Raw genomic sequence first — 50918 nt, forward strand, 5'->3', positions numbered from 1 at the left:
GTGTGGTTGGGTTGCACGAGTGGCGTCTTGGCACTGACTGTGTGGTAACAGTTATGACAGCGCCATCGTTGCTTGTGCAAGTCAATGACTGTCGGTATTTCAACCCCGTTGAGGACGCGCACGTGGGCCGTGTAAAACCCGTTAGGGTGCAAGGCCTCAAAGCCACACAGTGGGCACCGGGTTAACCGGTAAGTCAGTTCGGCATCAATCACATGATACTGGCGGCGACGTACCCCGTTGCCGCGATATTCATGACGAACAAAGGCAACTTTGATATTATGGTCTGGTATTCCAAGGACGGACAGTGTAGGATCGTATTGGGACATTTACTCATAACCTCGCTTGCTTTTGGTTTCGACGCTAACAAGCATAGCATGGACACTGAGTAGGTGTCTTTTTGCGTTATCCAAAAAGGGCCTACACGTTCAGTGTTGATTATTTCTCAACACCAGAAAGTGTAGACCCACTTTTTGCTTGGTTTTCTTTGTCATGGCAGAACGCAATCCATCAATACTAAGGTAACACGTACACCAAATGCCAACCTTGTCGTCCCATCCATAAAAGTCCCAAAAACCGGCATTATTCGTTTTTATCGAAAATAAATGCTCAATTTTTAAAAGAAATATTTGCGCATCATTAGCTTTCTATGTAAAATCCATGATAAGAGGTAGTGAACCCAAGGAGGTCCTTAGCCATGTCAATGATTGAATTTCATGACGTTAACAAGTATTTTGGGAAGTTCCAAGCATTAAAAAATATTAATCTAACAGTCGATCGCGGCGAGGTGGTCACGATAATCGGGCCTTCAGGGTCTGGTAAAAGTACCCTGTTGCGTTGCATCAATGGGCTTGAACGGATCACGTCCGGTCAGCTGATTGTCAATGACTTTGATTTAGCCGACAAGAAAACCGATATGAACCGCATTCGCAAAAATGTTGGCATGGTTTTTCAGCATTTTAATTTGTATGCCAACAAGAACGTGCTGCAAAATGTCACGCTCGGGCCAGATCTCGTTTTAAAGCGAGATAAAGCCGAAGTTGAACAGGAAGCGCGCGATTTGCTTAAAATGGTTGGATTGGAAAGTAAGGCGGACAGTTTTCCTGGCGAGTTATCCGGTGGGCAGCAACAGCGGGTGGCCATTGCCCGTAGTCTTGCCATGAAGCCGAAAGCCATTTTGTTCGACGAACCGACCAGCGCACTGGATCCGGAAATGATTGGCGACGTACTGGATGTCATGCAAAAGATTGCCGAAAACGGGATGACCATGGTTGTTGTTACCCACGAAATGGGCTTTGCCCGCCATGTTGGCAACCGGATTGTCTTTATGGATGATGGCAAGATTCTGGTCGATTCCAGCAACGTCAACCAATTTTTTGATGACCCGCAAGAGCCACGGGCTAAGGAGTTCATCAGCAAAATCATTAATCATTAGCCCAACAAAACCAGTTACGGATGGGATACCTTAAGAAAGCAGGTGTGTTAAATGAAAAAAATGTGGAAACGCATGCTCCTGCCGCTGGTGTTGTTGCTACTGATGATACCGCTTAGCAGTTGCGGGAAAAGTGTCGCTGATCGGGATGTTTTAGCCCACGCCAAGGCAACAAATACAATCGTGTGGGGCGTCAAAGCAGATACGCGACTTTTTGGCTTGATGAATATTAAAACCGGTAAAATCGAAGGCTTTGACGTTGATATGGCTAAAGCAGTCACTAAACAGATTTTAGGTAAAAAAGGTAATGCTCAACTGGTTCAGGTTACCAGTGATACGCGGGTGCCGATGATCAAAGGCGGCAACGTTGACGCGGTGATCGCTACCATGACGATTACACCGGAGCGTCAAAAGATTCTGGATTTTTCCGATGTTTATTTTAATGCCGGCCAAAGTCTTTTGGTCAAAAAAGGAAGCCCCATTAAAACCGTGAAGGACTTGAAGAAAGGGACGAAGGTCATTGGGGTGCAGGGTTCCAACTCTGTCGACAACGTCAAAAAAGCCGCACCCGAGACAACCGTACTTCAGCTGTCAGATTATGCCCAGGCGTTTACAGCTTTGAAGTCCGGGCAAGGGGATGCGCTTACCACTGATAACGGGATTCTGTATGGAATGTCTGAACAGGATAACCGCTATGTTGTCACCGGTGGCACTTTTACCAAGGAGCCTTATGGGATTGCGATCAACAAGGGACAGCGGCCGTTTGTCAAAGCAGTCAATAAGGCGATCAAACAGCTCAAGCAAAACGGTACTTATGCCAAGCTAATCAAAAAGTGGTTCGGCGATGTGCCAGGGTTCAGTCTTAAGGAGGTGGAATGATATGTGGTCGATTCTTACCAATAACTGGAACGCCCTTCTTTCCGGACTGGGCTATACCTTGGCAGCCAGCATTCTTGCTTTGATCGGCAGTTTGATTATCGGCACCTTGTTTGCGTTAATGGAAATCTCCCCATTTAAGGCACTGCGCATCATCGGTCGCATTTATGTCGAGGTGGTGCGAAACATTCCGCTACTGGTCATCACGTTAGCTTTCTACGTAATTGTGCCAAGGTTCATTATCAAAATTGATGGGTTCACTGCTGGAACAATTGGCCTGTTAATTTATACGAGTGCCTTCATCGCTGAAACTGTCCGTGCCGGCATCGAAGCCGTTCCAAGCGGTCAAATGGAGGGCGCCCGCAGTATCGGGATGAGCTATACCCAGGCGATGAGGCAGATTATTTTTCCACAGGCGTTCAAAATTGTGATCCCGCCACTGGGCAACCAATTCATTAACCTGGTGAAGAACAGTTCGGTACTGGCCTTCGTTGCCGGCTTCGATCTGATGTATCAAGGCAAACTCATTGCAGCAACGACCTTTTCGACGTTCGATACCTATCTGATCGTCGGGGTCCTTTATCTCATCTTGACGATGCCGCTAAGTTATCTGATGCGTTATCTTGAGAAAAAATGGGTTACCGCATAGAAAGGGGCAGGAATGATGCATATCTTTATCGACGCGTATTCTTGGATTAACTTACGCTACCTGCTTCAGGGATTAGGCGTAACCTTGGAAGTGTCTGTAGCTTCCATCATCTTTAGCTTTGTTCTCGGGGTAATTTTAGGTTTGGCGCGTTATGTAAAGATTAAATATTTTTCAGCGATTGTCGGCTTTGTCATCGATGTGATTCGAAATTTGCCGCTGCTGCTGATCTTGTTCTTTACGTACTTCGCATTGCCAGAAATCGGCATTCGCCTGAACGTCATCATTGCGGCCATTGTGGCGATGAGTATTTTCGAATCGGCGATGCTGGCAGAAATCGTCCGGTCAGGCATCAACGCCGTGCCGCGTGGACAGATGGAAGCTGCCCGCAGCAATGGTCTGACATTTTATCAGGCGATGCGCTACATCATCATGCCTCAGGCGCTCAAGAAAATGATTCCGCCAATTGTCAGTCAGTTTATCTCACTGGTCAAAGATACGTCGCTGGCTACGATTATCCTGTTACCAGAAGCAACGTATCACGCACAAATCATTTACGGGCAAAATATTAACTACATGATTCCAATGTTTGTCGCCTTGGCTGTGATGTATTTCGTTGTCAACTACGCCTTGTCGCTGGCCAGTCGTTGGTTGGATCGGCGGTTGGTGCAGTCGAATTAGACTGTCTGAAGTGGTTTAAAAGACGGATACAACAAAAATCGGCTCTGACGGTGCACATTGGTGTGCCGCCAGAGCCGATTTAGTGTATGGGAGATAGTTTCTGTTTTGTGTGCGGTACCGGTAAGGGAGATGCCATTTGGAACGGTTCTTATCATTTTCCTAACATTTAGCATAAGCTACGGTGGTTCGGGTGCAGCTGTGATACCATGGGAGAGAAATAAAACGAGCAAGACGGAGGAAATTACCTTGAGTAGTTACTTAGTGACTGGTGGCGCCGGGTTTATCGGATCCAATCTAACCGAGCTGTTGTTAACGGATCCTGATAATACGATCACCATTGTCGATGATTTATCGATGGGCTTGCGAACCAACATTCCTGATTCCAGTCGGATTACATTCTATGAGCATAGCATCACCGATCATGCCTTCATGTCCCAACTTCTGATGGAAGGTCAGTTCGACTACATCGTGTTGTTGGCAGCCGTTGCCAGTGTTGCCGATTCCGTTGAACGGCCATATGCAACCCACCAGGTTAATCAGGAAGCCAATTTAAATATCATCGAAACCTTGCGAACCCAGAAGATCGCCTTCAAGAAGCTTTTTTTTGCCAGTTCAGCCGCTGTTTATGGCGATTCGCCTGAACTCCCTAAGAAAGAGAACATGGCGGTTAAACCTTTGACCCAGTATGCGGTTGACAAATTTGCCACCGAACGCGCGGTCTTAAACTATGGGCGCCTATACGATATGCCAATGGTCTGCACCCGCTTCTTCAATGTTTATGGGCCAAAACAAAATCCTAAATCGCCATACAGTGGCGTTTTGTCGATTATGATGGACGCTTTGGAAGCGGACAAACCTTTCACTTTCTTCGGGGATGGTGAACAAACCCGCGATTTCATCTATGTCGGCGATGTGGTGCATGCCATTCGCGGCTTGCTAGAAACGCCGAGCGCACGCGATGATGTCTTCAACGTAGCAAACGGCAAGCAAACGAGTTTAAATCAAGTGGCTAAGGAACTCGAAAAGCTGACTAGCAAAAAACTTCACGCGACGCACAAAGCGCCACGCTTGGGCGACATCCGCGATTCGTACGCCGAAACAGCTAAACTAGATCAGTTTGATTTCATGACCCACACGCCGCTTGCTGAAGGCCTGGCCAAGTATGTGGCGTCGGTTCGGTAGGAGATTGATCGGTCATCGTGTTACTGATGACTGGTCATTTTTCGTGTTGGCTGTGGGGCTTTAAAAAATGATCACAACGTATCGTGCAAAATGTAATCCGTTGTCTGTCACGGGCTACGCTGAGTGGTAAGAAACGTCCCTTTGAACGCGGACTACCACGTTATCTCTGCGTAACAATAACCTGCCAAGGTGACGGATGTTGCCTTTATGCTATAATGGGCGGTTAGTTTCATGTCAAGATATCATTATTGAGAGGGTTGCTGTATGAAACAGAGTGCCGAATGGAACGGTATTAAAAGGCTGCTGACAATGGTTGGTGATGTCCTTCTTTTTAATTTAAGTATTCTACTTGCCTTTTATTGGCGATTTGGCCCGGATATTCCGGAATGGAACTTCTATATGTACGAACGGTCTGCAGTTTATATCTCGCTGCTTTTCTTGCTCGTTAATTTCTTTCTAGGCGTTTATGTTTACTACAATCGCCGGATTAGTGACATCATTTTCAACACGGTTTTAGCCCAGATCATCACGATATCAGGACTGATAATGATTACCTTTATGGGGAGACTGTTTGCCTTTCCTCGGTTGGTTCTTGGATATTCGTTCCTCTTAAGTATCCTCATTTTAGGCATTTGGCGAATCTTTATTTATTACTTGTATATCTACTTTACAAGCAACTACAAGGTTGCGGTGCTTTCATACGAGCATGAATTACCAGCCGTGCTAGAAAATTTTAATTCTGCAAAAAACAACAAACATAAAGTCACATACGTTGTTTCCGATCATTTCGTGGAAAATGTCAAAAAGATCATCGACAAGGTTGATATTTTCTACTTAACAAAGAGTATTCCTGACGAGCAACGTCGCGAGATTATTGACATCATTATTAAGCACGAGCGGACGATTCTTTTGCCTTCGACTTTCGAAAATTTGATGATGTTACGCCCCAACTTAATGAACTTCGAAGATGAAAGTGTTATGGGTATTACGCAGTTTCGAATTAAGCCGGAGAGTGCAATTCTAAAACGCGTTTTCGATATTGTTGTCGGAATTTTAATGTTAATCGTGGCCTCTCCGTTCATGTTGGTAACGGCCATTTTGGTTAAGGCGACATCTCCTGGTCCGATTATCTATAAGCAGACCAGAATTACACTAAATCAAAAAGAGTTCAAGATTTTGAAGTTCCGGACGATGTCAGCCACTGCTGAAGCAAAGTCGGGGCCGGTCTTAGCGAAAGCACATGATTCACGAATTACGCCGGTCGGCAAATATTTACGGAAGTTCCGGCTTGATGAGTTACCACAAATTTTTAATGTCTTGAAAGGCGATATGTCGATTGTCGGTCCGCGTCCTGAGCGCCCTTACTTTGTGAATCAGTTTAATAAACAAGAACCTCATTACTACTTGCGACATAATGTTCGGGCTGGCATTACAGGCTATGCACAGGTTTATGGCAAGTACGCTTCTGACTATCATAGCAAGCTTAAGTTCGATCTGTTGTATATCAAAACATATAGTATCTTTTTGGATGCCCGTATTTTGCTTCAGACAATCAAGATCTTGTTTGATAAAGTTTCTTCACAGGGACTGGAGGAGGATCAAGAGCCAGAACGGCAGAAACTCCACGAGCTTGTGGTGCAGCAAGATATTACCCATCTGACCTGAATGACTCGAATGCACATTTTACAGTATGATCAGTCTAATTCGGTCATGTTTTTTCTATTTAAGCTTTTTTCATGTTATGACGCTTCAGCTTGTAAGCGTAAACTGGTACTGTATATACTGTGAGTGGTTTTTAAAAAAGAACAAACAAGCCATTGCTGATTTTGATTGTTATAAGGAGGATTCATTTTCATGAAAGGTATCATTTTAGCCGGTGGATCCGGTACCCGTCTGTACCCAATTACGGAGGCCATCTCTAAGCAACTGGTGCCGGTTTACGATAAGCCGATGATCTATTATCCATTATCAACCATGATGCTTGCAGGTATTCGGGACATTTTGGTTATTTCAACACCAAGAGACATTGACCGCTTTAAGGATCTCTTGAAGGATGGCAAGCAGTTGGGGTTGAATATTAGCTATAAGGTTCAGGATAAGCCAAATGGTCTTGCGGACGCCTTTATTGTGGGAGCCGATTTTATTGGGGATGATTCGGTTTGCCTGATTTTGGGAGATAATATCTTTTATGGGAGTGGCCTGTCGAAACTTGTTCAACATTCCGCTGCCAAGAAGACAGGTGCAACCGTCTTCGGTTATCAGGTCAACGATCCAGAACGTTTTGGTGTCGTTTCGTTTGATGATCAGCATCACGTGCAATCAATTGTTGAAAAACCTGAACATCCAGCTAGCAATTTTGCGGTGACAGGCATGTATTTCTATGACAATCAGGTTGTCGATATTGCGAAGAACCTCAAGCCTTCACCCCGTGGCGAGTTGGAAATTACCGATGTGAACAAGGCTTATCTGGAACGTGGCCAATTGGATGTTGAGCTTTTAGGTCGAGGCTTTGCTTGGCTGGATACTGGCACGCATGAATCTCTCCACGAAGCGGCAAGCTTTATTGAAACAGTACAGAAACGCCAGAATTTAAAAATCGCTTGTCTTGAGGAAGTTGCCTTCCGGATGGGCTATATTGATCGTGACCAGTTGCGTAAACTTGCTCAACCACTGAAGAAGAACGATTACGGACAATATATTTTGCGATTAGCAGATGAAAAGGCCTAGGAGGTATGAATTTGAGCTTAAAAGTAATTCCAACCAAATTAAAAGATGTTAAGTTAGTCGAGACAGATGTATTCGGTGACAATCGCGGATTCTTCACGGAAACCTATACACGTGAAAAGTTTGTGGAAGCCGGTATCAAAAATGATTTCAATCAGGATAATCAGTCCCTATCTGCTGAAGCGGGTGTTCTACGGGGGATGCATTATCAGATGGCACCGTATGCTCAAACTAAGCTCGTACGTGTTGTAACCGGAGTTGTAGAGGATGTTTTGGTTGATATCCGCAAAGGGTCGCCTACTTATGGTCAGTGGGAAGGTTATATTTTAAGTCAATATAATCATAGGCAATTATTGGTACCTAAAGGATTTGCACACGGCTTTATTACATTGACGCCTGATGTTAACTTTGTTTACAAGGTTGAAGGTTACTATGCACCTGAGGCAGATCGAGGTATTGCGTTTGACGATCCTGATATTGGTATCGAGTGGCCGATGTCGACGGCACATCTTATTATGTCCGAGAAAGATCAGCATCATCCACAGTTAAAGGATGCTGAAAATAATTTTGTCTACGGGGAGATTTGATAATGAAACTAATGATTACAGGCGGTGCGGGCTTTATTGGCTCAAACTTTGTTCATTTTGTTTACAATAACCATCCAGATGTGCAGATTATGGTTTTGGACAAACTAACATACGCAGGGAACAAGGCAAATATTGAAGGTGTTTTAGGCGATCGGGTGAAGTTGGTTGTTGGCGACATTGCCGACAAAGAGCTTGTTGATAAACTGATGGGTCAAGTCGATACCGTTGTCAATTTTGCGGCTGAAAGCCATAACGATAATTCATTGATTAACCCGGATCCATTTCTACATAGCAACGTGATTGGAACCTACACGTTGCTTGAAGCGGCCCGCAAATACGATGTGCGCTTCCACCACATTTCGACGGATGAAGTGTATGGTGATCTGCCTTTACGCGAAGACTTGCCTGGTCACGGTGAAGGCCCTGGCGAGAAGTTTACGGTCAACAGTCGCTACAATCCGTCAAGTCCGTATTCTTCAACCAAAGCAGCCAGCGACATGTTGGTTCACGCTTGGGCGCGTTCTTTCGGGGTACGGGCTACTATCTCAAATTGCTCGAACAATTACGGACCATATCAACATATTGAAAAGTTCATTCCGCGGCAGATTACCAATATTCTGAGTGGTATCAAGCCAAAGCTCTATGGAACCGGGAAAAATGTTCGTGACTGGATCCATACGAATGATCATTCATCAGCCATTTGGGATATTCTTACCAAAGGCAAAATTGGGGAAACTTACCTGATTGGTGCTAATGGCGAAAAAGACAATAAGACAGTTCTTGAATTGATCCTGAAGTTAATGGGCAAACCAACCGATTATTATGATCAAGTTAAGGATCGTCCCGGTCATGATATGCGCTATGCGATTGATTCATCCAAGACCCGTGAAGAGTTAGGTTGGAAGCCAAAGTACACGGACTTTGAAGAAGGATTAGCAGACACAATCAAGTGGTATACCGATCATCGCAGCTGGTGGCAAGATGAAAAGGCCGCTGTTGAGGAAAAATACCAAGAACATGGTCAATGATTCCATTTGCAAGATTGTTGATGTGAGATGCAAATTGATTGACTTGTCAGAGGTCAAGGAGAAGATACATGAAGATTTTGATTACCGGTGCGCAAGGCCAGCTTGGTACGGAGTTACGCCACTTATTAGATGGTCGTGGGATTTCTTATCTGGCAACTGATGCAAAAGACCTAGACATTACTGATGAAGCTGCGGTTAATCAGTACGTTAAAGAATACCAACCCGATGTCATCTATCATTGTGCGGCGTATACAGCTGTTGATAAGGCCGAGGATGAAGCCAAGGCACTTAATCAGCTGGTTAACGTTGATGGCACCCGAAACTTAGCTAAGGCCGCAGCAGCCGTTGACGCAACGTTGGTTTATATTAGTACCGACTACGTTTTTGATGGTGACAGTAAGGAAATTTATACTGTTGATGATCAGCCTGCACCTCGTAACGAATATGGCCGGGCAAAATACGAAGGCGAGCAGGAAGTTCAAAAATACGTGAAGAAGTACTATATCATTCGGACATCTTGGGTCTTTGGTGAATATGGGCGTAACTTCGTGTATACGATGTTGAATCTTGCAAAGACACACAAAGAGCTGACGGTGGTCGATGATCAGTATGGCCGGCCTTCATGGACCAAAACGCTCGCTGAGTTTATGACGTTTGCGGTTGATCACCACTTAAATTATGGTATTTACCACCTATCCAATGACAACAGCTGTAACTGGTACGAGTTCGCCAGTGCGATTTTGGCTGATAAGGACGTCACGGTGAAGCCGGTTTCCTCAGCCGAGTATCCGCAGAAGGCATGGCGACCGCGGCACTCTATTCTGGACCTGAGCAAAACCAAGGCAACCGGGTTTGAGATACCTACGTGGCAGAATGCTTTAAAAGAATTTATGCAAATCGTCGACAAGTAGTGGCAAAACAACGTCGCATTGAGGAATATACTGCTATAATTGACAAAACCAGCGAAATCCGTGAGTCTTTTTAGCTAATGCGTTTGTTGTGCTATGCCATTTTCAAACTTAACGACTGAATCTAAAGAGATCCAGTCGTTTTTATTAGTGGAAAAGTAAAAGTTAGGCGCAAGCGTTAAAGCTAAAACTGTATGAATGCGTGCTTAAAAAAGATAACAGTTCAAAGAATGATATAGTCGTTTTGTCTTTTAATATTTCTTAAATATTGCGATGATAAACATAGAAAAATTAAGAATTAATGTTTCTTATTCTAATTTTTTCTAATAGGAAAAGAAACTGATAGAGGATGGCAGCGATGAAGGAAAGCAAAAAGAGTAGAGCAATTCTATCATGTATTGTTGTGTGCTTTGGAGTGCTTATTGTTAGCCTGTGTATTTTTATGCAGTATCACCATCATGCAGCTCCTAAGGTTGTGAGCACGAATAGTTATCAAACAATCGCTAAAAAGCAAGTTTCTTTTAATATCGAAACGCTTCTTTTTAGAAACCGGGTGTACTCGGAAGTGGCAGGGTGGATTTATGTCAAAAACCAAGAGCCACAAAAATATATAACCAGTTTGGTTCTATACAACGACAAAAGCAACAAATGTTTGGTTTTCCCACTCACTATGGTCAAAAGACCGGATGTAGCTAAAATGCGGAAGAAGGTCAATAATTATCCTTACATGAATGCCGGATTTGATGGTTTTATTCCAGTGAATTACATGGTGCAAGGAAAATACAAAGTTGGATTCCTAGTTGCAGACAAGGATGAGCCGAAGTTAATTAAAACGGGCGTGCCATACAAACAAGGTGGGGTAAGGTAATGAAACAAATAGCAAAAAAGTTCCGTCGAGATGTTCGATACAAGTTTCTGAGCATCGCTTTCATGATAGTTGTGTTCGAGCATCTATTTGTTAGGGATTACTCGGGGGATGCTGCGATTGCCTTTTCTCACTATTTAGATCGAACGACTTTAATTGCCACTTTACATAATCGTTATATGACTTGGACCTCCAGAGTCTTCATCGAAGCGGTGCTATTAAAGCTCTCGCAAAATATGCATGTCATTCTTTGGGCCTTAATTGATATTCTAATGTGGGTGCTTCTGATATGGGCAATGATGAAGTTAACGAATTACAAACACAACTACCTGATTTTGTGCCTAACGTTCATAGTTCCGCTTTCAATGATGAATGGTGCTGGATGGATGGCAACAAGCATTAACTATTTTTGGCCGCTGGCTTTGGGGACGCTTGGGTTAGTCTCACTTTACAAAGTCTATCTGCATGAAAACATCAGTATCGTTTTTGGTTTGATTGTTTTAGCAGGTTTAGTATTTGCTACAAACTTCGAAACATATAGTGTTATGTATTTGATATTGTTGTCATATTTCTCTTTTTTAATGATTCGACAACATCGGTTTTCCGTGTCGGGTATTGCATTCATAGCAATTCAGTATAGCATTTGTCTTGCAAATATTATTATAGCATTAGTTGCACCAGGAAATAAGCAACGTGTGGTAGTGGAAACAAAATTTCACATGCTTGACTTTGCGAACATGACTTTTTTTGATAAGCTAAGCGTTGGATTTAATCATACATTTTCTGAATTAACGGATCATAATGTTCTTTTTCTCATATTTGCAATAATGCTCGTTTTTGTAGCATTGTCGACAAAGCCGAGATCACGTGAACTGGTAGGGATCTCAGTAATTCCATTAATATTTGTAATGTTCCGTACTTTTCTTTCTCCGTTAGTAAAGGCTTATACACCAGAATTTAAAGCGCTCTTCGACGCTGTCTCAAAACAGTATCGCGTTGACTCTATCACATATTTTGATTTTGTGAGCTATCTTCCGTTTGTCATTTATGCTCTAATTCTCATAGCCATTTTACTTGTGCTGATAAATGGCTTTAAAAGTCTTGACACAGGTGTTAGTTTGTCTGTTGCCCTATTATCTGGTTTGGTGACGGTTGTTGCCATCGGATTCTCGCCGTCGATGTATGCATCTGGTTCTCGAATATTCTTCTTCTTAGACTTTATACTCATATATGCAATTACAGTTATGTATGACGAGACGAGCTTCTTTCTTAATGATCATGTTGCAGTGAAAAAAGCACTTAAAATTTGCTTGTTTGCATTTACTGTCTTCTCAGTTGTTAATAACCTGATTGCGATTGGGGCAACGTACTTTTATGGGAACATTTCTTTTTAAACTCATAATCTGTACAAGATTGTATTTCTTTAATTGAGGTTGCACTGAATCAACTTACTAATTTATTTCTGGAATCTTAGTGCTTGTGAAATTCTCTTCGCTGTCAAGAGGAGGTTAAAAATGTCTGAAAATGGCGGTAGGAATTTGCCAACGATCGTTTGTCCTGTAAGATACATGTAAGGGCTCCTTGTGGCTCTGCTTTTCTTGATCGTTAAACAAGTTTACAGGTGAAACTCCTGTTTTGTACTCTCAATCTGCTGAAATAAAGCTGATTAAAATAGCGGCAGTTAATTCCAGCAACCGGCAAAGACCTTGCTGGAATTAATTGCCGCCTTTCGCGGATATGTTGTCGATATAATCCGCGCCGCGACAACTAGCTATGCTAATGAAAGAGATCAATTAAAACTTCGAGGCTGGGGAAATTATGAAGGGATTGCATGGTATTCTCCGACAAGTGGCGATGTTGTCTATCGGCTTTACAACCCAACGGTAGACGATCATCTATACACCAGGAACTGGAATGAAGTTTCTTATTTAAACAACAACACAGACTGGAACAATGAAGGTGTTGCTTTTTATTCTGAGTCTAACAGCTCACTTCCAGTTTGTCGGCTTTACAATCCTAGTTTGAGAAGTGGTTCGCATTTATACACGATTAATCCAAATGAGGTGGCCGTGTTAACAAGTCAGCGGGGTTGGAATTATGAGGGTATCTCTTGGTATGCAAGCAGCCAAGGAACACAAAACAATGATAATTATAATCTCTTGAACGTTAGAAATTACAACCAGTATGCACTTGGTGCACCAAGTGGTTGTGAGGGGGCTTCTCTCCTGCAAGCCTTACAATACAAAGGTACTGTTACAAACTGGGGTTTAGCATAATTTCTTAACACGATTCCAAAAGCAGCGGATGGTAATCCAAATAACGGTTTTGTTGGAAGTCCATTTGTAGAGAATGACTGGATCTATTCCGCTATATACCCTGCACCACTGACAACGTGGGGGCAGCGGTTTGGAACGTTCAAAATATTTCTGGTAGTTCTGTTGATGGGTTATTGAATGAAGTTAAGAACAATAATCCGGTTGTAGCGTGGGTCACCATTAATTTTCAGCCGGCTCGGTGGGGACAATGGTTTTTTGGACTAGCTGTGAATAATAATCACGCCGTAACTTTAGACGGCTATAACCGCTCTAGTAACCAAGTTCACGTTTCGGATCCTATCAGCGGAACTTATTGGATGGACAGGGGAACGTTTGAGAACATTTACAAAGCTAAAAGATATGCGGTAGTTGTGCGTTAGAAGTAAGTTAAAAATCGACGCACTTTGAATCAGAAAAAATTTTAATTTTGTCTATTCTAAATTGCTATAAGAAGATTTGTAATAATTGTTGAACGTTTAAGTTAGTCAGAGAGAGAAGGGACCAAAAAGCAGCTTCGTATTCCTTAATAGCATAAGGAATGCCGAAGCCGTTTTTAGTGTGGTGCACAATTATAGTTATGTGCTTGCTAAAATCACGATAGATGATTTTGAATATATGCAATTGGGTCAATCCACGGTCCTTGTGGGTTATATGCATCTGCCAATGAAGCCTGCCAATCTTTTGAAGTAATGCCTATATGCAGGTGAGGACCAGTCATTCGTCCTATAACTTGTCCACTTTCAACAGTGTCACCGGTTTTAACAAAAACATCTTGCATATCTGAGCTGAACTCCTGGTACATGACTTGGTTTCCATCTGGGGCTTGCACAACAATAACGGCTCCTGACCATCTTGCATAGATTCCAGTATAAATTACTTTTCCGGCAGTGACAGACTTAAATTGTGACCCTGCTCCATAAATAACACTGCCAAAATCAAATCCATCATGGAAGTAGGGATCCGGTTGCCCGCCACGATTATAACCAGTATCACCAAATTCTTGTCCGTCTTCAAATGAACCAGTGTAGGCTTTGTCGAATGGCCAAGACGTTTTATTCGAAAGATCGAAGGTTAATCCTTTTTTGTCAATCCAACCCTTCAATTCTGGGCTATAGACATAATCGCCTGATTCTAATGTCAGTTTAACATGTTGTCCGGCAAAATCATTCGATTGGGAGACGTTTTGAAATCCAGCATTTCCCCAAGGCAACGAGTCAATGGTCTTTCCATCGCCTTTAACAGTGGCACTAAGATTAACGTTAGCCATTTGGCACTGTTTTCCAGTATCTGTGTTCGAGTTGGGGGTATCGTCTACTTTTTGCTGAACCGATGGATTAAAAGCTTTTTTGTCAATCCAACCAAGATTGGCGACGTAGTAATATGAACCATTTTTCGCGGAAACTGTAACTGCTTCGTTAAGATGGTCGGTAGTATTGCTTAGGTTTTTAACGCCGTCATACCAGGGTAAAGCATCTATGGTGTATCCTGCATTTTGGATAGTGCCCTTGATGTTAGTGCTCGTTACCTCATCAATGCCTTTTTTGTCGATCCATCCTTTGAGCTCAGGACTATAGGCGTAATTGCTGGATTCTTGTGTAATTGTTACTACCTTTCCCATAAAGGAAGATGATTGGCCTAAAGTGATATAGCCGTTCGTTCCCCAAGGAAGTGTATCGATTGATTTATCATTTTGGTTAATCATAACAGTTTTGTTAACTTCAGTGAGGTTAAGTATAGCATCAGCATCGGCGCTAACGGTTATTTTTGGGACGAGCAAGCATCCAAAAATGACGCCGAGAATGCCAATAAAATACATGAAGAATCTTCGAGTTTTTATTTTGTTAAAAATCCTATTCAATAGTCTCCCCTTAACTTTAATACCTTCAGTTAATATCGACAATAACACATAATAATGTTGTTAAGTTGCTGTAATCCTCCCTTTGTTTTCACTCAATTGTACCAACAATGCAATAATAGTCTCATATCTGGCTATTGGCAAATGATACAAGCTTCGTTTTATTAAAAAAATTAAGTTCCAAGTATGTGCTCCCAGAAATCTTCACACATGTGGGTTGGAAAGGGTCACAGTATATGCAGGTTTTGCAGAATCTGGAAGGGCAAGTGCCGGTGTTTGGTGAAAAGAACCATTATATGATCAACGGCAAGCTGACTACGCATCCTGGCAAACGCCAGCAAAAAGCCATTAACAAGTTTGACGATATTCAATATTATATGAAGTCAAATTATATGATGAGTCAAAAGCAGCTCCGGTGATCGTGCGAGTGGGTCGGTTCTTAAAGTGAAAAAACAATGACTGTCTTATTAAATTCCACACCTGCCATAGCGACTTCAAACGACTTCATGGTAAACTCAAAACCGGATATCGTTAACAAGATAGGCGGGGTTGAATATGAAATATGGTTATAGGCGGCACTGGTGGCTAGTCGTTTTTGGGTTGATACTAATTGTGAGCGGGGCGCTTTCAGTGAAGCTGTTGATTGATCGGCAGGCAGCAGAAGCACGGGCACGTCAGGAGAGTCACAAGCGTTCGGTAGCTGCCAGCATCAGAGAGTCAAAACAGCGAGTATCGGCAGCAAGGCGATCTTCTTCAATTATGAAGCGAGAAGCAGTGGAAAAAGGCAAACATGAGCGTGCTTTAACAGAAGCGGCAGCACATTCAGGTCAGGCTCACATCCCCGCCGCCACCGCCTACGCTTATCCCATCGCCGAAGTCAAAAAAGAAATGACGGCGCCTTACACCAGCAACATCAAAAAGAAAGTGGTCTTCCTAACCTTCGATGACGGACCAAACACGGTTAATTCGCCACAAATTCTGAACATCCTTAATCAAGCAGGCGTTCACGGTACATTTTTTGTCGTAGGCCGTCAGCTTTCAGCCGAAACGGTACCGGTGTTGAAAGCAGAGTATGATGCCGGCAACAGCATCGGGTTGCATAGTATGACGCACAATTACAATTTGCTTTATCCGGGGCGAAATGGCGCAGCTTCAGTTATTGAGAATGAGGCTAAAACGGAGCAAGCAGCCGTGAAGCAGGTATTAGGCCCGGATTTTGACACGCATCTTTGGCGTTATCCTGGTGGCCATTTTAGCTGGAAAGGGTTGGCAGCGGCTGATACTGGCCTGACCCGACTTGGACTTGATTGGATTGATTGGAACGCAGCGGTCGGTGATGCGTTGAGTCCGGCGCAGGAGCCGAAAACGGAAGATGCAATGTTGCAGTATCATTTGCGGTCGCTGGCCGTTTATCCGACCAGCAACGTGCGCGTTGTGTTGATGCATGATGCGCTTGGGAAGAATTTAACGGTGAAGACGCTGCCGAAGATCATTGATTATTACCGTAGTAACGGGTATGAATTCGGTGTATTGTCATAATGGCTGACATTGCCAACAACAAGATAAAAAATTGGGCCGACTAAAAAGCCTCGCTTCGCCGCTTGAACGTTCAAGCAGCAATAGCGAGGCTCTTTTCATATGCGATTCAATTCGGATGCTTCAAACTTCTTCTTTAACCGCAAACTTAGCCAACTTACCTTTTTGCACTGGATTGACAACGGCCGTGATACGCGTGCCATTTTCCGTGTAGTCGGTGGCTTTGACAACGGTTTCCTGATTGAGGTAATTGACGAGTTGCCCTTGATCAAAAGGGATCAGGTAGGTGTGTTCTTCGTCTTGGCCGAATAGATCCGCTTTGATGAGCTGGGTGAGGGCTTGAAGCGAATGTTTGTCGCGCGCCGAGTAGATGAGGCGCTGACCACTGACTTCTGGATAGCGGGTGCCTTCCCGTAAATCGGCTTTGTTGTACGCTTCGATCATCGGAATATTTTTAATGCCAACTTCCTTAAGAGTTTTCTCGGTGATGGCCATCATTTCCGGATAGTTTTCATCGGAGTAGTCAACCACCTGAATGAGAAGATCAGCGTTGGCGGCTTCTGCCAACGTGGCTTTGAAGCTGTCGATCAGGTTGTGTGGCAGTTTGGAAACGAAGCCGACCGTGTCGCTGAGCAGAAACTTGCGATTGTCTGGCAAGGTGATTTGCCGCACGCTGGTGTCCAGCGTCGCAAATAGCATGTCTTTTTCAAAAACCTGCTTGTCTTCCGGACGATCGGCGAAGAGTTGCAGGAGTCCGTTCATTGTGGTGCTTTTGCCGGCGTTGGTGTAGCCAACCAAGGCCACCACTGGAATTGCATTGTCTTCACGTCGGGCGCGGCGAACTTGATCGCCAACGCTGGCTTCTTTGAGTTCCTGACGCAGATGGCTAATGCGCTTGTTGAGCACGCGACGATCGAGTTCAAGTTGCGTTTCACCGGCACCGCGGGTTGCAAATCCGGCACCGCCGCCGACCTGCTGATCGAGCCGATTGGCGCTAGGATGCAGTCGCGGCAAGGCGTATTGCAGTTGGGCAATTTCGACTTGCGTTTTGGCTGCTTTACTCCGTGCCCGATCAGCAAAAATATCGAGAATCAGCTGCGTGCGATCAATGACATGCAATTTGGTTTGCTTCTCGAGGTTACGCAGCTGTGACGGCGAGAGTTCATCGTTGATAACGACCGTTGTGGCATCACGCACATTAGCCAGTTCGCGGATTTCTTCGACTTTGCCGGTGCCAAAATAAGTGGCCGCAACGGCGCGGTCAAGGTTCTGCCGTACCTCGCCGACAACCGTATAGTTATCGGCTTTGGCCAATTCGCCAAGCTCGGTCATGGTGTAATCGAAGTCGGCTTGCTGGCGGGAGATGCCCGCAATCAAAACGTTTTCAGATGTTACTTCATTGGATATTTGTTCAGTCATAAATTCCTTTCATAGATCCGGGCGTCATCGCCGCGGATCGGTGCTAACGGATCATCAGTCATGGTGTAACCTTGCGTAACCGCATGGCGATTCACCCCTTTCGTTTGAATACGTCTAGTGTAACACGCGCCATTTGGACTGGCGAGCGACTTGCCGCGGCCTCTGCCTACCAAACGGCTAAAATGCTGTGCCACTATTTAATTGGCGGTGCCAGCACCTGAATATGATCGGCAATCACAGCAATTTTTAGCGGCGTCTTTGCACTTGGATCGCCATCAATTCTGCTTTGAAGAGTTTTAGGTGCCTGGATCGTGAGTTGTTCGGTTTTAAAATAGGTCATGCCCGGTAATTTCTGGAAGTTGCCGGTGATGAAGTAAGGAATCGCGAGCAGTGAACGCCACCAAGTGAGTTTAGGCGCGATGAAGACATGCAGGTGGCCGTCATCAGGAGCCGCGTCCGGGACGGCGTTGGTGAAACCGCCAACTGAATTGGTCATGGTCACCAGCAGAAATTGGGTATCCTTTTTCCATTGGCGATGGGCGCTGTCTAATTGCAAAACCCAGTGTTGGTGTTGCGCCAGGACTTTAAAACCTTTTGATAGGTAAATAATGGGCCCAAAGTGACGTTTTCCTTTTTGCGTGACTGACAGTGCAGCATTAGCCAAAACGCCAAGCGTCAGCGTGCTGACCATGTAGCGATCATTGACCTGTGCGATGTCGAGCGGTTGCGGATTAGCCTCGAAGATATTCTTGATGGCGAGTGGCAGTAGTAAAGGAATATGCAGGACTCTTGCCAGGTTATTGACGGTTCCTTTTGGCAAAATAGCTAAGATTGGCGGTTGCTGGCGCGGCGCAAGGCCAGCGACAACTTGATTAATCGTGCCATCACCGCCAACCGCGACGACAATATCCGAATGTGCCCGTGCAGCAAATTCACGGGCATCATCGGCATTTTTAGTGGGCTTCATCGTGACCAGCCGCTGGTGATCTTCGAGTTTTGCTTTGAGTAGTTCTGCCGCTGTCGGACCTTTTGCGTGACCTGAAGCGGGATTATAAATGATCGTGTAGCTAAGCATAGCAGCCTCCTACCTATCAAGACATGCGGCGATTGTTAAAAGAAATGGCATCGTCACAAATTAAAAACAATATCGCTCTTTACTATTAATATTATCACGTAATCTTATCACATCGCGACATTGATCACCTTGTTTACCACTAAACCAGTAGACATCATCATTGCAGCAAACATGCTTTGTTGCCTCAAACGTCTGGCGGGCAACAGCCAGAATTAAAAAACTCCGAAGATACAGAATTGTCTTCGGAGCATGATTTTTGATAGTCATTTGCCTTTAAAAAGTTCGGCGTTTAGTTTGACACTTCGTCATCCGATGCAGCCAATAGTTGATGCCGTCCGTTTGAGGTGACTTTAATGATCACAGCGGCAATGATCAGATCGACAACGATAATAATGGCCCACTGAATGACAGGTGTTAAGTGGTTAAGCAAATTGACATGCATGCCATAGGTCGCGGCTGCGATTAGCCCAACCAGGCTGAGCACCGTAAAGATAAGCCAGGTATTGCGGCTGAAGGCGAGGCCACTGACGGTATTACGCTGCCGCTTGGCAATCCACGGCATCAAGACGCCAAGCGCCACCATACCGATCGGTACGACAATGTTCAGTACCAGCATCAAGGTAAATGTATCGGCCGTCGCATCGGTCGGGAAGAAGCCGAGTGTTCCTAGCAGAAAAGTAATGCCAAGCATCCAGATACCGACCACCAGACCGACTTTACGATTCTTGAGGAACGTATAATCCGGCGTTGGGAAACGATCTTGATGCAGACGGACCATCGTGTAGGACCAGAATAGGAAGCAGGTCGACAAGGGACTCACAATGCCGTTGAGGTTCAATAACCAGTTGAAGATATCATTTATTTTCGGTAGCAATGCTCCCAGCGCCATGATCAGTGCACAGAGAATCGTGGTCATCCAGTACCCGTTGATCGGCAGGCCGTCTTCATTCATTTTGGTGAGTTGTCGTGGCATAAAGCGTTTAGCCACATCAGAGAGGAAGACCCGGGTGGAAGCGTCCAGAATCACGGCTAGTTGTGCCAACATATAAATACCCTGCACCACGGCGAAAAGATACATGAGGCTGTTACCTAAGCCGAATTGGCGACCGATTGCCTGAAACGCATAATAGGATCCGTTCATTTTCAAATCATTCGGCAAATGATGGGCGTTGAAGTAAACCCCAAGTGAAAAAGTGCCAAACAAAGTCAGAAACATCGTCATAATGGCAATCATTTTCAACGCCTTGGGGAAATCACGCGCAGGATGGCGCATGTCCTTCGTATACGGCGCAGCGAGTTCCGAGCCGTTCATGGCAAAGACGAACAAGCCAAATGTCGACAGAAAACTCAGTGAGAAGAAGTCTTTGGGGATGAAGGCCTTGAAGTCAAACGGGCGGGTGGCGATCGGCGCGCCTTTTGACAAGCCGATGAACGTCATCACCACAAACAGAATGGTCATGATGAACATGGCGCCACCGCCGATGGTTGACATAATTTCAAGACTCTTATTTTTGAAGAAATGCTGGAGCCAAATAAAAATCACAAAGATAACAGCGGTCAAAATGCCAAACCACGCGTTGCCGAGGTTGGCCTGAATATTGCCGTTGCCGTTGATGATCCAGCCAAACGAGATGACGACGGAATTGGCGACGTCGACCACATAAGGCAGACCAGTGATCCAGTAGAACCACGCGGCATAGTAGCCAACCGTATCGCCATTGGTTTCGCGCATCCAGCTGGTGATCCCGCCGCCGTGCTCGGAAAAAGTCGATCCCATGTGCGCAACAATCAGGTTGTAAGGGATGACATAGAAGAAAGTCATGATGATCCAGCTGGTGAACGCCACCAAGCCTTGATTTTGGAAGTTGTAAATGATGTCGTCAAAGCCGATCACGGTCACAAAGTCCATGAGGCCGACAACCATCCAGGGGATATATTGTTTCTGCGGTTTTTCTAAATCGTTCATATCAGTCAAGCTCCTTTTCTAGGTCGAGTACTGAACTAACTGCTAACCTAGACCCGGAGCTTTGTTGCGAAAAATTCCCAACGACGAACCAACTTTCATAAGTATTTTCATGAATCAATAGTGATTATAGCAAGGATTAAGCCGTTATGGCGGAAAAAGTTAAGAAAAGCTAATGAAACTAACAAACCCGTTAGTTTCCAAAGGCCAATTGTTAGCGCACGGACAGGAGAAATCGTTTAATAACCACTATTATTAAATTAATCAAGCAAACGCCGTAACTTGGCAAATGGAGGTTTTATCATGGACAAACGACAACCGATTGTCACCGTTGAAAATGTAACCAAGACTTATGGTAAACGTGGGGAGAAGCAGACACCTGCGTTAAAAGGCGTCAGTTTTCAAGTTGAACCAGGAGAATTTGTCGGCATTATGGGCGCTTCCGGATCCGGGAAAACTACCCTTTTAAATATTTTGAGTACACTCGACACGCCAACGTCCGGTTCCGTGCGGATTAAGGGGGATGACGTGACCAAGCTGAAAGGTAATGCCTTGTCTGATTTTCGCGCCAAACGTATCGGTTTTATTTTCCAAGACTTCAACTTGCTGGAGAATCTGACCGGTCGAGAAAATATTGCGTTGCCGCTGGCGTTGCAGAACGTGAGCGCTAAGAAGCAGGCGGAAGCGGTGGATAAGATTGCCCGGACGCTGGGTATTGAGGCGGTGTTGGATCATTATCCGACTGAACTTTCCGGTGGGCAGAAACAGCGAGTGGCTGCAGCTCGGGCGTTGGTTCAGCAGCCGGACATTTTGTTTGGCGACGAGCCGACTGGAGCGCTTGATTCGACGGCGGCCCGGGAACTATTGAATACGATGGACCAACTGAATCACGATGAAGGCGTGTCAATTCTGCTTGTGACCCATGATCCGTTTTCGGCTAGTTATGCCAGCCGAATTTTGTTCATCAAAGATGGCCAGATCGGCTCTGAACTGAAACATGGTGATAAAAGTCAAGAAGCCTTTTATCAGGAGATTCTTGAAACCCTTGGAACGTTCCAGAAATAGGAGGCGATTGTGTGTTACGCAAACTTGCTCTTGGCGGTTTAAAGAACCGTTTTCGAGATTATGCTGTGTTATTTTCCGGCTTGGTGATTGCCAGCGCCGTGTTTTACATGTTCATGGCCTTGGCCACCAACACCAGCTTTTTGACGAAGAATTCACCTGTCGCTTTTACGCCATTCATCTTTGGCTTTGGCGCCGTGTTACTGGCGATTATTACGTTGGTGTATATCGTGTATGCTAACAGCTTCCTGTTGAGTATGCGCCAACGTGATTACGCCATGTTCATGATGCTAGGGGCAAAAGGGCGAAAAATCGGCCAGTTGATTTTTCTTGAAACCGTGACGATCGGGATTCTTGCAACGATTGGCGGCATTGTCATCGGGATGGTCGGCACCAAGTTTGTCGGTCAATGGTTAATCCATACCTTGCATGCGCCGGCCACTGGCTTTACCGCAATCTGGCTGCCGGCGATTTTGTGGACGCTTGGTTTCTTTATCGTTTTGTTTGTTTTTTCGGCGATTTATAACGCTAGCAAACTATTGAAAACGCCCATGATGGCCTTGTTGCATCAAACGCAGACACCTAACCGCATCAAGCAACGTAAAGTCAGTTTTGCCATTCAGATTATCCTCGGCTTGGTGTTGTTGGTTGTCGGTTACTACAGTATGGCTAACATTGCTGTTTTCCAGTTATTAGCGATTCCGCTAGCGTTAGTGACCATTGTGGCAGGGACTTATTTCCTATTTAATTCTGTGTTTGTTGCCTTGATCAGTTTAATGAAGCGCAATAAGGCATTCGCAGCCAAACAGTTGCATACCTTTACGCTATCGCAGCTGAGTTTTCGGATTCGTGATTATACGCGGATTTTATCGGTTGTCTCGATTCTTTTTGCGCTGGCATTAGGTGCGATTACAGTCGGTTTAGGCTTTACCCACGATATTCCGGCATTGGCCAATCAGGCGACGGTTTACGATGTGACGGTGACATCGCCCAATGCGGCAACGCAGGCGGAAGTCAATAAGTTGCAAGGTGTGACTGCTAAACAGCAATACACACTTAAATCAGACGCCAATACTGTTTATGTGAATCAAGCTGCGATCGATGCCCACCCACTGGAAATCAAGGCGAATGACAAAGGACTTAATGCACCAAGCATCAAAGTTACCAGCCACAACTTTAACAAGATGATCAAGCGTTATCCAACGGCTTTTGGTGTTTTCATTGGCAACAATCGCGGTAAGCAAATGAAGGTAGCCGATCCCGCTACGTTTGCCAAGCTGGGGCATACGGAGACGCTGACGACGATCAAGGTGCGCGATTTTAACCAGAATTATGACACGATCCAGAAAATCGTGACGATGCAACAGCACCAGTATCCGCGGTTGGGCCAAACGAATTCCGATCAGAAGTTTGCTTTTTATGCCGTTGTGAATGGCATGTATTCCGGTCTTGCGTTCATGGGCTTCTTCCTAGGTCTTGCGTTCCTGGCCATGCTGGCGTCCACGCTCATGTTCAAAATTCTGTCGGGAGCCAATGACGATCAAAGCCGCTACCTCATGCTCCAAAAGATTGGGGCACGGCCGCAAACATTACGGCGTTCAATTCGTCAGGAAATCGGTGCACTGTTCCTGCTGCCAGGGGTGGTAGGCATCGTGCATGTGCTATTTGGCCTTCAGATGTTCAAGGCCTTGTTGAGTCAGCCGTACGCGAATTTGCTCGTACCATTTGGCTTGTTTATCATCTTGTACGGGTTGTATTATTTGGCAACGGTTTGGATTTACCAGAGTATTGTTATCAACAAGGATCTGGCGGCGAAAGCTTAATTAACGCCACTGGATCTAGAGGCGCAGGTTAAAATGCGAAGCAAAGCAGTCCGTGAGTGCGGGCTGTTTTTGTTTTCGGCGTTTCCTTATGAGAACTCTCCAAGCCAACTTCGAATTTGTGCTTACGTCAGCTTGCTGACATGTACATCTGTTCCGAATCAGCTATTTTGATGCGTACATTTGGTCTGGTCGAGCGCTTACATTGCTTCGTAAAATAGGGGTTGTAAGAAAGATTGATAACAAATCAAACCGAGAGCGATACTGATTCAGCGAGGCTAGGCGTTTCTGACAAGGGTCGTGACGCATGATCTGTTTATTTGTCACTGTTTTTATAAGCGCTCGGGGCGATGACCATAAGGAAAGAAGGAACGTTTTCATGGCAGATTCAAAAAAGGATTTCTTGAATCCCGAATATACTCAGGCGTTTATTGATTCACCGTTTGTTCAACAAATGCAAAAGGTGACCTGGAACCTTTATCAGCACGGTTGGGATGAGCGTAACGGCGGCAATGTCAGCTATCGGTTGACGGAACAGGAAGTTAGCCAGTATGGTGATGTGCATGAAGTTAAGCGCAACATTCCGATTAAGTTTGATGCTGGCGAATTGGCTGGCCAATACTTCTTGGTAACCGGCACTGGTCGCTACTTCAAGAATGTTAAGGACTTCCCGGAACGTGATACCGGGCTTGTCCGGATTGCCGAAGATGGCCACAGTGTTGATTTGTTGTGGGGCTTTTCAGACGGCGGCCAGCCAACCAGTGAATTCCCGGCACATTTGATGACCCACATCCAGCGGCTCAAGAAGGATCCTAACCAGCGCGTTGTCATGCATTGCCATCCAACCAACACGATTGCCATGACCTTCACATTGCCATGGAGAGAAAAGCTCTTCAGCCGGATTTTCTGGAAGATGCAGGCTGAATCGATCGTTGTCTTCCCTGAAGGTGTCGGCGTTTTGCCATACATGACACCAGGCACGAATGAAATCGGTCAGGCAACCGCTGAAAAAATGGGCACCTACCGCATTGTGCTCTGGCCACTCCACGGCATTTTTGGCGCAGGCGACTCCATTGATGAAACCTATGGCTTGATCGAAACTGTCGAAAAAGCCGCGACCATTTACACCGCAATTCAGGCGCAAGGTGGCAAGTTCGTCAACGAGATTACCGATGACAATCTGGAGCAATTGGCACAACGCTTCGACTTAACGCCAAATCCAGAATTCATCCATGGCGATTCGCTGATTAAAGAAAAGGAATTGGTCCACTAGTCGTAACTAGTATGTTTGCCAATTGAGACGTAAAAAGACCACGCAGCCAAATTTTGACGTGCATGGTCTTTTTTTGATGCTAAAGGCAAGAAACAATCAAGCCTCAAACTCGTTATAACTCAGTATCTTAATCCCCGTATCCGTCAACAAAATCTTGCTAATCGACCCATTACGCGGCGAATCGGTGACTACGAAGCCGTCGTTTTTGCCGAACTTGTCGACAATGCTGCGGATGGTGGTGCCGTGGCTGACCATGAGCACCTTGTCGCCTTCTTTGTTTTCGGACCGCAGCTGGCGGAAGCCTTTCATGAGGCGAGTCCAGTAAGTCCGCGCGTCTTCGGCTTCATGGAATGGATCGGCATCGTGCATGAAATCTTTTGACGCATCGACACCATATTGTTCCAGAATTTCGGGATACGTCTTTGCCCCATGCGGAAAGCCAACCATGTACCAGGTTTGGCCAGAATCCTCGCCTTCAAAATAGCCATAAAACTGCTCCCGGAAAAATGGCGTGACTGTCAGCGGAATCTTACCGGTTAGATTCTTGCTTAAAATTAAATCAGCCGTTCGCGTTGCCCGCGTCGTGTCACTGCAATAAGCATGGGTAAACGCGACATTGCGCAAAATAATGCCAGTGCTAGTACCGTCTTTGATCCCGTTTTCAGTCAGTGGTGAATCGCACCAACCTTGCATTTTATTGAAATGATTGAACCATGTTTGGCCGTGACGCACTAGATAAACGGTAATACCCTTCGTAGCCATCCTGTTGCCTCCTCGAAAGTTTACTTCTAAAGATAGTTTAGCATAGAAACGCGAGTAGGTTAGTTTTGAACGGATGCTTATTATGAAAGAAAACGCCGTCAGAAGAAAGTGCACTGTGTTATTCTTAGTTTATGATTTTGACGCATGATGGGGGCAGTAAAATGGTTAAAGGGTTGTTAATTGTGAATTTGGGTTCGCCGGTTTCGCCAAGTACGCGGGATGTCCGCCGGTATTTGCAGGAATTTTTAAGTGATCAGAATGTTATCACGATGCCTAAAATGTTGTGGCAGCCGATTTTACGCGGCTTTATTCTGCCTTTTCGCAGTTGGCGTTCAGCAACCTTTTATCAGCATGAATGGACAAAAGCCGGATCACCGTTAATTGCTTATACGCAGGTGACGCGCGATCGTTTGCGGGAAGTGTTGCCGGACTGGGATGTCCAAATGGCAATGAATTATGGCGGCGAGTATCCCATTGGCGAGACGCTGCAGACTATGGCGACGCGTGGAGACCATCCGATTGTGGTCATTCCGTTGTTTCCCGAGTATACGCAAAGCACGACGAAGACCATTTTGGATAAAGTGGCGGCGTCTGGCGTCAAGACGTTGGTTGTCGATCACTTTTATGATCAGCCGGCCTATTTGAAGCTATTGGCCCAACAATTAGATGAAGCTTACAGTCAGGATCAGTACGATGCTGTGATCCTGAGCTACCACGGGATTCCAACATCCATGGTGCGTCATGGCGATCCTTATCAGCAAGCCTGTGAAGCCACGACTGCAGGCGTTAAACGCTATTTAAAGAAGGTACCTCAGGAGAAGGTCGAAATGTGTTACCAGTCCAAATTTGGCCCGGTCCCATGGCTAAAACCATATTTGCGCAACCGGCTCATGGCGTTAGCGGCGTTGGGCAAACGGCGAGTGTTGGTGGCCACACCGAGTTTTGTGGCAGATTGCCTGGAGACGCTAGAAGAAAATGACGTTCAAAACTACCAGACATTTCGGGCCAATGGCGGCAAAGTCTTTAAATCAGTGCGACCGATGAATGGGTGTGCACCATTTTGTGACATTCTGGCGTCGCTTGCAAAAGAAAAAGTTGCAGCGGAGGCCCATAGACAATGAAACAAGATGATCGATTGCAGGCGCAACAGGCCAAGCGCAGTCTAGATGACATTAATCGCAGTGTGCAGGTACCAGGTGTTTACGAAACCTCCTTTTTCCAAAAGTTTCTGGCTTATAGCGGTCCCGGAGCGCTGGTGGCGGTTGGCTACATGGATCCGGGAAACTGGCTGACAGCGTTGGAAGGCGGTAGTAAATACCACGACGCGTTGTTGTCGGTGTTATTGATGACCATATTGGTTGCCATGTTTATGCAGAGTCTGTCGATCAAACTCGGCGTTGTCGCGCGATTGGATCTGGCACAGGCGATTGCAGCCTTTGTGCCAAAATGGACGCGGATTTGCCTGTGGCTGATTAATGAGGCGGCGATGATGGCGACAGATATGACAGGCGTCGTGGGAACTGCCATTGCGCTGAAGTTGCTGTTTGGTCTGCCTTTAATGTGGGGAATGTTGCTGACGATTGCCGATGTGCTGGTTGTTTTGTTCTTTTTGCGTTTTGGCATTCGGCGCATTGAACTGATTGTGTTGGCCTCGATTTTAACAGTGGGGATTATTTTTGGTATTGAAGTGGCGCGTGCGCATCCCTCAGTCGGCGGGATTGTTGGCGGTTTCGTACCGCGCCCGGAGATTTTGACGAACCACGGGATGTTGGTGCTTAGTCTGGGGATTATGGGTGCCACAATTATGCCGCACAATATTTACTTACATTCCTCGTTGGCGCAAAGTCGCAGGTACGATGAACATATCCCAGCGCAGGTGACCGAGGCACTGCGATTTGGCAAGTGGGACTCTAATGTGCATCTCGTGGCAGCGTTTTTGATCAATGCGTTGTTGCTGGTGTTGGGCGCAACGTTATTTTATGGGGTCGGTGGACACGTGACGGCGTTTCAGGGCGTGTATAACGGGTTGAAAAATCCGGCCATCGTCGGCAATCTTGCTAGCCCGATCATGAGCACACTGTTTGCGTTTGCGTTACTGATTACGGGATTAATTAGCTCGATTGCCAGCACGTTAGCCGGACAGATCGTGATGGAAGGCTACCTCAACATTCAGATGCCGTTGTGGGAACGACGCTTGTTGACGCGGGCGGTGACTTTGATTCCAATCATGATCATCGGTTTCATCATGGGCTTTAGTGAGCACAACTTCGAACAGGTCATTGTCTTTGCGCAGGTGGCCCTAAGCATTGCGCTGCCGTTTACGCTTTTTCCTTTAGTCGCGCTAACCGATCGACGCGATTTGATGGGGGATCATGTTAATTCGCCGGTCGTGCGCTGGGGCGGCTACATACTGACAGGGTTGATCACGTTGCTCAATCTGCAACTGATTGTGTCCGTCTTTGTACCGTGATAATACAAAAAAACCGATTGCCATTGAAGGTAATCGGTTTTTCTATGTCAGGCTCACTTTTGCAACTTAGTCATTGAACTTCCCATTTTCAACATCTGAAATAAACTGCTTCAAATGCTTGAAGTAAACCGGCGCATTGTCGATCATGTGATGGTGGCCGCCATTAGGAGTCGTAACGAGACGCGCATGCGGAATGACTTCGGCCATGCGTTGCGCGGTTTTTAGTGGCATGGTTTCGTGCTCGCCAAATGTCAGCAGCGTCGGTACCTTGATATTATGGATTTGATCGCTAATGTCCCAATCCTTCAGCTTGCCAGTGACAACGAATTCGTTATCACCTTGAAAAGCGTTATAGACCGGTGTCGCCATCGTGTTAATTAAATGGGAAATAGCAGGTGGCTGCTTGCGATCAACATACTCCCGGTTGAGGACATCGACATATTTTTGATACTGCGGATCGTCCCATTGACCGGCTTTTTCGATTTTCTTCATGTATTTAACAGCTGAAGGCGGCAATGCCTCTTCGCGAACCAAGTTGATGTGCTCCACATACTCATTGATGTTATCCACCATGGATGAAATGATGGCACCCTTAAGATGCTGGCCATATTTCAGCGCATACAATTGGGTCAGTGCGCCGCCCCAACTTTGACCGATTAAGTAAAAATGATCCAAGCCAAGCTTCTTGCGCACTTCTTCGACTTCACCCAAGAAATAATCCGTGGTGAGGTACTTTTTGGCAATTTCCGGATCGGAATAATCAGGCTGATCCGAATAAAACGATCCCAGCTGATCATACATATGCACCTGAACACCGAGATCAGCGAGTTCTTCGCCAAAATTCTCCCAGTATTCGTGGGTGCCACCAGGGCCGCCGTGCAGGCACAACAGATGAATATCACCTTCGCCTTGCGTATTGGTCCACAGATGGTAGCCGTTGTCTAAGGTCAGGATCGTTGTTCCTTGTTTCATTTGATCACCTTTTTTCTTAGAATAATCTCATTGTACCACGCCGACAAGCGAAAGCCTGCTGGAAAACGGCGCATAAAACGTGAATGGGTACTTTTGTCATTGCACTGCCTAAGAGATCATGCTGCGAATAACTTAATTTGGTTTTTCAACCTGCGTCCGAATGTTGCGGATCAAATGTTTGTCGCCAGAGAAGATGAGGTGATCGCCAAGGTGCAGCTGGGTGTCGCCGTGCGGAGCGATGAACTTTTTGTTGCGGTAGATCTGGCTGACGGTGATGTCGTCAATGAATGGCAGGTTCTTGAGCTCGAGACCGGCAAAGCGCGAGTTGCGAATGGTCACTTCGTAAATTCCGGCAATGGTATCGTCCAGAATCTGCAGCGTGGATGGCGTTTCGATTAGGCTGCGGAGAAGCGCAATGTTGGCGTCAAGCGCATTGAAAACTTCAACGCCTTTATCCCGCAAACGATCATAGCGATCCGTGGTTGCATCTTTGGCGGCGAATCGGGCAATAATGCGCGGCACTTTATGAGCGAGCGCCATTTTGGCAAGTGCATAGTTAGTGTCAGCGTTGAAATCGCCCAACACGATGATGTCGCAATCAAAAGCATCTGCCTTTACCAATGCGTCTTCTTGATAGGTGGTCAAAGCAATGTTTACTTCGGAATTATAAGTGCGAAAGTTTTCTGCCTTATCTGTGAACAATTGCACATCATAACGCTCGGAACTTAGGTGTTGTGCAATTGGCACAGTCAACAAATTGCCACCGATAAACGTGACATGAGTTTTTTTGAAAGTCTCCGGTTCCGGCTTGAAAAAGCTATTGAACAGAATTGGCCCACTGACACAAGCAATGACAGCAGCTAATGTAAAGGCACCGGATTGTTGCTCGGTCAAGATACCGAGATTACGGCCAACAGTTAACGTCGGGATCACTAAGGTAATGGTGGTGGTTGACAAAAAAGTGCCGGCTAGTGCGTTTTGCATTTTGAAGCGATGCCGCAATACCGGAATAAGGCCGATTTTTGTGATGAAAAAGCCAATCAGTACCAGTGGAATCAATGAGAGACTTTTCGGATCAGCCATTAATGCTTTTAAATTCAGGTTGGCCCCGGTGACGATAAAGAAAATCGGAATGAAGAAGCCATAGCCCAGGGAAGTTAATTTATCCCGGGTTTCTTGACGTGGCCCGAGCAGATTCATGACCATACCAGCGAGAAAAGCACCCAAAATGGATTCGGCACCAACTCGCGAAGCAATGGTGACCAGTGCAAAAACCAGGAAGAAGGCCAGCCGAATATCCAATTGCGTTGTGCTTTTATCAATTGCTGCAAAAAAACTATACACACGTTTAAACCGAGCGAGTAAAACTAAGGCTGCCAGCAACAGCAGCAGTAGCAGCCAAAGATTGCTGTCGCTATTGCCATTCAAGGCTGAATAAACGGTTAAGCCGAGTAATGGGATGACTTCACCGAAAGCGGCAATGAGCAAGATCGTTTGGCCAAGTGGTTGGTGCAATAATTCTTTTTCTTTTAACGCGGCAATGACGACGCCGAGCGCAATGGTGGTAAAAAGAATTGTCGCGAAAATCGGGTGATTGAAGAAGCGAATGAGTTGCAACAGGTAGCTGAACGCTAGACTAAGCACAACAATCGAAGCAAATCCAACTACAGCCAACATCACGGGATTTGCGGGTTGCGGCCCTTTTGCCGTCTTGGGTTGTGGCTTAAACAGGGAAAAGTCGATTTCCATCCCTGAAAGAAAAATCAGGATCGTCACGCCGAGTTCGCTTAGCCCTTGCATATCGCCACCGGTATGCACCCAGCCGAGCATACTTTTGCCTAAAACAATGCCAACTAGAATCTCGGCTACCGCAGTCGGGACGCTATTAATATGAAAATGTGCCATGAACAGCGGCGTTACCAGAGCAGCTGTCAGGACAATTAAAAGTGAAATAGATTCCATAATGACCTCCGATCAGCGATAATAGATGAGTCAATCGTAACGAAAAGGTTGGATAAATGAAAGGAATGCGTATGATACAAAATCAAAAGCCGTCACGTCAAGGAAAATCTTTCTTTAATCGCCGCGCCGTCATTGTCGGTACTTGCGTCTTAGTCGGCTTGATCATCAGTCTACCATTTAAAAAGATTTTGCTAGGCGTCGCGATCGGTTTGGCAGTGGGTTATGTGCTGGAAGCATGGACACCGTTGTTGCGGGGAAAGTTGAAATAGTACACATGTTGTTTTTGCGGCGCACGCCCATAAGTGATAAGATGTTATAACGATTATTTGATAACCGTTAAGGAGATGGTGACGTGGCTGAGAATGAGCAGGCTAAAGAGCAGCAACATTTAGATGGCATCATGAAGGAGCTCTCCAATGCCGAGGTTCGTCTTTCAAAAGAGATGGCTAAGACCAAAACTGAAGAGAAAAGCATCAGTAACAACTTCTTCAATGATTTTTCGCTTAACTTCAGTAATGATGCGGAAACCATTGAAACCGCTGCTTCGATCCAACAACAGCAACGCGTGCTTGATGAGCGCACCAATGCATGGAAGCAAAGCGCCCAGCAACTTGCGACGGTAAAACGATTGGCGGGCAACCCGTACTTTGCCCGGATCGATTTTCAGGAAGGCCAGGAAAAGCCGGAAACGATCTACATTGGCCTCGGCTCGTTCACCAATGAGGCCGGCAAGTTTCTCATTTACGACTGGCGCGCGCCGATCAGTTCCATCTACTATGATGGCGGGTTAGGCAAGGTCACTTATCAAACGCCGGATGGGCCGCAGCAGGTCAACGTCTCTTTGAAACGGCAATTTGTGATCAAAGACGGTCGAATTCAGACCATGTTTGACACCACTGAAACCATCGGCGACCAAATGCTACTGGAAGTATTGGGCGAGAAGTCCGATACGCAGATGAAGACGATTGTCACGACGATTCAGCGCGAACAAAATCAGATCATTCGTGACACCAAAGCCGATTTGCTGTTTGTGCAAGGTGCTGCCGGTTCCGGTAAAACCAGTGCTGTGTTACAGCGAGTGGCGTATCTGCTTTATCGTTACCGTGGCAATCTGACTAGCAGCCAGGTGATTATGTTCAGCCCGAATCAGCTTTTCTCGGACTATATCAGCAACGTTTTGCCGGAATTAGGCGAGCAGAACATGGTGCAATTCACTTATTACCAATATGTGACGCGCCGGCTGCCGCACATTGACGTCCAGAATCTCTTTTCTCAGTTTGAGCAACAATTGACGCCGGTGCAAAAGAAAATCGCCCGCGTCAAAGGCAGTTTAGATTTCTTCAACGCGGCCAAAACATACGCCACCAGCCTGGAACGTTCCGGCTTGCGCTTTCGGGATATTCGCTTCCGCGGTGAAGTTTTCTTTTCCCGCAAGCGTATTCGCGAGATCTTTTATAGTTACAACGAAAATTATCATATGGGTAATCGGCTGAATGCCACCAAAGAGCGGCTGATTAAAATGCTGAATCGCAAAATTGAATCCGAGACGAAAGCGCAGTGGGTTCAAGAAGCGGTGCAGAATTTAAGCGATGAAACGATCCGATCGATGCAACAAAATGGTCCCAAAGAGTTTAAAAATAGCGATGACGAATATCGCTTCTTTGCCCGGCAACTGGTCATGAAGGGCTTCGACGAGATTCAGCAGGATATAGTGCGGAATCGCTTCATTAATATTCGCGGCCAATATGTCAGTTTTTTGCGGGAAGTGCCGGCAATTTATGATTTGGCGGCAGAAGGCATTTCCGAAGACGAATGGCAGGCGGAGGTCGATCACTTCATCGATGAGTTCAAGCAGCGGCATTTACCGATGGCCGATGCGACGCCGTATTTGCATCTTTACGACTTGATTACCGGCCGGCATGGTGAACGCGAAATGCGGTATGTGTTTGTCGACGAAATTCAGGACTACACACCATATCAGCTAGCGTATCTCAAGGACAGCTTCCCGCGCGCCAAATTTACGTTGTTAGGTGACCTGAATCAGGCCATTTTCACTAAGGACGATTCGCGGACGCTGATTAACGAAACCAGCAAGTTGTTTGATCCGGAGAAAACCCGCGTCGTTCAATTGACGCAAAGCTATCGGTCAACCAAGCAAGTCACGGAATTCACCAAAGCCATTTTGACAGCGGGGCAGAAAATCGTGGCCTTCAATCGACAGGGACCTTTGCCAAAACTGGTTGTGCGGTCTGACGAAGCAGGACTGATGACCGCGCTTGAAGCACAGTTAAAAGTAAACAATAAAGCCAAGCAGACAACCGCGGTGATTGCCAAGACGCTCGAGGATGCCGAGGCGATTTACGATCAGATGAAAGCGGCGGGCATTAAAGTGACGCTCATCAAGTCTGAAAATCAGCGGTTAGCCGCTGGCGTCATTGTGGTACCGAGCTTCCTGGCTAAGGGGCTTGAATTCGACGCCGTGGTGCTTTGGCAGGTCAATGCGGCGAACTACCACGAAGAAGACGAGCGGGAATTGCTGTACACCGTCGCGTCCCGGGCGATGCACCGGCTAACGATGCTTGCTAGCCCGAATGTGACACCGTTGTTGGATAAGGTTCCGGCAGATCTGTATGAGCGGGGGTAAAGTTGGTGGTTAAAATGCGTGATACTTTGGCAGTTTCGAGTTATCGAGTCTTTCCCGGGATGTTAAATGCCCACAAGACATTGTTCGGCGGCCAGATTTTTACCTGGATTGATGATGTCAGCTCGATTGCGGCGCAGCGATTAGGCCGCCGCGGTTTGGCGACCGGCTCACTTGATATGGTGCGTCTGGATGCGCCAGTCACTTTAGGAGATGCATTGGTGATCAAGTGTATGGTCAGCGGCGTGGGCCATCGATCCTTGGAAGTGTTTATTCATTTAATTGGCGAGCATCTGGCGACCGGCGAACGTTTTCAAGTCGGAACGGCTTTTGCTACTTTTGTCGCGCGGCATAAAGAAGACGGGCCGTTGCCGACACTTGAAGCAGAATCGGATTTTGAAAAGCGATTGCTGGCAGGCTATGATGAGCGGCGTGCGGATTATCGGAAGATCAATGCCAGTTTTGGTGAGGTGCCGCTAGATTAGCGAGATGGGACGTGTGATATTTGTCATAGGATTAATTTGATCTGCAACTTTGAATCGCCTGTCATGAGAAAACATATCTTAGACAGGCGATTTTTGTATCCGCGGACACATGCATTCGTGTTTCCACCCTTGGCAAACCGGTTTTTGCGCGGTAAAGTTAACCATAAATCAAGCTTGAGGGCGTCGTGCAGGCGAGACTATTTTGAAAGAAGGACGATTATTTTGGCAAAACGTTATGTCGGCTCGTGTACCACAGTGTTAGTAGGTAAAAAAGCCTCGATTGACGGTTCGACGATCATTGCGCGTAATGAGGACGGCGAATCACCGTTGCATCCGCAAAAGTTTGTCTATGTCAGACCTGAAGATCAGCCACGTCAGTATCATTCTGTGCTCAGCAAGTTTTCAATTGATTTGCCTGCCGATCCGTTGGGTTACACTTCCACGCCGGAAGCTGAAGACGGCCATGGTATTTGGGCCGCAGCCGGGATTAATAGCGATAATGTGGCGATGACGTCGACCGAGACGATTACGACCAATAGCCGTGTGCTTGGCGTTGATCCGTTGGTGCCAGCAGGTATCGGCGAAGAGGATATGCCGACGATCGTTTTGCCGTACATTCATAGTGCTCGTGAAGGTGTCCAACGGCTAGGCAGTCTGCTGCAGCAATATGGCACGTATGAAAGCAACGGTATTGCGTTTGCTGACAAAGACGAGGTTTGGTATTTCGAAAGCATCGGCGGTCATCATTGGGCAGCCATTCGGATTCCGGACGATGCTTACGTGATTGCGCCGAACCGCTTCAATATCACCGATTTTGATTTTGCCAGTGATGATACGATGAGCAGCGCGGACTTGCGTGACTTGATCGAAACATATCATCTCAACCCAGACGCGGAAGGTTACAATCTGCGTCACATTTTTGGCTCAGCTACCATTAAAGACACCCGCTACAACAACCCGCGGGCATGGTACGGTCAAAAGTACTTCAATCCTGAATTTGACACCACCCCGATTGATCAAGACCTGCCGTTCATTTGCCGCACCAACAAGAAGATCAGCATTGAAGACGTCAAGTTTGTGGAAAGCTCACATTACGAAAACACGCCTTACGATGTTTATGGAACGACCGGCACACCGGCGCAGAAGAAGCTGTATCGGCCGATCGGTATCAACCGAAATCAGGAACTCCACATTTTGCAGATTCGCAATGACGTGCCTGCAGCCGTCGCCGGCATTCACTGGCTGGCATTTGGCCCCAATACGTTCAATGCTGTTGTGCCGTTTTATGCCAACGTGAACGACACACCGGCCGCATACCGTGACACCGGTGACCATTTTGATGTTTCCAAAATGTACTGGCTGAGCAACCTGCTCGCGACTTTTGGCGATTACGACTTTTCCTTGTTCAAGGATCTAGAAGACACCTTCGAACAAAAGACCGTGGCTGCTTGCCGCCATCTGCAACTGCAAACTGACAAAGCGGTTCAGGATACTAAAAATATCCGCGAGCACCTAACCACAGCAAACGAACAAATGGCTGAACTGGCTATGGCTAACAGCAACGAGCTACTTGGACAAATGGTGGCAGCTGCCGCACCGAACATGAAGTTGAAGTTTACTTTGCACGATTAATGATTGGCAGCAAAAAAGCGCTCGAGTTTGGGCGCTTTTTGTCTGGGCTTAAACATAGATGAATTGCTGCGGGATTTGGCTAGCAAAAGCATGATGCATGGGAGCGATCAGTGATGGCGATTACGTTTGCGATAGGCACGAAACTGGAGCGTCGCACGGATCAGGGCACTCGGCATGAGGGCAATCATCAGAATACCCATCAAAACAAACATACTATATTTGACCTGGAATTTTGCGACGATGAGCATCCAGAGGCCGAATCCGGTGGCCCCGATGCAAACGATTGCCAGTGACAGATACCACAGCCAGTACCAAATCGGACGCGGGTGATGTTTGAAGCTGGGAAAGAGAAAAAACATAAACAAGATGGAAGTGACAAAGCTAATGATTTGACGCATTGCCCAGTGTCTCCTTAATGTTAAGCATTCAGCCAATTAAAGTTCCTGATAAGGTTTTTCGGCTTCGACTTTAGCATCTCGCTGTCGACGGATCGTGCGTCGGTAGCCGAAAAAGTCGATCAGCGCATGGCCAGCTGGGAACCCGCCTGCTGCTAGGAACAACAATCCGCCAAATAGTGGTACTGTATTAAACGAATCCGTCAGTAAATGCAATAAAAGCCAAATACCAAAACCGGCAATGGATCCACTGACTGCTAGCGTTAACAAAATCCGAAATAAATTAAACTTAGGCGGTGATTCAAGATCGAATTCTGGCCAAAAAATCGGTATGAGAATGATCTCGAGTAACGGTTCCAAAATAATAGAAAGAAATTCAAACATAGCAACCCTCCGATGGTAGTGAGCGTGAGCCGACGCGTTCAGAATCCGGGGAGTCCATGACGGCAAACAGCATGAACTAATTGCTTCAATTGTGGGCAACCTTTTCCCGGCTGTCAAGCAAAATCGATTGACCGAATAACTAGTCGTTTCTATGCTAAAATAAAACCATTAAACGCAAGGACACGGTATGTTATGCAATCCGAAATGAATTTCTATAAGTTTGATCGGGCAGAATGGTCCCAGTTCCACTCGCAAAATTTTACCAGCGTGACCGATGCCGAATTGGCGCAGTTACGTTCACTGAACGATGAAATCAGTCTTGATGATGTCAAAACCATTTATTCACCATTGCGCCACCTGATTCACATTCGCTATGAGGATTACCAAGGCGATATGTTCACCTTGAACCGCTTTTTGGGGATGCAGCGCAATCCGCATACGCCATTTATTATTGGCATTGCTGGTTCCGTAGCGGTCGGGAAAAGCACGACTGCCCGCCTGCTTCAGTTGCTGTTGAGCCGGGCGTATCCAGACAAGCGCGTCCAGCAAATTACCACAGACGGCTTTTTATATCCCAATGCCGAACTGGAACGGCGCGGCATTTTGGATCGCAAAGGCTTCCCTGAAAGCTATGATATGCAGTTGCTGATCCACTTTATGAACAACGTCAAAAATGCTAGCGGCGTAGTGCGCGCACCGAAGTATAGTCACCAGATATACGATATTGTGCCTGACGAGTATGAGGTTATTGACCGGCCGGATATTCTCATTGTGGAAGGTATCAATGTCTTGCAGCTGCCAAGTAAGCAACCGATTTATGTCAGCGACTATTTTGACTTTTCCATTTATGTCGATGCTGATCCAACCTTAATTGAACAATGGTATCTGGAGCGATTCGGCATTTTGCTGGATACGGCCTTCACGGATCCGAGCAATTACTATTATCAATATGCCATTGGAAATCGCAAGGACGCTTTTGACATGGCGCGGAAGGTCTGGCGGGATGTCAACCTTAAGAACCTGAAGGAATACATTCTACCCACTAAGACTCGGGCAGATGTCATTTTGCATAAAACGACGGGACACAAAATTGATCATGTCGCATTACGAAAATGGTGACGGCAGGTGGTTACGATTTTTCAAAAATCGGACCGCACATACTGAATCGGCTGAAATGAAGGCAGCCAATCATGCGGTAGCCTGGCGTATGGTTTAGATGAGAGGCTTCTCACGCACGATTGACCAGCTTGTGAAAACTCTGTAAAATTAGTGCATTCAAACAAGGGAGTGTGGCGGACTGTGGCAAATGACCAGAACAAGGATTACGACAAGATCATCGTCCTCGATTATGGCAGTCAATATAATCAGTTAATCACCCGGCGAATCCGGGAATTTGGTATCTACTCTGAATTAAAGCCTCATACCATCACGGCGGCAGAAGTTAAAGAAATTGCGCCAAAAGGGATTATCTTCTCAGGCGGCCCCAACAGTGTGTATGACAAAGGCGCGCTTGGTGTTGACGAAGACATTTTTAAACTCGGTATCCCGATTCTGGGTGTCTGTTATGGCATGCAGCTGATGGCCCAGCGGCTCGGCGGGGATGTTGAACCGGCCGACAATCGCGAATACGGCAAAGCCGACATTGAAGTGACCGACGACAGCGCGAAGTTATTCCGTGACCTGCCAAAAGACCAAACCGTCTGGATGAGCCACGGCGACCTCGTGACCCGTGTGCCAGATGGTTTCCGCACGACGGCCACCAGCATTAACTGCCCGATCAGCGCCATGGATGACGACGACCGTAAATTCTACGGCATCCAATTCCACGCCGAAGTGCAAAACACCCAGTACGGCCACGAGATTCTGCATCATTTTGCCTTCGACGTCTGCCACGCCGAAGCTAACTGGAGTATGGACGATTTCATCACCAAGCAAATCGCTAAAATCCGGGCCGAAGTCGGCGATAAACGCGTTTTGCTTGGCCTCTCCGGCGGGGTTGACTCTTCGGTTGTTGGCGTTCTGCTGCACAAAGCAATCGGCAAGCAATTGACCAGCATCTTCGTGGATCACGGCCTGCTTCGTAAAGGCGAAGCCGAACAAGTGATGGACAGCCTCAAAGGCAAGTTTGGCCTCAACATCATCAAGGTTGATGCCAAGGATCGTTTCCTCAATGATCTAAAAGGCGTCACCGATCCTGAAAAGAAACGCAAAATCATCGGCCGCGACTTTATCGAAGTCTTCAATGAAGAAGCCGCCAAACTCAACGGCATCGAATTCCTCGCCCAAGGTACGCTTTACACCGACGTTGTTGAATCCGGCACCGACACCGCGCAGACGATCAAGTCCCATCACAACGTTGGCGGCCTGCCAAAAGACCTCAAGTTTAAGCTCATCGAACCTTTGAACAAGCTCTTTAAGGATGAAGTCCGCGAACTCGGCGAAAAGCTCGGTATGCCACACGCACTAGTATGGCGACAACCATTCCCAGGGCCGGGTCTTGGCATCCGTGTTATCGGCGAAGTCACCGAAGACAAGCTGGAAATCGTCCGCGATTCCGATTATATTTTGCGGGAAGAAATTGCGAAACATGGCTTGGATAAGGATATTTGGCAGTACTTTACGGTGTTGCCAGGGATTCGGTCTGTTGGGGTCATGGGCGATGGTCGGACGTATGATTACACCATTGGTATTCGTGCCATTACCTCCATCGACGGCATGACTGCTGACTTTGCTCGAATTGATTGGGATGTGTTGCAGGAGATTTCAAGTCGGATTGTTAATGAGGTTAAGCACGTTAATCGGGTTGTGTATGATATTACGTCGAAGCCGCCGGCAACGATTGAATGGGAATGACCGGTATCAAAAATTAGAAAAGCTAAGCTTGGGTAAAACACGTTTAAACCGTGGTTCCCAAGCTTTTTTGTTTGTCGTTTTTGCTTTTTAATATCGTGTAAGTGTTCCTTATTTGTGGGAGATTATGTGGGATATTTTCAAAATCAAAAAATCCCATATAGAAATTAAAGAAACTTATCAATACTATTAAAAACATTTAGACTAGCGGCTTTTGTTGAACGGGTGTAGTCTGCTGTCATTTGAAGATTCTTATGTCCGAGATAGTGCATGACATCAATTTGTGGTTTGTTGGCAGCAATCGCCTGTGTTGCAAAATAATGCCTGAGCAAATGTGGGTACACTTCAATGCCGGACTCATTACTTACCTTTCGCATCAATCGGTTGAGATGGGTGGGGTGCAATGGGTTGCCATCATTGTTAAGCCACAGCCAATGTTTCTCAGCTTGAATATGGTTCCTTTGCCTTAGATTATCAGCCGTAATCATTGCGTACTCCAAATAATCAACAGTTTTGCCAAATGCCCATATGGTTCTGTACGATGATTTAGTCTTGAGTGGTCCGCCATTAAGTTCATTTGTGTTGCGTTGCATGTCAATCGATATTTGCGCGACATCGGCATCGTTGATTTGATCGTGGGATATTTTGATGGACTCATTTCGAAGACCCATCACTTCTCCGCGGCGAAGCCCAAGGGTTGCAGTGATGATCAATGCCATTTCGTACTTATCCAGATTCGTCTTTGCTGTATTTAGCCACAACTCAAATGAATGTGGTTCTAAATCCTTATTTCGAGGCGCTTTTCCATTGATTTGCATACCTCTAAGCCGATTTTTGTCGATGACATCCTCAAATTCAGCAGCATTCATGATGCTCTTCATGACAGCATCAATGGTATGGACAGTTGTCAACGCTAGACCTGATTGTGATAACTCATCGAGAAAACGCTGATATTTGGCTCTTGATACATCTTGTAGAGGTGTTTTGCCAAATGCCGGCTTGAGGTACTTTGAATAGAAGTTCTTGTTCGCTCTTGCTGTTGATTCACGCCAGATACCCATTTTCATTTTTCGCTTTGCCATTTGCCGGTAATATTGATCAACTGTCATTCTATGACCCAAAGACTCTGAAACTTCTCCGCGAGCAAGCTTTGCCTCAAATTGTTTAATTTCAATATCAGCATCTTGCCAATGAATGAAACCGGATTTTGAGAACTCTTTTCTTTCTCCCATAGCATCGTCATAGGTTCGTCTGACACCAAATCTTTTTCCTTTTTTGGTCTGGTATTCATATACCCCGGGATGGCGTTTGTATGGTGTCCATTTTGGCATAATAGTACCTCCAATTTGTCTATTAAGTTGATTGATTTGTACATAAATTCAAACGTATGTTCGTTTTACCGTTAAAATAAAAGCCCCAAAGTAGGGGCCTCGATTATTACTTGTTTGCCTGTTTACGTAATGCAATAAAGTGCCAAACAAAGAAGCCGACACCAATGATGAATGAAACCCAACCCCAGATTTGCAAGTCTGAATATACGTGTGCATTGCTAATCGCGAATAGCCATGAAATGATCATCAAGACAAGGCCGGCAATGTCACCGCCAAGCTTTTCTGACTTGCGTGTAACAATATAAATAATTCCCGAAGCGATGAACAGAATTGCTACCACAAAGCCAGCACTTCCACCCACATCCTTTGACTTATCAATAGCATTACCAACACCCACGGCGCATGACTGCAGCAAGATAAACAAGGATAATACGATTTGCAAAATCCCAACAACTAATTTTGTAGTTTTCAATATATGATGCCTCCAAAAAATTCAGCTTTTATAGTCGTCAGTATTTGGACTAATTTTATTTAATAGAAGGCATGTCATTTCGCTGCCAATATTTCGTGGCAAAGGCAGGAACATTGCCATCAGAGAATCCTTCCAAATTCAAATCATTCAGTCTTGACCCGTCTAGGTCGGCTGTCATGGCCTTTAGCTGATGTGTATTACCTCCTGCGTCATCGAATGGATAAGTCACCATGACAGCTATATTTGCAAAATCATTGCCTTTTGATTTCTTGAATGCCTTCCAAACTGACGCGATGTCAGCATGCATCGTTTTGACTGCATATTTGTCGTCCACGCCGCTGTCTTCTTTAATGGTTACAAGAACAGTTTTCGATTTGGGGTCATCGTAAACACCGCCTACTTCAGTGACTTTCAAATCAGGTTCATAATGTTTCAGCATCGCCTTTACCGATTTGTTACTGTTCAATTTATAAACTTTTTTAGAAGGAGCGGGGGGCTCAGAAAACAAGTAATTAGTACAGCTGATTGCACCCTTTGCTAAAATTAGGATTGCTACTATAAGAAGCCAAAACTTCCATCTTTTCCAAAAAGGTTTTTTGATCTCTCGATGAGATATTCGTGTTTCGTGACCCATTTTTAATCCTCCGTCAATATTATTTGTGACTCAATGTATAACTTCAAAGTAGCGCCACATCCAATGGGGTAGTTCATACTGATCCAGAACAGCATTGTAATTCATAGGAGAAACTTCCTGATCGCCGAAAACAAGCTCAAACATAAAACAGTTTGCTTGATACTCGTTATCACCAACCATAGGCTCAGCTCCCACTCTGCTAAAAAAGTTGGTGTCTAATCCTCGATGCATTTTGCAATGACCAAGCTCATGGGCACAAACCGCCGTTGCCTGACAATCGTTAAGCGACCAGGACAAGACTATCAGTGGCATACGGCTAATTTGCATGCTATATCCTAGTATATTATTGCCTAGGTCACTTCGACGAATAGAAATACCGTCACCTTTAGCGAGCTTAAAAGGGTCGCTAGTTCCGTATCGATTAGACATATGATCAGCAGCAGCTAGCGCTTCACTTTCTGAATATCCCAATAGAAGTCACCCCCTAAGTCACTCTTCGCTACCGCGATACTTCTTGGGGGTGAACTTCTTTTTTGCTAGTTCTTTGGCCAAAATGATTGTCTGTCTCATTGAGGCTTCTAACAAAGCACGGTCTTCATCCGTAAGTTCGCCCCCATTTTTGAAATAATTAACTCCAGTTTTCCCAGTAACGCCATTCATAGCATCGTTCAGAATGGTTTCAACATCTTTGTAGTCTTTGTCTGTCAATGAATAGTAGTGGCGTTTATCCGAGTTTCCAAGAAGATAGTCAATGGAGACATCAAATAATTTAGACATTTTTCTTAGGTCTTCGTTGCTTACACCGCGTCTATCATTTTCCCAGCTAGTGACAGTGCTTTGGCTCACGTTCATTTTTTCTGCAAGCATTGGCTGAGTCATTGAGTGCTCTTTACGCAAGCTTGCGATACGTTCTCCAGTAGTCATATAAGCACCTCCACGATTAGTATTATATATTGTACTCTTAGTAAGGGCTATAAATATCAAAAAATATGTACAAAAAGAGTTGACATGTACAGTTAGTAACTGTACTATATGTACATAAGCAAAGGAGGTCATAACATGAAGTTAAAGCAGGCTCGTGTTCGATCTGGAATGAGTCAAGAAGAGCTAGCAAACCGTGTTCATCTGTCTGTATCTATGATTCAGTCAATCGAGAACGGACGGCGAGATGGCTCTACAAAAACATTGATTGCTTTGGCAGCAGCGCTTAATACAACGCCAAACGATCTTTTGTATGGAACCGATAATACTATTAGTACAAGTAAACGCATTCCCGCCCAGCGAGAGGAGGTGGCACGATGAGCAACGAGTTGAGTGAAGAACGCCTGCGCGAAATTGCTAGTGCGTTAAGTGGATTAACCCCAAGCCAGTGGAACGATGTGATGCTGACAATTGAACACTTATACCATCCGGTAAAAAAGGCGCTGACATCCGAGGAAATCAGCGCCATGTTAATCCAAAACAAAAAGTGGTTTTAGTCGTTTACCACTTGTAGTTGGAATGGGCTTACCCGGTAGTCACGACCTTCATATTCGATGTGAACAAACGGGAAGCTTTCTAGCTTGCCAGGAATTGTGTTGAGCGGAATTGAATCCAAAATGCCGCCTTCCTTGACCCACGTGACTGGGTCGGTTCGATCTTTTGAGACGACGGCGTCTTCCTTAATTTCCGTCCAACCCATCGGAGCTAGATTGGCATAAAGATGCACTGACATTTTTATCACCTCCTTTCGATGCAATTATCGCACTCGGCGGGAGGCAATCACACAATATTCAGTTTTCAAGTTAAGGAGGTGAGCTACATGGATCGATAGCAAATGATCGAAGCGCTGATGAGCTACCGCGATGATAAGCCCAAAGCTTTTTGGGAAACCATGGACGATGACATGCTCGAAATGGCAATCAGTGCTGAAAGAGAACGTGCGAGGAACGAAATGATTGATTACCTTGCTACAGCTTAATTATCAATCTAGGCGTTGTATAAGGCACCTAAAAAAATAGACGAAAGAAGGCGTCATATGGCAGATGCAAAATACCCGCGACAATTATCGCTTGCAATTGAAGCCTCTGGGCTAAGCAAACGGTCCATAAGCAAGAAGTCGTTTTTATCCGAGAGCTCAATTGGCAAATATGCGTTAGGTCAGCGGAACGTTGATCACGAAAAGAAAAAATCGTTGTGGTCACTTTTGAAGGGAGTGCGCTTAGGGCTTTCTTCAGCCAGAGCAGACTTTGGAACTATTTCGTTCATGAATAATCCACGAATTAACCAAGATGTTTTTGCTGCTACGACTACGGCAGATCAAGAGGAGTCTGAAAGAAAAGCAATCTGGACTGACTTCAAGAATGCAATCAAGGTTCCAAAGGAAAAGAGAACTCGACAGCAACAAGAGACTGTCACAACGGGGTTTAAGGAATTGGTTGAGGAGATTGCTTCTGAGCAAACCGAGCTAATTGAGCTTGCAGAATATGGAGGCATTGATCTACAGCCGTTCATTGACAAATTTAACCAAACGTTTGGAGGGTAACAAAAATGCAGAACATGAAGCAACGAGATCACAAGCGTACTTTTATTACTCAGACAGAGGCTGCTCGCATGTTTGACGTCACGCCATTCAGTGCCAAGTGGAGAAGGATGAGAAAGCAGCCTGATTTTCCAAAATTGCACTTTATGACTGATGATCCGAGAGAGCGAGGGACATTCAAGCTTTCAGAGATTGAGGATTATCTAAACAACTTGTAGGAGGTCTAACAAATGCTAGAAGCAATCATGTCAGTGCTGCTCGATCCAACATCAGCGTTTTGGAAGTATCTGCTTGTAGCTATGGCTGGCGTCATGATCGGTGCCACGGCGGTTGGCGGATGGAAGCAGTGGATTGAATAGGAGGAAAGTACATGCGAGATACAAAAGAGCATTGGCAAGACATTCACGACCAAGTAGAGAACCTCATTTACAAAGGGCATGCAGATCGTGGCTGGGATTGGATGTTTCGACTTAGCTTGATCATGCTCAATAAATGCGCACAAAAAAATCCCGCGGCTGCAACCACGGGAAATAAGGAACAAAGCAAATTAATTTATAGCCCAAGTTTATCACGGAAGGCGGTCGATGACCATGCTTGATTACAATACAGCGGTTCTGAACGAGTATCAACGACGAGAAGCGCTTGAAGATAAAGCCGTCGCTGATTGGGAATCCTATCACGGTACCGTATTGCCCCAAGATATGGATATCGAACAAGCGGAGGAGTTCTTGTCCATGGCTGACGACTGGAATGTTGATCGTACAAAGCCTTGGTTTTACCAGTCCCGTTACGCCTCACCACTTGATGGCGCATTCAATAAAGGACAAGAGTTTTCCTATTTGAGCGATCAAGTTGCGGAGCACGGAATTGACTGGTTCTACCATCGAGTCTTGCGCGATCCATCTGATTACTTCAGTGACCAAGCGATTGTCAACACACTGTTCGGAAAAGAAGATCCAATTTCAATCCTCGAATTTCTAAAAGAACGTGGATTCAAACAATGGCCAAGAAAATAGGAGGAGTACAAATGAACAATCAATACGATCTGGCTAAGATGCCAGTCAAGAAATTAATTGAAACAGATGCCATTAAGAATAAGTTTGCGGCGGTTCTGGACAAACGGGCACCACAGTTTCTTTCATCGATTGCCAGCGCGGTAAGCCTTAATCCAAGCTTAGCCAGAGTTGATCAGTTAAGTGTTATCAACTCGGCCATGGTAGCAGCAACGCTCGATCTTCCGGTTAACCCGAGCTTGGGCTTTGTCTACATCGTTCCATACAAGAACCAGGCGCAGCCACAGATTGGGTACAAGGGCTATATCCAGCTTGCTCAACGCTCGGGCCGTTACAAGCGCCTGACAGCGCTTCCGATCTATGAAGATGAGTTCAAGAGCTGGAACCCACTAACAGAGGAACTTGAGTACACGCCGAACTTCCATGATCGCAAAGCAAGCGAAAAACCGGTTGGCTATGCCGCATCATTCAAACTGACTAACGGTTTTGAAAAGATGGTCTATTGGACTTATCAGCAAGTCGATGATCATCGCAAGCGTTTCAGCAAATCTGGTGGTGGCGCGGGGCCCAAGGGCGTTTGGAAAGACAACTACGAAGCTATGGCCCTGAAGACGGTAATCAAATCGCTGCTGACTAAGTGGGGTCCAATGACAACCGACATGCAAAGCGCGGTCAGTGCCGATGAAAAACCAGTCGAAGCTGATCCAGAACTGAAGGATGTTACCCCCGAAGATCCTAACTCGATCGAAGATGCACTTAACGCTCCCGCTGAACCCGTCACAAAATCGGAGGTGAAGCCAGATGCTCTTAAGCCAGACATTACCCACGACCCAAATGCCGGCAAGCAAACCGACATCTTTGACGGTCAACAAGGATAATTATTACTCGCTGGATACCAGTTTCAAATATCAGTCTGCTACCTGGTTTAAGAAATTTCTGACATGCGAAGCAGAAGCGATGGCCGAGTTGCAAGGTAAATGGACACCAAGAGGCGATCCGACTGCCTTGCTGGTTGGAAACTATCTACACAGCTATTTTGAATCGAAGCAAGCTCATGAGTCTTTTATCAAAGGACACCCAGAGATGTTCTCAACTCGTGGATCATCAAAAGGACAACTGAAAGCCCCGTATAAACAAGCTGATGCGATGATTGCCACGCTTGAAGCTGATGAGAATGTTCAACGACTTTATCAGGGCGAAAAAGAAGAGATCCTGACCGGTGATCTGTTTGGTGTCGAGTGGATGGGCAAGCTGGACTGCTTCGACTCAACAAAGTCATTCTTTTTGGATCTAAAGACCACACAGTCGCTTCACAAGAAGTATTGGAAACCAGGAGAACGTCAGCCAACCAGCTTCATTGATGCCTACAACTATCAGCTTCAGATGGCGGTTTATCAGGAGCTGATTTACCAAAATTACGGAACGCGACCACGAGCCTTCATCATTGCCGTGACTAAGGAAGACGTGCCCGACCATGCCGTCATCGAAGTGCCACAGTACCGTATGGACGAGGCGCTGGAAGAGATCCAAAACAGCACCGAACACGTTGAGGCGGTTAAATCCGGTCAGGTGCGGCCACATCGATGTGAGGCCTGTGATTACTGCAAGGCAACTAAACGAGTCGCCACAATTATCAGCATGGATGAGCTAGTCGAGTAGGAGGTGACTCACCGCATGGATTTATTCAAGCTAATTCGAGAGTTCTACATTCAGCAAAGCGTTAATCCGCTAAGCACAGGACAGATAGCATTATGGCATGGGCTGGTTTACCAATGTAACCAGCTAGGCTGGCCAAGCGAATTCAATATGCCGAATCGAACACTCGAAACGTTGACTGGTTTAAGCCGTCAGGGCATCGTCAAAGCCCGCAACGCGCTAAAGCAGTCAGGGCTGATAGATTTTCAAACTAACGGTGTTAAGGCAACGACCTACTCAGTCATCGATATTTCACGAAAACTTAGTACGTCAGATAGTAGGCAACCTAGTAGTCAAGCTAATAACAGTGTGTCAAATAGTAGGCAACACAGTAGGCAACCTAGTAGGCAACACAGTTTACAAGGTAGTTTACAACCTAGTAGGCAACACAGTAGCACATACACTAAACAAGACGAGACTAAACTAGACAAAACTAAACGACAACAGACTACTGCTCCAGTAAAGGCAGCAGAGAGGCCTGCTGAAGAGCCGTCATCGTCGTCATCATCAATTCTTGATATTTGCAATTTCTGGGAAGGAAACGGGTTTGGACAACTGTCACCGTTCACCAGAGAAAGCCTTGTTGATTGGGTTGCTGACATGCGAAAAGCAGGATCACCTGAACCTGAGAAGCTAGTTCTAAATGCGCTGCGGACTGCGGTTGAAAGCAATGTCAGAAACTACAAGTACGTCAACGGCATCTTGAAAAACTGGGAAAGCAAGCGTCTTCTCACGGTTGCTGCTGTCGAAGCAAACGATAGTGAACGCAAAACGAATCAGCCTCAGCGCCGTTACGGCAAGTCAGTTAGGACTGAGAAATTGCCTGATTGGGCTAAACCAGGTTACAAACCAGAACACAAAAAAGTGTCTGCAGAAGACAGAGCCGAATTGGCTGAGCAATTGCAAAAGCTACGAGCGTTGGACGAAAAGAATTAGGAGGGAAGCATATTGCTAAACAGTGTCTCACTAACAGGCCGGCTGACAAGAGATGTTGACTTGCGTTACACGCAAAGTGGCACGGCGGCAGGATCATTCACGCTGGCCGTTGACCGCAAATTCAAGAGCAAAAACGGAGAACGGGAAACTGATTTCGTAAATTGCCAGATCTGGCGCAAGTCGGCTGAGAACTTTGCAAATTTCACTCATAAGGGTGCACTTGTTGGCATCGAAGGCCGTATTCAAACGCGTACGTACGATAACGCGCAAGGACAGAAAGTGTTCGTGACCGAGGTAATCGTTGATAATTTTGCTTTGCTTGAGTCACGACAGGCGTCTCAGAACAGCCCTAAATCACAGCAAACAGCCAATGCATCAGCAACAGCGACCACAAACGCGAGTCAAACGACTCCAAATGCTTCGCGAGCGAATATCACGGATCCGTTTGCTAATAATGGCCAGCCGCTCGATATTTCTGATGATGATTTGCCGTTTTAAGCAGGAGGAAAAAGAATGACACAAGTAACAGTACGTTTATACAAGCAAGGTGACAAAGTGTGGCGCGACTTCAAAGCTGAATTGATTACGCGCTACGAAAATGCAGCAATGCTAGGCATTTCTGAAAGCGAAGCATTCTCAAAAATAGAAAAACAAGAGTTCAACAACCGGATCATTGTGTCAAAGGAATCAATTGTCGAGAAACGGGCAGTTGCCGGTGTTGATGACAGCGATACTTTGAAGACTTCAGTCAACAATGGCCTTGAAAAGATTTCAAAGAAGCGAAAAGAAGCCCGTGCAAAATACGCACGTGGGATTGCAGAAGCGGCCTCACAATGCGACACACTAACAGAGGTTGCAAAACGGATTGGGAAGTCAACAACGTTCGTGAGACGAGTGGCAAGCGAGTTTGATATCAAGTTGCCCCGCCGCAACAACGGCCATGAAGAGATTGCGAGTCGTTAGCCATGGTTATCCGCAAGAGACGTAGAGGCAAATACAACGCACAGCCAGTTGTGATTGATGGTATTCGATTTGCAAGCAAAGCAGAAGGCGCCTACTACATGCTGATACGCAACAAGCCACAGAAGATCACTATGCAAGAGCAGTTTGAGATTCTATCTGCCTTTAAGATCAATGGCAAACGATACTCGGCAAGAAAATACAAGCCTGATTTCTGCTTCTATGACGGTGACGAATTGACAAAAGTTGTTGACGTTAAAGGCGGAAACGCGACTTTGACCACCGATGCCAGACTGCGAATGCTGCTGTTCATGATCCGCTATAAGATACCGATCACGATTGCTAGATATGACTATCACACAGGGCTATTCACGGAAGAACAACTTTGAAGAAAAAGGAGAAAAAATATGCTTAATAAAGGGATTTTCTCCAGTGACAAGGATGACTGGGAAACACCACAGAAGCTATTCGAGAAACTTAATGACAGATACCACTTCGTAATTGATTTAGCAGCGACCTCAAAAAATGCAAAGTGCAAAAACTATTACACAGTCGAAGACGATGCTTTGAGCAAAGACTGGTCGAAGGTGAATGGCCCAAAATGGCTAAATCCGCCCTATGGACGACAGCTAGGCCTGTGGGTGAAGAAAGCTTATATCTCCTCAATCAAATGCAAAGACCCCATAGTCTTGCTCATACCGGCGAGAACAGATACTAGCTATTGGCATGAATACATTTTCTATAAAGCACATATTGATTTCTTACGTGGGAGATTGAAATTCGAACACAACGGGAGCGCCGGAGATTCAGCACCATTTCCAAGTGCAATTGTGACATACAACTTTGATACGCCATGGTTATAACAAACTAAGGAGAAAAAATCATGAATAAAAAATTGACATTAACAGTAACTGTTTTAGCAGGGCTTACGTTTGGAGCTGGTGCAACTACCATTGCTGACAATGTTTGGCAAGGTCACCAGAACATCGTGGAGACCAAAAACAATATCGAGAAGCTGACGGCTAAGATTCACGCTTCAAAATCTAGCTTGTCAGATTTGCAACATCAGTTGTCTGACGCGCAGGCACAGTATGCGGCCCTAAAACAGCAATATGGAAACGACATGGCAAACAAAGATGCCCAGATTCAGCAAAAGATCATTGAAGGCCAGCAAGCAGTTGCCCAGAAACAGGCTGAGGTCGATGCTAAGCAACAGACAATCAACGACCTTACATCACAGTTAGAAGCCGCCAAACAGGCAAACAATGAATTATCACAGGCAATCAAAGACGCGCAGAGCATCAAGGACTATTCAGATCAGGCTGTGAAGTCAGTCAGCGCGAAATGAGAGGCACACAAATGTACGTAGTAGCAGGATTAAACACAGAAACCGAGTATTATCGAGCCAAGTATCAATCTCAGTGTATCCGATGGATAAACGAGAACATGGCCAAGCACACGGAATCGCACAACACCCGTGGTGATGACATTAAAGTCAATATTCCGGAACCACTGATTATCAAGAAAGTAGAGGACGAAAAATGAGCGAAGAAAAAAAT

57 protein-coding genes and 2 pseudogenes are annotated in these 50918 nt (G+C 45.8%); 43 read left to right on the forward strand and 16 right to left on the reverse strand.

Annotation, left to right across the window (positions count from 1 at the left end):
- A partial coding sequence (locus BVJ53_RS06455) for a transposase family protein (protein ID WP_131503894.1) occupies positions 1-326 on the reverse strand: 326 nt, incomplete at its 3' end.
- A 368-nt stretch (positions 327-694) separates the two neighbouring features.
- On the opposite strand from BVJ53_RS06455, the gene BVJ53_RS06465 reads away from it, so the two are divergent.
- The 13 genes and pseudogenes from BVJ53_RS06465 to BVJ53_RS15305 all read left to right on the forward strand — a co-directional run.
- Positions 695-1432 (forward strand): amino acid ABC transporter ATP-binding protein, encoded by a 738-nt coding sequence (locus BVJ53_RS06465; RefSeq protein ID WP_129301698.1) that lies wholly within the window; start codon positions 695-697, stop codon positions 1430-1432.
- 51 nt (positions 1433-1483) lie between these two features.
- Positions 1484-2308 (forward strand): glutamate ABC transporter substrate-binding protein, encoded by an 825-nt coding sequence (locus BVJ53_RS06470; RefSeq protein WP_129301699.1) that lies wholly within the window; start codon positions 1484-1486, stop codon positions 2306-2308.
- 1 nt (position 2309) lies between these two features.
- Positions 2310-2954 (forward strand): amino acid ABC transporter permease, encoded by a 645-nt coding sequence (locus tag BVJ53_RS06475; RefSeq protein ID WP_129301700.1) that lies wholly within the window; start codon positions 2310-2312, stop codon positions 2952-2954.
- A 15-nt stretch (positions 2955-2969) separates the two neighbouring features.
- Entirely contained in the window at positions 2970-3632 is a 663-nt protein-coding gene (locus BVJ53_RS06480; protein ID WP_129301745.1) for an amino acid ABC transporter permease, read from the forward strand.
- A gap of 246 nt (positions 3633-3878) precedes the next feature.
- Positions 3879-4814, forward strand: coding sequence for an NAD-dependent epimerase/dehydratase family protein (locus tag BVJ53_RS06485; protein ID WP_129301701.1), 936 nt, complete (start codon positions 3879-3881; stop codon positions 4812-4814).
- A 264-nt stretch (positions 4815-5078) separates the two neighbouring features.
- The gene (locus BVJ53_RS06490; protein ID WP_129301702.1) at positions 5079-6479 is read left to right on the forward strand and encodes a sugar transferase; all 1401 of its coding nucleotides are present in this window, start codon (positions 5079-5081) and stop codon (positions 6477-6479) included.
- Positions 6480-6668: 189 nt separating this feature from the next.
- Entirely contained in the window at positions 6669-7541 is an 873-nt protein-coding gene (gene rfbA / locus BVJ53_RS06495; RefSeq protein ID WP_129301703.1) for a glucose-1-phosphate thymidylyltransferase RfbA, read from the forward strand.
- 5 nt (positions 7542-7546) lie between these two features.
- On the forward strand, positions 7547-8125 hold the full coding sequence (gene rfbC / locus BVJ53_RS06500) for a dTDP-4-dehydrorhamnose 3,5-epimerase (RefSeq protein WP_167470173.1): 579 nt from the start codon (positions 7547-7549) through the stop codon (positions 8123-8125).
- A gap of 2 nt (positions 8126-8127) precedes the next feature.
- Positions 8128-9153, forward strand: a complete 1026-nt coding sequence (gene rfbB, locus BVJ53_RS06505) for a dTDP-glucose 4,6-dehydratase (RefSeq protein WP_129301705.1) — start codon at positions 8128-8130, stop codon at positions 9151-9153.
- A gap of 68 nt (positions 9154-9221) precedes the next feature.
- On the forward strand, positions 9222-10064 hold the full coding sequence (gene rfbD, locus BVJ53_RS06510; RefSeq protein ID WP_129301706.1) for a dTDP-4-dehydrorhamnose reductase: 843 nt from the start codon (positions 9222-9224) through the stop codon (positions 10062-10064).
- Positions 10065-10419: 355 nt separating this feature from the next.
- Complete coding sequence (locus BVJ53_RS06515; protein WP_129301707.1) at positions 10420-10929, forward strand: hypothetical protein; 510 nt, start codon at positions 10420-10422, stop codon at positions 10927-10929.
- Positions 10929-12320: a hypothetical protein gene (locus BVJ53_RS06520; protein ID WP_129301708.1), complete on the forward strand. Its 1392-nt coding sequence runs from the start codon at positions 10929-10931 to the stop codon at positions 12318-12320. Before BVJ53_RS06515 ends, BVJ53_RS06520 begins: the two co-directional genes overlap by 1 nt.
- Positions 12321-12692: 372 nt before the next feature.
- Positions 12693-13621 (forward strand): annotated as a pseudogene (locus BVJ53_RS15305) (C39 family peptidase); the annotation flags it as partial.
- 212 nt (positions 13622-13833) lie between these two features.
- On the opposite strand, the gene BVJ53_RS06530 reads toward BVJ53_RS15305, so the two are convergent.
- Entirely contained in the window at positions 13834-15057 is a 1224-nt protein-coding gene (locus tag BVJ53_RS06530; RefSeq protein WP_129301709.1) for a GW dipeptide domain-containing protein, read from the reverse strand.
- Positions 15058-15269: 212 nt separating this feature from the next.
- Here BVJ53_RS06530 and BVJ53_RS06535 point away from each other — a divergent pair.
- Both BVJ53_RS06535 and BVJ53_RS06540 read left to right on the forward strand, forming a co-directional pair.
- Positions 15270-15515 (forward strand): annotated as a pseudogene (locus BVJ53_RS06535) (hypothetical protein); the annotation flags it as partial.
- A 136-nt stretch (positions 15516-15651) separates the two neighbouring features.
- The gene (locus tag BVJ53_RS06540) at positions 15652-16635 is read left to right on the forward strand and encodes a polysaccharide deacetylase family protein (RefSeq protein WP_129301710.1); all 984 of its coding nucleotides are present in this window, start codon (positions 15652-15654) and stop codon (positions 16633-16635) included.
- Positions 16636-16755: 120 nt separating this feature from the next.
- Here the strand turns inward: BVJ53_RS06540 and hflX are convergent, their stop codons facing one another.
- The 3 genes from hflX to BVJ53_RS06555 all read right to left on the reverse strand — a co-directional run bounded on the left by hflX (position 16756) and on the right by BVJ53_RS06555 (position 21092).
- A complete protein-coding gene (gene hflX, locus BVJ53_RS06545; RefSeq protein ID WP_129301711.1) occupies positions 16756-18051 on the reverse strand; it encodes a GTPase HflX in 1296 nt (431 codons plus the stop codon).
- Between the two features lie 193 nt (positions 18052-18244).
- The gene (locus tag BVJ53_RS06550) at positions 18245-19126 is read right to left on the reverse strand and encodes a diacylglycerol/lipid kinase family protein (RefSeq protein WP_129301712.1); all 882 of its coding nucleotides are present in this window, start codon (positions 19124-19126) and stop codon (positions 18245-18247) included.
- Positions 19127-19415: 289 nt separating this feature from the next.
- Complete coding sequence (locus BVJ53_RS06555; RefSeq protein ID WP_129301713.1) at positions 19416-21092, reverse strand: APC family permease; 1677 nt, start codon at positions 21090-21092, stop codon at positions 19416-19418.
- Positions 21093-21392: 300 nt separating this feature from the next.
- Here BVJ53_RS06555 and BVJ53_RS06560 point away from each other — a divergent pair, with 300 nt between their 5' ends.
- From BVJ53_RS06560 to rhaD, 3 genes are all read left to right on the forward strand, one after another.
- Entirely contained in the window at positions 21393-22154 is a 762-nt protein-coding gene (locus BVJ53_RS06560; protein ID WP_129301714.1) for an ABC transporter ATP-binding protein, read from the forward strand.
- 11 nt (positions 22155-22165) lie between these two features.
- Entirely contained in the window at positions 22166-23974 is a 1809-nt protein-coding gene (locus tag BVJ53_RS06565) for an FtsX-like permease family protein (RefSeq protein WP_129301715.1), read from the forward strand.
- Positions 23975-24350: 376 nt separating this feature from the next.
- Positions 24351-25244, forward strand: coding sequence for a rhamnulose-1-phosphate aldolase (gene rhaD, locus BVJ53_RS06570; RefSeq protein WP_129301716.1), 894 nt, complete (start codon positions 24351-24353; stop codon positions 25242-25244).
- 96 nt (positions 25245-25340) lie between these two features.
- Here rhaD and BVJ53_RS06575 read toward each other — a convergent pair whose 3' ends face one another.
- Positions 25341-26006, reverse strand: coding sequence for a histidine phosphatase family protein (locus BVJ53_RS06575; RefSeq protein ID WP_129301717.1), 666 nt, complete (start codon positions 26004-26006; stop codon positions 25341-25343).
- A gap of 161 nt (positions 26007-26167) precedes the next feature.
- Here BVJ53_RS06575 and hemH point away from each other — a divergent pair, with 161 nt between their 5' ends.
- Both hemH and BVJ53_RS06585 read left to right on the forward strand, forming a co-directional pair.
- Positions 26168-27127 (forward strand): ferrochelatase, encoded by a 960-nt coding sequence (hemH, locus tag BVJ53_RS06580; RefSeq protein ID WP_129301718.1) that lies wholly within the window; start codon positions 26168-26170, stop codon positions 27125-27127.
- The gene (locus BVJ53_RS06585) at positions 27124-28476 is read left to right on the forward strand and encodes an Nramp family divalent metal transporter (RefSeq protein WP_129301719.1); all 1353 of its coding nucleotides are present in this window, start codon (positions 27124-27126) and stop codon (positions 28474-28476) included. The genes hemH and BVJ53_RS06585 overlap by 4 nt, the downstream gene beginning before the upstream one ends.
- A 66-nt stretch (positions 28477-28542) precedes the next feature.
- Here BVJ53_RS06585 and BVJ53_RS06590 read toward each other — a convergent pair whose 3' ends face one another.
- Positions 28543-29448: a proline-specific peptidase family protein gene (locus tag BVJ53_RS06590; RefSeq protein WP_129301720.1), complete on the reverse strand. Its 906-nt coding sequence runs from the start codon at positions 29446-29448 to the stop codon at positions 28543-28545.
- 132 nt (positions 29449-29580) lie between these two features.
- Complete coding sequence (locus BVJ53_RS06595) at positions 29581-31410, reverse strand: monovalent cation:proton antiporter family protein (RefSeq protein WP_129301721.1); 1830 nt, start codon at positions 31408-31410, stop codon at positions 29581-29583.
- Between the two features lie 71 nt (positions 31411-31481).
- On the opposite strand from BVJ53_RS06595, the gene BVJ53_RS06600 reads away from it, so the two are divergent.
- The 4 genes from BVJ53_RS06600 (at position 31482) to BVJ53_RS06615 (ending at position 36168) form a co-directional block, all read left to right on the forward strand.
- Entirely contained in the window at positions 31482-31679 is a 198-nt protein-coding gene (locus BVJ53_RS06600; protein WP_129301722.1) for a Tat pathway signal protein, read from the forward strand.
- Positions 31680-31762: 83 nt separating this feature from the next.
- The gene (gene helD / locus BVJ53_RS06605; RefSeq protein WP_129301723.1) at positions 31763-34054 is read left to right on the forward strand and encodes an RNA polymerase recycling motor HelD; all 2292 of its coding nucleotides are present in this window, start codon (positions 31763-31765) and stop codon (positions 34052-34054) included.
- 5 nt (positions 34055-34059) lie between these two features.
- Positions 34060-34536 (forward strand): acyl-CoA thioesterase, encoded by a 477-nt coding sequence (locus tag BVJ53_RS06610; protein WP_129301724.1) that lies wholly within the window; start codon positions 34060-34062, stop codon positions 34534-34536.
- A 222-nt stretch (positions 34537-34758) separates the two neighbouring features.
- Positions 34759-36168, forward strand: a complete 1410-nt coding sequence (locus tag BVJ53_RS06615) for a C69 family dipeptidase (protein ID WP_129301725.1) — start codon at positions 34759-34761, stop codon at positions 36166-36168.
- A gap of 107 nt (positions 36169-36275) precedes the next feature.
- Here BVJ53_RS06615 and BVJ53_RS06620 read toward each other — a convergent pair whose 3' ends face one another.
- A complete protein-coding gene (locus BVJ53_RS06620) occupies positions 36276-36566 on the reverse strand; it encodes a hypothetical protein (protein ID WP_129301726.1) in 291 nt (96 codons plus the stop codon).
- Positions 36567-36602: 36 nt separating this feature from the next.
- Complete coding sequence (locus tag BVJ53_RS06625; RefSeq protein WP_129301727.1) at positions 36603-36947, reverse strand: hypothetical protein; 345 nt, start codon at positions 36945-36947, stop codon at positions 36603-36605.
- Between the two features lie 192 nt (positions 36948-37139).
- Between BVJ53_RS06625 and coaA the strand changes: the two genes are divergently transcribed.
- The gene (coaA, locus tag BVJ53_RS06630) at positions 37140-38066 is read left to right on the forward strand and encodes a type I pantothenate kinase (protein ID WP_129301728.1); all 927 of its coding nucleotides are present in this window, start codon (positions 37140-37142) and stop codon (positions 38064-38066) included.
- Positions 38067-38246: 180 nt separating this feature from the next.
- Entirely contained in the window at positions 38247-39800 is a 1554-nt protein-coding gene (gene guaA / locus BVJ53_RS06635; RefSeq protein ID WP_129301729.1) for a glutamine-hydrolyzing GMP synthase, read from the forward strand.
- Positions 39801-39964: 164 nt separating this feature from the next.
- On the opposite strand, the gene BVJ53_RS06640 is transcribed toward guaA, so the two are convergent.
- From BVJ53_RS06640 to BVJ53_RS06660, 5 genes are all read right to left on the reverse strand, one after another.
- Positions 39965-41128 (reverse strand): tyrosine-type recombinase/integrase, encoded by a 1164-nt coding sequence (locus tag BVJ53_RS06640; RefSeq protein ID WP_129301730.1) that lies wholly within the window; start codon positions 41126-41128, stop codon positions 39965-39967.
- 106 nt (positions 41129-41234) lie between these two features.
- A complete protein-coding gene (locus BVJ53_RS06645; RefSeq protein ID WP_032800991.1) occupies positions 41235-41600 on the reverse strand; it encodes a hypothetical protein in 366 nt (121 codons plus the stop codon).
- Positions 41601-41655: 55 nt separating this feature from the next.
- Entirely contained in the window at positions 41656-42234 is a 579-nt protein-coding gene (locus BVJ53_RS06650) for a hypothetical protein (RefSeq protein WP_129301731.1), read from the reverse strand.
- Positions 42235-42264: 30 nt separating this feature from the next.
- Complete coding sequence (locus BVJ53_RS06655) at positions 42265-42705, reverse strand: ImmA/IrrE family metallo-endopeptidase (protein ID WP_191983431.1); 441 nt, start codon at positions 42703-42705, stop codon at positions 42265-42267.
- An 18-nt stretch (positions 42706-42723) separates the two neighbouring features.
- Positions 42724-43158: a helix-turn-helix domain-containing protein gene (locus BVJ53_RS06660; RefSeq protein WP_129301732.1), complete on the reverse strand. Its 435-nt coding sequence runs from the start codon at positions 43156-43158 to the stop codon at positions 42724-42726.
- A gap of 135 nt (positions 43159-43293) precedes the next feature.
- On the opposite strand from BVJ53_RS06660, the gene BVJ53_RS06665 reads away from it, so the two are divergent.
- Complete coding sequence (locus BVJ53_RS06665) at positions 43294-43536, forward strand: helix-turn-helix domain-containing protein (RefSeq protein ID WP_129301733.1); 243 nt, start codon at positions 43294-43296, stop codon at positions 43534-43536.
- Positions 43533-43712, forward strand: a complete 180-nt coding sequence (locus BVJ53_RS06670; RefSeq protein ID WP_129301734.1) for a hypothetical protein — start codon at positions 43533-43535, stop codon at positions 43710-43712. The genes BVJ53_RS06665 and BVJ53_RS06670 overlap by 4 nt, the downstream gene beginning before the upstream one ends.
- On the opposite strand, the gene BVJ53_RS06675 is transcribed toward BVJ53_RS06670, so the two are convergent.
- Complete coding sequence (locus BVJ53_RS06675; protein WP_003582698.1) at positions 43709-43948, reverse strand: hypothetical protein; 240 nt, start codon at positions 43946-43948, stop codon at positions 43709-43711. The two genes, BVJ53_RS06670 and BVJ53_RS06675, sit on opposite strands and share 4 nt — an antisense overlap.
- A 102-nt stretch (positions 43949-44050) precedes the next feature.
- Between BVJ53_RS06675 and BVJ53_RS06680 the strand changes: the two genes are divergently transcribed.
- Genes BVJ53_RS06680 through BVJ53_RS06750 form a run of 15 tightly spaced genes read left to right on the forward strand, consistent with a single transcriptional unit; the run spans position 44051 to position 50904 of the window.
- Positions 44051-44194 carry a hypothetical protein gene (locus tag BVJ53_RS06680; RefSeq protein ID WP_167470172.1) on the forward strand — a complete coding sequence of 48 codons (144 nt, stop codon included), beginning with the start codon at positions 44051-44053 and terminating at the stop codon, positions 44192-44194.
- Positions 44195-44251: 57 nt separating this feature from the next.
- The gene (locus BVJ53_RS06685; RefSeq protein ID WP_129301735.1) at positions 44252-44758 is read left to right on the forward strand and encodes a hypothetical protein; all 507 of its coding nucleotides are present in this window, start codon (positions 44252-44254) and stop codon (positions 44756-44758) included.
- Between the two features lie 5 nt (positions 44759-44763).
- Entirely contained in the window at positions 44764-44973 is a 210-nt protein-coding gene (locus BVJ53_RS06690) for a hypothetical protein (protein ID WP_129301736.1), read from the forward strand.
- 12 nt (positions 44974-44985) lie between these two features.
- On the forward strand, positions 44986-45114 hold the full coding sequence (locus BVJ53_RS15465) for a hypothetical protein (protein ID WP_005711343.1): 129 nt from the start codon (positions 44986-44988) through the stop codon (positions 45112-45114).
- Between the two features lie 11 nt (positions 45115-45125).
- The gene (locus BVJ53_RS06700) at positions 45126-45353 is read left to right on the forward strand and encodes a hypothetical protein (protein ID WP_129301737.1); all 228 of its coding nucleotides are present in this window, start codon (positions 45126-45128) and stop codon (positions 45351-45353) included.
- Positions 45346-45771, forward strand: coding sequence for a hypothetical protein (locus tag BVJ53_RS06705; protein WP_129301747.1), 426 nt, complete (start codon positions 45346-45348; stop codon positions 45769-45771). Before BVJ53_RS06700 ends, BVJ53_RS06705 begins: the two co-directional genes overlap by 8 nt.
- A gap of 11 nt (positions 45772-45782) precedes the next feature.
- Positions 45783-46646 (forward strand): recombinase RecT, encoded by an 864-nt coding sequence (locus BVJ53_RS06710; RefSeq protein WP_129301738.1) that lies wholly within the window; start codon positions 45783-45785, stop codon positions 46644-46646.
- Complete coding sequence (locus BVJ53_RS06715) at positions 46627-47427, forward strand: 5'-3' exonuclease (protein WP_129301748.1); 801 nt, start codon at positions 46627-46629, stop codon at positions 47425-47427. Before BVJ53_RS06710 ends, BVJ53_RS06715 begins: the two co-directional genes overlap by 20 nt.
- 15 nt (positions 47428-47442) lie before the next feature.
- The gene (locus BVJ53_RS06720; protein WP_129301739.1) at positions 47443-48399 is read left to right on the forward strand and encodes a DnaD domain-containing protein; all 957 of its coding nucleotides are present in this window, start codon (positions 47443-47445) and stop codon (positions 48397-48399) included.
- Positions 48400-48411: 12 nt separating this feature from the next.
- Positions 48412-48897 carry a single-stranded DNA-binding protein gene (ssb, locus tag BVJ53_RS06725; protein WP_129301740.1) on the forward strand — a complete coding sequence of 162 codons (486 nt, stop codon included), beginning with the start codon at positions 48412-48414 and terminating at the stop codon, positions 48895-48897.
- 15 nt (positions 48898-48912) lie between these two features.
- The gene (locus tag BVJ53_RS06730) at positions 48913-49362 is read left to right on the forward strand and encodes a hypothetical protein (protein ID WP_129301741.1); all 450 of its coding nucleotides are present in this window, start codon (positions 48913-48915) and stop codon (positions 49360-49362) included.
- Between the two features lie 2 nt (positions 49363-49364).
- A complete protein-coding gene (locus BVJ53_RS06735; protein ID WP_129301742.1) occupies positions 49365-49748 on the forward strand; it encodes a DUF1064 domain-containing protein in 384 nt (127 codons plus the stop codon).
- Between the two features lie 18 nt (positions 49749-49766).
- Entirely contained in the window at positions 49767-50222 is a 456-nt protein-coding gene (locus BVJ53_RS06740; protein WP_129301743.1) for a phage N-6-adenine-methyltransferase, read from the forward strand.
- Positions 50223-50242: 20 nt separating this feature from the next.
- Entirely contained in the window at positions 50243-50707 is a 465-nt protein-coding gene (locus BVJ53_RS06745; RefSeq protein WP_129301744.1) for an endonuclease, read from the forward strand.
- Positions 50708-50718: 11 nt separating this feature from the next.
- Positions 50719-50904 (forward strand): hypothetical protein, encoded by a 186-nt coding sequence (locus BVJ53_RS06750; RefSeq protein WP_014569476.1) that lies wholly within the window; start codon positions 50719-50721, stop codon positions 50902-50904.
- Positions 50905-50918 lie beyond the last annotated feature (14 nt).

It is taken from the genome of Lacticaseibacillus chiayiensis, from assembly GCF_004123795.1.
In the GTDB taxonomy this organism is placed as follows: Bacteria; Bacillota; Bacilli; order Lactobacillales; family Lactobacillaceae; genus Lacticaseibacillus; species Lacticaseibacillus chiayiensis.

Bases quoted from the DNA above. Each gene is read 5' to 3' on its own strand.
- BVJ53_RS06735 (WP_129301742.1), top strand. From the start codon at position 49,365: ATGGTTATCCGCAAGAGACGTAGAGGCAAATACAACGCACAGCCAGTT.
- BVJ53_RS06490 (WP_129301702.1), top strand. From the start codon at position 5,079: ATGAAACAGAGTGCCGAATGGAACGGTATTAAAAGGCTGCTGACAATG.
- BVJ53_RS06530 (WP_129301709.1), bottom strand. From the start codon at position 15,057: ATGTATTTTATTGGCATTCTCGGCGTCATTTTTGGATGCTTGCTCGTC.
- BVJ53_RS06595 (WP_129301721.1), bottom strand. From the start codon at position 31,410: ATGGAATCTATTTCACTTTTAATTGTCCTGACAGCTGCTCTGGTAACG.
- BVJ53_RS06670 (WP_129301734.1), top strand. From the start codon at position 43,533: ATGAGCAACGAGTTGAGTGAAGAACGCCTGCGCGAAATTGCTAGTGCG.
- BVJ53_RS06640 (WP_129301730.1), bottom strand. From the start codon at position 41,128: ATGCCAAAATGGACACCATACAAACGCCATCCCGGGGTATATGAATAC.
- rfbC (WP_167470173.1), top strand. From the start codon at position 7,547: ATGAATTTGAGCTTAAAAGTAATTCCAACCAAATTAAAAGATGTTAAG.
- BVJ53_RS06520 (WP_129301708.1), top strand. From the start codon at position 10,929: ATGAAACAAATAGCAAAAAAGTTCCGTCGAGATGTTCGATACAAGTTT.
- BVJ53_RS06540 (WP_129301710.1), top strand. From the start codon at position 15,652: ATGAAATATGGTTATAGGCGGCACTGGTGGCTAGTCGTTTTTGGGTTG.
- BVJ53_RS06555 (WP_129301713.1), bottom strand. From the start codon at position 21,092: ATGAACGATTTAGAAAAACCGCAGAAACAATATATCCCCTGGATGGTT.
- BVJ53_RS06650 (WP_129301731.1), bottom strand. From the start codon at position 42,234: ATGGGTCACGAAACACGAATATCTCATCGAGAGATCAAAAAACCTTTT.
- hemH (WP_129301718.1), top strand. From the start codon at position 26,168: ATGGTTAAAGGGTTGTTAATTGTGAATTTGGGTTCGCCGGTTTCGCCA.
- BVJ53_RS06660 (WP_129301732.1), bottom strand. From the start codon at position 43,158: ATGACTACTGGAGAACGTATCGCAAGCTTGCGTAAAGAGCACTCAATG.
- BVJ53_RS06685 (WP_129301735.1), top strand. From the start codon at position 44,252: ATGGCAGATGCAAAATACCCGCGACAATTATCGCTTGCAATTGAAGCC.
- BVJ53_RS06680 (WP_167470172.1), top strand. From the start codon at position 44,051: ATGATCGAAGCGCTGATGAGCTACCGCGATGATAAGCCCAAAGCTTTT.
- BVJ53_RS06710 (WP_129301738.1), top strand. From the start codon at position 45,783: ATGAACAATCAATACGATCTGGCTAAGATGCCAGTCAAGAAATTAATT.
- rhaD (WP_129301716.1), top strand. From the start codon at position 24,351: ATGGCAGATTCAAAAAAGGATTTCTTGAATCCCGAATATACTCAGGCG.
- BVJ53_RS06620 (WP_129301726.1), bottom strand. From the start codon at position 36,566: ATGCGTCAAATCATTAGCTTTGTCACTTCCATCTTGTTTATGTTTTTT.
- BVJ53_RS06740 (WP_129301743.1), top strand. From the start codon at position 49,767: ATGCTTAATAAAGGGATTTTCTCCAGTGACAAGGATGACTGGGAAACA.
- rfbB (WP_129301705.1), top strand. From the start codon at position 8,128: ATGAAACTAATGATTACAGGCGGTGCGGGCTTTATTGGCTCAAACTTT.
- BVJ53_RS06465 (WP_129301698.1), top strand. From the start codon at position 695: ATGTCAATGATTGAATTTCATGACGTTAACAAGTATTTTGGGAAGTTC.
- BVJ53_RS06560 (WP_129301714.1), top strand. From the start codon at position 21,393: ATGGACAAACGACAACCGATTGTCACCGTTGAAAATGTAACCAAGACT.
- BVJ53_RS15465 (WP_005711343.1), top strand. From the start codon at position 44,986: ATGCTAGAAGCAATCATGTCAGTGCTGCTCGATCCAACATCAGCGTTT.
- BVJ53_RS06665 (WP_129301733.1), top strand. From the start codon at position 43,294: ATGAAGTTAAAGCAGGCTCGTGTTCGATCTGGAATGAGTCAAGAAGAG.
- rfbA (WP_129301703.1), top strand. From the start codon at position 6,669: ATGAAAGGTATCATTTTAGCCGGTGGATCCGGTACCCGTCTGTACCCA.
- BVJ53_RS06730 (WP_129301741.1), top strand. From the start codon at position 48,913: ATGACACAAGTAACAGTACGTTTATACAAGCAAGGTGACAAAGTGTGG.
- BVJ53_RS06480 (WP_129301745.1), top strand. From the start codon at position 2,970: ATGCATATCTTTATCGACGCGTATTCTTGGATTAACTTACGCTACCTG.
- BVJ53_RS06515 (WP_129301707.1), top strand. From the start codon at position 10,420: ATGAAGGAAAGCAAAAAGAGTAGAGCAATTCTATCATGTATTGTTGTG.
- rfbD (WP_129301706.1), top strand. From the start codon at position 9,222: ATGAAGATTTTGATTACCGGTGCGCAAGGCCAGCTTGGTACGGAGTTA.
- BVJ53_RS06590 (WP_129301720.1), bottom strand. From the start codon at position 29,448: ATGAAACAAGGAACAACGATCCTGACCTTAGACAACGGCTACCATCTG.
- BVJ53_RS06690 (WP_129301736.1), top strand. From the start codon at position 44,764: ATGCAGAACATGAAGCAACGAGATCACAAGCGTACTTTTATTACTCAG.
- BVJ53_RS06720 (WP_129301739.1), top strand. From the start codon at position 47,443: ATGGATTTATTCAAGCTAATTCGAGAGTTCTACATTCAGCAAAGCGTT.
- BVJ53_RS06675 (WP_003582698.1), bottom strand. From the start codon at position 43,948: ATGTCAGTGCATCTTTATGCCAATCTAGCTCCGATGGGTTGGACGGAA.
- coaA (WP_129301728.1), top strand. From the start codon at position 37,140: ATGCAATCCGAAATGAATTTCTATAAGTTTGATCGGGCAGAATGGTCC.
- BVJ53_RS06750 (WP_014569476.1), top strand. From the start codon at position 50,719: ATGTACGTAGTAGCAGGATTAAACACAGAAACCGAGTATTATCGAGCC.
- BVJ53_RS06705 (WP_129301747.1), top strand. From the start codon at position 45,346: ATGCTTGATTACAATACAGCGGTTCTGAACGAGTATCAACGACGAGAA.
- BVJ53_RS06745 (WP_129301744.1), top strand. From the start codon at position 50,243: ATGAATAAAAAATTGACATTAACAGTAACTGTTTTAGCAGGGCTTACG.
- BVJ53_RS06625 (WP_129301727.1), bottom strand. From the start codon at position 36,947: ATGTTTGAATTTCTTTCTATTATTTTGGAACCGTTACTCGAGATCATT.
- BVJ53_RS06585 (WP_129301719.1), top strand. From the start codon at position 27,124: ATGAAACAAGATGATCGATTGCAGGCGCAACAGGCCAAGCGCAGTCTA.
- BVJ53_RS06550 (WP_129301712.1), bottom strand. From the start codon at position 19,126: ATGCTTAGCTACACGATCATTTATAATCCCGCTTCAGGTCACGCAAAA.
- BVJ53_RS06470 (WP_129301699.1), top strand. From the start codon at position 1,484: ATGAAAAAAATGTGGAAACGCATGCTCCTGCCGCTGGTGTTGTTGCTA.
- BVJ53_RS06475 (WP_129301700.1), top strand. From the start codon at position 2,310: ATGTGGTCGATTCTTACCAATAACTGGAACGCCCTTCTTTCCGGACTG.
- BVJ53_RS06700 (WP_129301737.1), top strand. From the start codon at position 45,126: ATGCGAGATACAAAAGAGCATTGGCAAGACATTCACGACCAAGTAGAG.
- BVJ53_RS06575 (WP_129301717.1), bottom strand. From the start codon at position 26,006: ATGGCTACGAAGGGTATTACCGTTTATCTAGTGCGTCACGGCCAAACA.
- BVJ53_RS06600 (WP_129301722.1), top strand. From the start codon at position 31,482: ATGATACAAAATCAAAAGCCGTCACGTCAAGGAAAATCTTTCTTTAAT.
- hflX (WP_129301711.1), bottom strand. From the start codon at position 18,051: ATGACTGAACAAATATCCAATGAAGTAACATCTGAAAACGTTTTGATT.